The organism is Jejuia pallidilutea (assembly GCF_002973595.1).
GTDB classification, from domain to species: Bacteria; Bacteroidota; Bacteroidia; order Flavobacteriales; family Flavobacteriaceae; genus Jejuia; species Jejuia pallidilutea.
The window spans coordinates 519,043-576,713 of the sequence record NZ_PVEO01000001.1 but is presented as its reverse complement, the minus strand read 5'-3'; the positions used below and the strand labels follow the sequence as shown (position 1 = coordinate 576,713).

Below are 57,671 nucleotides of genomic sequence, written 5' to 3'. Positions count from 1 at the left end.
CTGAGGCTCAGGACCAGATAACAAAACCAATAAATCTATAGTTTCGTCTACTTCGGTTTTTTCAAACCTGCTAATAGGGCCAATGTATTTTGTAGGTATACTAAAGTTCTTTTTATGCCCTAATTTCCCCGATAAGTTTAAGTCTCCCTCAGCATCGGGTACCCAACATTCGTTAAACCTACTTATATACTGTTCATGTAATTTTGTACTTAGCCATGTTGTGCCACCACTTAAAACATTTAGTTGGTGTGTAATAAAAGCACAAGGCACATTTTTATTGTAAGCGCCTAATCTGTTATCAGAAATAATCCCTTTAATATTATGTGTTTCAACAATTTGTTTTACTGCTTTTTTTTCAGCTTTAATAGCTTTTAAAAGTTTTGGCGAGTCTTTAATTAGCTTTAGTTTAAAATAGGCCCCTTTTTTAGAGTAGGTTACATCGTAAGACGGTAATTCTATGGACGAAAACTCTGGAAATTCCTTTCTAAGCAATTTTAAGGCTACACCATCGCTAGCAATTATGGGTTCAAAACCGTGGGCATACAATTCTTTAATTATAGGAATGCATCTGGTGGCATGACCTAAACCCCAATTTAACGGTGCAACTAATATTCGTCTCTTCATTTGTTTTTTTTGGGCGTGCCCCGAGGGTCGAGCTTTCGGCTATATCTGGTTTCCTGCGGTAAGCAGACAGGTCTTTTTTATGTTACAAAAAAGGATGTCGCTTCACCCCCTCACGCGGGTTTTTATAAAATCGAAAGTAAAGATAGCAACACTGTTGTATATTTCCTTAATTTTACCAATTCAAACGTAATATTAAGAAATAGTTAATACACTTTGGGAAGTAAAAACAAACTCAAAAGATTTAAGGAAAACGATACATTTGCTAATGTATTTCAACCAACTAGAGAAGCACTTGTAAAAAACGATTATAAATTGAAAGGGCAGTGGAATGCCACGTTTTTTAAAAATAATAACCCTATAGTTTTAGAATTAGGTTGTGGTAAAGGAGAATATACTGTAGCCTTGGCGCAAAGGTACCCCAATAAAAATTTTATAGGTGTAGACATAAAGGGCGCTCGATTTTGGCGAGGAGCAAAAACGGCACTAGAGGATAACTTGCCAAACGTAGCATTTTTAAGAACGCAAATAGAACTTATAGCGTATGCCTTTGCCGAAAATGAGGTAGATGAAATTTGGATTACATTTCCAGATCCCCAAATTAAATACAAGCGCACCAAGCACCGACTAACCAATATGGCGTTTTTAAAGCGTTATAAACAAATTTTAAAACCCGATGGCGTTGTAAATTTAAAAACCGATAGTGAGTTTATGCATGGATATACATTAGGGCTTTTACATGGTGCGGGACATGAGGTTTTATATGCAAACCATAATGTGTATAAACAAGAAGGAAGTCCTGAGGAGGTTACAAGCATTCAAACCTTTTACGAATCGCAATATTTAGAGCAAAACAAACCAATTACTTATATTAGGTTTAAAATTAACTAGTATATGAGTCTTACCGTTATCTTTTTTTTAGGGTTGTTTTTCGCCTTATTAGGGGTAATCCCTCCTGGGTTATTGAATATGACTGCCGCCAAAATTAGCCTTAAAGAAGGTCACGTTAGAGGTATTGTATTTTCAGTTGGTGTATGTGTTATCGTATTTGCACAAACCTATTTAGCGGCTATTTTTGCCCGTTACTTAAGCAGGCATCCAGAGGTAGTCAGTATTTTACGCAGTGTAGCCTTAGTTATTTTCGTGCTTATCACAATTTATTTTTTGTTTATTGCTAAGGCATCACCAAAACAACAAATTCAACCTAAAATAAAAAGCAAGCACAGTAGGTTTTTTCAAGGAATGTTAATGTCTGCTATTAATGTGTTTCCTATTCCATACCAAGCGTATATGACGATTACCTTGGCATCAGTAGGTTGGTTAAACTTCGAGCAAACCAGTATCATATCCTATGTGGCGGGAGCTGGAATGGGTACTTTTGTAATGCTGTATATCTATATTTTCTTTTTTGATAAAATAAAGAGCAAATCATTTACCTCACAAAAGAACATGAACTATATTATTGGTGGTATTACTGGCATTATTTCTATTCTTACTATCATTAAGATTATTAAAGACTGGTAAACATGACTCCAGAATCCTTAACCTTTTTTGATAAAGTTTATGATGTTGCCCGATTAATTCCTTACGGCCGTGTAACAAGCTATGGTGCTATTGCAAAATACTTAGGTGCAGCAAGAAGCGCTAGAATGGTAGGTTATGCTATGAATGGCTCTGGTGGAAAGGATGTGCCTGCGCACCGCGTGGTAAATAGAAAGGGTTTGTTAACGGGGAAACATCATTTTGATGGTACAAACCTTATGCAACAGCTTTTGGAAAGTGAAGGCGTTAAGGTAGTAGATAACCAAATTCAAAATTTTAGTGAGGTGTTTTGGGATCCGAGTAAGGCATTGTAATTACTTCCTAATTTTTATAAAATTTACAAATAATAACATATCCAAAATCTCCATAACCAAACCCAATAAGCTAATCAATAAATCTTCTAGCTTCGGCTATCTGTCTTCTAGCATTATTGCCTATCTTTGCACTTAGAATGATTCTTAATAAAAGAAATGAAGCTAGATAAAAAAGACATACTAAAAGCATTAGAAACCATTACTGTTCCTGGAGAAGGACAAAATATGGTAGAAAGCGGCGCCGTAAAAAATGTGGTAACATTTGCCGATGAGGTTATTGTAGATATTACAATAAAGAACCCCAGTTTACAGGCAAAAAAGCGTACAGAGGTAGACATTCTTAAAACCATTCACGAGAAAGTATACAAAAAAGCAAAAATTACAGTAAATGTTAAGGTAGAAGCGCCCGAAAAACCAAAACCTAATCTTATAAAAGGGAAACCAATTCCTGGCATACAAAATATTGTTGCCGTAGCATCTGGTAAAGGTGGGGTTGGTAAATCTACAGTTACGGCAAATTTAGCAGTGTCTTTATCTAAAATGGGCTTTAAAGTTGGTGTTTTAGATGCCGATATTTACGGGCCTTCAATTCCTATTATGTTTGACGTTGAGGCTGAAAAACCTTTAGCTGTAAATGTTGAAGGGAAATCTAAAATGAAACCTGTTGAGAATTATGGCGTAAAAGTATTGTCTATTGGCTTTTTTACGCAGCCCAACCAAGCTGTGGTGTGGCGTGGGCCAATGGCGGCTAAGGCTTTGAACCAAATGATTTTTGATGCGCACTGGGGTGAACTCGATTTCTTACTGTTGGATTTGCCTCCAGGAACCGGCGATATTCATTTAAGTATCATGCAGTCGTTGCCAATTACAGGTGCGGTTGTGGTTAGTACACCGCAAAATGTAGCATTGGCTGATGCTAAAAAAGGTGTAGCGATGTTTCAACAAGATAGTATTAGCGTACCTGTTTTAGGAATTATTGAAAATATGGCGTACTTTACACCAGCCGAATTACCCGATAATAAGTATTATATTTTTGGGGAAAAGGGAGCAAAACATCTCGCTAAAGATTTAGATGTATCATTTTTGGGAGAAATTCCACTAGTACAAAGCATCAGGGAAGCAGGCGATGTTGGCCGTCCTGCAGCATTGCAAACAGCAACGCCTTTAGAAAAGGCTTTTGAGACACTAACACAAAATGTTGTGCAAGAAGTTGTAAGGCGAAACGAGAACTTGCCACCTACTGAAGCAATTAAAATTACCACTATGGCTGGATGTTCAGCTGTAAAAAAATAGAATATGACCAGCGAAGAAATTAAATCAAACGTTGAAAAGGCCTTAGATGAAATACGTCCTTTTTTACAAAGCGATGGCGGCGACATATCATTATTGTCTATAGAAGATGATAAGTTGGTAAAAGTGCAGTTACAAGGCGCTTGTGTTGGATGTAGCGTTAACCAAATGACGTTAAAATCTGGTGTTGAAATGACCATAAAAAAATACGCACCTCAAATAGAGCAAGTCATAAATATAGAAATTTAAGATTTCTACAATTTAAAACCCCTCATTCATTACATTTTTCTTAGATAAATACCAGAATAAATAATACTTTTGGCAAGCAAAATGTATAGCTATTAGCGTAATTATAATTTCACGATGAGTCAAGATATAAATATAAAGATAACAGATAGAGACGGTATAACCCACGATATAGTAGCACCAACCGATATGGCAATGAATTTAATGGAAGTTGTGCGCTCTTACGAACTTGCCCCCGAGGGTACAATTGGTGTTTGTGGCGGTATGGCTATGTGTGCCTCTTGCCAATGCTACGTATTAAGTAATACGGAGTTGCCAGAAATGAGTGACGATGAAGAGGCCATGTTATCTGAAGCGTTTTATGTAAAAGATAATAGCCGTTTAGGCTGCCAAATACAAATGACACCAGACATGGAAGGGCTAGAAGTAGAGTTGGCTCCAGAAAGTTAGGTTTTTAATGTGACGCGGCCGCTAGTTGAGTGTCTAATAATTAATCATACTAGGATTAATGGCACTTTTAAAAATTTTTAAGGACAGATTTGATAATTACAGGTTTTATCTAAAACCGAAAGATCAAGTTGTTTTTTACAGCGAACCTTTTATTACTAAATATAAATGTCTGGAAAAAGTCGATTTTTTTAGAACACACGCCCGAGTAGACAAAAACTACAAAAGACTAAAAGCACAATGTGGCAGCTATTATTTTGTTTTTAAAAACAACAATACAGGCGAAATAATAGGAACAAGCGAGAGTTATTTAAATGTAGGCGACATGGAACTTTCCATTTCATTAATTAAACTAGGTATTAATAAGGTTAAAGTAGATTTTGAGGTTTATACCGTATAATAATGTTTTGTTTAACCTTGTTGGTTAAGCTTATATCATAGTGCTATTAAATTGTATTACTACACCAAGTATTATTACTTAAAATGATGCAGCAAACGAGGTAATACATCTCTCCTCCAAACAAAATTACTTGGTTCAAGTAGTATTTGTATTTATTAAGTTTTAAATAGATTACTATTTTAATATTTGCTGCGAATACCCTGCCAAATTACCACCAAACCAAAAACACTTTTTTTAATTCGCCATTATTATATTTTATCCAGCATAAGGTAGAAAATTTCTGTTCCAGGTCATCTCGTGCAATTTTTTTAAATGTGTAAAAATCTAACCAATTTACGTTGGTATGTGGTTGTAGTAACCAGTCTTTTTTACAGGGTATGTAAAACTTACAATTGGTAAATTTATGTAGATTGTTTAGGTTGATATAAAATCCAACAATACAATTACTATTTAGTGTTTTAAGTTCTATGTTTTGCTTAGAAAAAGGAACAAACAGTTGTGCTTTAAAATATACCTGCTGTTCTATAGTTTTACAATTTAGGTTTAACCTTTCCAAATAGGGTTTGCTAGCATTAGCGTAGAGCAGTGGGAGTTGTTTTTCTTTAAGTTTAGTAAGTTTATCTGTTAAGGCATCTCTCCGGTTTGGACCAATAAAGTGTTCAATTTCAGAAGTTCCTACAGAATCATCGTATAAATAGAACTTATATATGATTTCTAAATGTATGGGTTGCTTGTTCTTTAAAAGCAAACAATCTAACTCCCCTAAAGTAGTTTTGTCTTTTTGAATTTGAATATTTTCTGCTAAAACCGAAATATTATTATGTAAACTAAGTTCAAAAGCAACTAAACGCTCTACATATTTTCCTAATCGTAAGTTAGGTTCAAACAAAATATCTATGGTGTGGGGCTTAGATGCAATTGTAAACTGCTTTAAGTTTAATACTGAAGAAGTGTTATGCCATAAACAAGGTGTGTTTAAAAAGCCTTCGTATCGTTTTTGCAGTATATTTTTCATTCCATTAACAGTAGGAATTTTTTTTTAGTTTGTTTTATAATCGTCTAGTTTTCTAGGGCCCTCTAGGAGTACTCTAACAATTTGTAATGTGCCATCATCTCTTGTTGCTATTTGCCACTTAATTAAAGAAATTTCTCCATTCTCAATTTCAATACCTGTAATACTGCGGGGATGAACACAACTTCCATCATTAAAGAAAGCAATGTCTCCAGGTTCTGGAAAACGTGGGCGATGGGTATGCCCAACAATAGTTAATAAATTATTGTTTTGAATAATCCATTTTTTGGTGCGACGTTCAACTTTTATGAGTTCTTTATAGTTTTTTGCAGGACTAGTAGGGTCTGCAATTCCCATAACGTTTAGGGGTTTCCAAAGAATTCTCACTAAAAACCTACTCCATTTCCAAAATAGGAAATTCCACCAATCGGCTTGATGACCGTGGGTTAAAAATAGTTCTTGTGCTGTTGAGCAATGCTTTAAAACAATGCCTTCATGATATTTTATGTTCCCAAAGAGCTCTACTTCTTCACCAACTTTTGGATCGAAATAGGTAGATAAATGTTTTTTTACGTATTCTGGATTGCGGTATACCATATCATGATTGCCCCAAATGAGATGTAAACGCTTTTGTTCATGAAACAATTTCATGAGCATATACACATTTTTATGCGCATTTAAAATAGACTCGAAAGATAGGTTTTCCCATAGTTCGTCGCCATCTCCCAATTCACAATACTGAAACCCTTCGGCATAATAATGTTTTAAGGCGTGAAAATAAATATTGCGGTTGTTAGCAAAATCATCAGCAAAACTATTATCGCCACGGTGGCAGTCGCTAAAGAGTATAAACTTACTTTCGTCATCAAAATCGATTACTTTTGCGTTTTTGTAAGCGTTGTCTAAGCGTTTTTTAGAAGAAAACATGCAAAATACTTTAGGCTAATATAACTAAATTACTGGCTAGTATAGCCTATTTTTTCTAGTGCATGGGGCAAAATTCTACTTACAAATTGTGTGTATGCAAATTCTGAAGGATGTAAACCATCGCTAGCTACTAAGTTTGGATTGTCTAAACCTTTTCTTGTAATGTCGGTAATGTACACATAGGTAATGTTGTAAGCGTTACAATAATTTTCAATATAGGAATTATAAGTATTGATGTCTTCTGTAATGCTTGGGTTTCCGTTGCCAAAAGGCGTAAACGCATAATCTGGAATAGAAATAATAATAACATTACTTTTTTTCGCTTGGGCTAATTTATTCGCTTTAATTACCAATTCTGGAAATTCTTTTTCAAATATCTCAAAAGGGGCACCTTGATATTGGTTATTTACACCAATTAAAAGGGTAACAAGATCGTAATCCTCAGATAGTGTTTCATTATTAATCGCACTTATTAAAGCACCTGTTGTCCAGCCTGTTCTGGCTATTACTTTAAGACTAACATTCCAATCCTTAACTTTTTCAATAATACTGTCTTTTAATTGTTCTGGAAACTTACAGCTATTACATACACTTTCGCCTATAGTGTAGCTATCGCCAAGAGCAAGAATTTTTAAATTTTTTTGGATTGTATTTTGTACTGTATCGTTACTAAATTCGGTATCGTCTATAATTTCTTTTTGGGTTTCTTCGTCAACATATATTTCAGCATTTGAAGAACAACCAATAAAAAGAAAATAGCCCAAGCTAAAAAATAGCAATGCATATTTCAGTTTCATTTTTTATTTTAAAGATACGGTTTTGCTATTAAACAATAAAATCTGGATGCGAACACCCAGATTTTATCAAAATTAACTAAAAACTATCTATCAAAAAAAACTATAAACTTTTAATTTTTATACAAAGGATCTGCTCCTATGGTGCCTACCAAACTATTTAGGTAATCTTCAGATTTTACAGTATTATATAACTCTTTAACAGTTTTTAAGCGTTGTTCTATATTCATTTCTTCAACTAAAACATCATTATTAGGGTTAGCTATAAATGCTTCTAGATAATCAATCTGAGAACCGTAATACTTAATATCTTTTTGTTGTTTTAGCACTAGTCTTTCTTTATACCAATCGCTATTTAAAACATAATCTCTATTAAAATATTCGCGTAGCTCTGGGTGGCTTATATCTTTGCCTTCATAATGTCCGTAAGCCATAATGTGAAGTAAGATTTTTAATGGAGGAATTGCAGCTTCTACACTTCCATCCTCAAAATAGTTTAAGGCAACTTTTTGTTGTGCTTCAACGATGTTGTTAATACCATCAACATAATCTTCCATTCCTTGAAGTTCTGGTTTAAGCATTCTTTCGCTAAACACAGCTGTAGGTTCGTCAAACAATCTGTTTAAACATAATAGCGCGAAAGTTTTGGTAATTCTGTAGCCTAATCTGCTGGCTAATATTTTTTTACCGTTAAAATCAAAATCCTCAAGTTTTTCTAAAGAACCATTGGTAATTAAGTTGTTAGGGTCTCTATCTTCTGGAGCCATTCTAGCCCAAATCTCTGGAATTAATAAGCTTACATCGTGGTCTATCTTGTTTTCTGCACCAATGTATCCTGCTGCCGTACTAAAACCGTTAGACTCTGTTAAAATATGCGATAATAAAGCATTGTTTAAATCTGTTGTAGGTGTTAGCATGTTAAATGGTGCTTTTGTTAAAGCGCCTTCAGATCCTGCTCCTGTAGTAGATGGTGATTTACCTGTTAAACTACAAATAAAATCCATAAATAATTCAGGTGTTTCTTGGTAGTGTATAGGGTTGTAAACCGCTAGTGGTCTAATACCAGCTTTTTTATCTACTGGGTTGTTTCTTCTACCTGGTAAAACAGCATTAACAACATGAATTACTGGGTCTTCTAACTTAATTTTTCTTTTTAAGCGCACACCCATATCAGAGATATAAGTAGCCTCTGTTTCGTTATAAAACCTATTGGGTTCTAAGTAACGAGGGTTTTTGGTTGGTAAACCATCTTCAATAATTCTTGGGTGAGAGGGCAGTACAAATTGTATGTCTTCATCATCGTTGTTTATTATTTCTTCAATGAAGGTTTTAACAGGTTCTGTATACTTATCAAAATTAATAGTGTCTTCATAAATCTCGATGGCGTCTTTTTTCGTTAACTTTTCGTAATTCGTTAAAAATCTACCATCTGAAATAATATCTAATTCCGCTCCTTTATCATACCCTCTAACAATGGCCTCATCTGGTCTTTGGAATAAATGTGCTTCACAGTTTGTTAAAACCTTTACGCTTTTATTGGGATATTCTGGGTTTAAATCTTTAAACTGATTTCTTGGAAGTGTTATAGAGGCTGAAATATCATCTTCAGTTTGAATTTTTTCGCATGCAGAAAAATCTGAACGTAATTTATTTAACATCCAATTACCTTGTTGGTTAAAACCTATGCGAACATAGCTACCCACTACTGGCGTATTGTTGTAGATTAAAGACGTGCCTTTAACACCATTTATAATTTCTACAGACATCATGTCTTTCCAGTTAAGGTTAGCACCATGGGCTTGTCTAAATAAACGTTTTACGAACAATACTAATGAGCGTACGTGCACAGGTATATTCTCTAGCCATTCGTTAAACTCATCGGAGTTTTCTTCGGAAGGCGTTAACAGTTTTACAACAGAACCTAAAGTTCTTTTTTCACTTAAGAACGATCTAGATTTAGGCCTGTTAGGATCTTTATCCCTCCATCTGGTAGAGTAATCAAACTCAATAACTTCATCGGCCTTTTTAAAATCTTCTTCAATATTATGAATATTAAACCTGCTATAAGTAATAGCATTTTGCATAGATTTAGAAATCTCAGACTTACCTCCTCCGGAAACAGTACAAGGCTTATGGCAAAATACGCCCTCTGGATAGGTCTCCACTATGCGCCACAAATTAATGGACGTGTGTTTTTCTAATCTTAGTTTATTTCCAGAAGGGTGTATATAAGTTTTAAAAGGCGATAACTTTAATTTTTGTTCTTTGCCTTTGTAGGTCCATGAAATACTGTTTGTATTGGTGTTGAAATAAGACGATTCTGGTATGTAAACTATGTTAGGATATTTTTTATCAACGGCATAATTTTCTGGTTGCACCTCAATTCTATCTCCCAATAGATTTTTTACATCCTCAAAGGTATGGTCTAGTCCGTAATACTCTTTATAATCAGTACAGTTTACGGTATCTCCCATTACTCTTCGCGCATAGGCTATGGCGCCTCCAGCGTGTTCTTCTTCTAATACGCCATATAAGTTAGCTGAATAACTAATTTGCGTTTTAATCTCTTTTTTAGAGTAACCATAATAGTTATCGGCTATTAAGGTAACAACAACACCTCTGTCGTCCCTACAAGTAATTTTAAATGCGCCGCCATCGTTGTAAAGTTCGTTTTCGTCTTTCCAGCACATACCGTCTTTACGTTGGCGTTCTGTGGCATCATCATAATGTGGTAGCCCTACGTCTTTCTTTTTAAGAGTTAATAATTGTGGCGCAAGAATAATACAACCTGTGTGCCCTGTCCAATGTTCTGGATCTAAGGCAGCATCGTTATGAGCTAAATTAGGATTGCCCGCATTACCAAAAATATTTTCAACAAAGTCTAGGTTACTTACTAAAGAACCAGGAGCATAAAAGCGCACTTCTAAAGATTTTTTTGAAGCAATACCCTTAACTTCAGGACAAACCGTAGGTCTTAAAAGCATAGACACCATTGTTTTAGCTTTTTCCTCTTGGTTTGATGTGAACGGAAGTGTGTTTAATGCATCTGTAGGTTTAAATGCCGCATTTAAAAAGTGAGCCAACACTACTCTTGGTACTTCTTTTTTGTCTAAAGGCACTGGTAGAGGTCCTTCAACGATGTGGAAGGTGCCTTTGGTTGTTCTTTTATCGTGTAAAGGATTGTTTAAAATTCCTTGTTTTAATCTTTTAGAATTTACTAAATCACTTTCAAAAGAATCGCCATCGGGAGGTAAGCTTAACTCTCTTGCTTGCCCTTTTTTAGATAATATTAATGTATTATTTGGTAGTTTATAAGATTTATCTACCGATACATCTTTTAAATAATCATCTATAAAAGCTTGTATTCTAGAGTCTGCAGGCGACAGATGGTCTGCTAAGAGTCTTGATTTTTCTCTAAGACTCATTATTAGCGGACGTGTAGTTTTTTCGAACTCAGGGTCGCAAAATTTTTCCTTGCTATCTGGTTTGTCCTTAAAAACAGGCTGCCCAATTGCTGCTAGCTGTAAATTTATAAACTGAATAATGTCTCTTCTTGATCCTTTCATGACGTTTCACTTGATATTTAGAATAATTTCTAGAGCAAAACTATTGCATGAACTTCGTAAAAAACATGTCAAAAGTCATGTTATCAGTATATTTTTTACGATAACGTTGTAGTAATAAGCAGTTTTAGAATTTTAAAAAAAAGGATGCTATTTGTCGCTCCATACAGCTAGTTCATTTCCTGATGGATCTGTAAAATGAAACCTACTGCCTCCTGGGAAAGAAAAGATATCTGTTGTAATTATTCCTTTAGCTTTAATTATTTTATCTTTTATGGTTTCTAGATTTTCGTGATATAAAACCACTAAAGCACCGTTAGTAATTTTTTCTTCGGTTTGTTCAAATCCGCCCTCAAGTCTACTCTCTGAAAACGCAACATAAGTATCTCCATAATCTGTAAAAACCCAACCAAAGCACTTTGAATAAAATTGTTTTGTTTTTTTAAGATTATGGGTTTTTAAACTCTACATAATTAATGTGTGTATGCATCATTTAAATCCATTTAGTCCCGTAATATCCAAACCAGTAATAAGTAAATGAATATCGTGAGTGCCTTCATAGGTAATCACACTCTCTAAATTCATCATGTGTCGCATTATGCTATATTCGCCAGTAATTCCCATGCCTCCTAATATTTGTCTTGCTTCACGAGCGATGTTAAGTGCCATATTTACATTATTACGTTTCGCCATTGATATTTGCGCAGAGGTTGCAGTACCGTTGTCTCGCATTACACCTAATCTCCAAGCTAAAAGTTGAGCTTTGGTAATTTCGGTAATCATTTCAGCTAGTTTTTTTTGCTGTAGTTGAAACTGCCCAATAGGTTTCCCAAATTGCAAGCGTTCTTTGCTATATCTAAGTGCAGTATCGTAACAATCCATAGCGGCGCCAATAGCGCCCCAAGCAATGCCATATCTTGCGGAATCTAAACATCCTAGTGGTGCGCCTAACCCAGATTTGTTAGGTAATAAGTTTTCTTTGGGAACTTTTACATTATCGAAAATAAGCTCACCTGTAGCTGAAGCACGGAGCGACCATTTATTGTGTGTTTCTGGTGTAGAAAACCCTTCCATACCGCGTTCAACTATTAAACCGTGTATTCTACCCGCTTCGTTTTTAGCCCAAACTATAGCTACTTGTGCAAAAGGCGCATTGCTTATCCACATTTTAGCACCATTGAGCAAATAGTGGTCGCCATTATCTTTAAAGTTGGTTGTCATACCACCAGGGTTGCTACCGTGGTCTGGTTCAGTTAATCCAAAGCACCCCATCCATTCGCCGCTTGCTAGTTTAGGCAGGTATTTTTGGCGTTGTGCCTCATTACCATATTTCCAAATAGGATACATTACCAAGGATGATTGTACCGAGGCCGTAGAACGAACGCCAGAATCGCCACGCTCTATTTCCTGCATAATTAAACCGTATGAAATTTGATCTAAACCGGCACCTCCATATTCTTCAGGAATGTATGGACCAAAAGCACCAATTTCTGCTAAACCCTCTATGATTTGTGTGGGGAATTCTGCTTTTTGTGCGTAGGCTTCAATAATTGGAGATACATCGCGCTTTACCCATGCTCTGGCAGTATTACGTACCAGTTTATGTTCATCGGTAAGTAATTCATCTAAATTGTAGTAATCTGGTGCTTCGAATAGATCTGGTTTCATAACAATATCAATGAGGTTTAACTTGAGAATTAATAATGAAACTTATGTTTTTTTAAGAATTCATCATTTAATATTATCAAATTTAAAGAATCTTTGTTGATATCATTACATTTTTAGGTAGAAATCTTTGGTTAAGTTTATATATTCTTGGGTGTATTGGTGTCTTTGGTTTTCAATAACCAGTTCACGTATTATTGCATCGCTTTTCTGATAGGAAAACTCGATAAGGCTTCGTTTTATATTGGAAGTAGGATTGCCTTTAACACGTAAAATACGATTTGGAAATAGGTGAATAAGGCTAGCTTCTTCTATATATTTGCCTTCTTCTTTAAAAGGAACAACTATGGAGAACTTACCTTTTTTTGATAGAAAGTTAATAACAGCAAAAATGATATGTTCCATTGGCATAGCATCACTAAAACGAGCTAAATCTCGAGATGCATCATTAGTTTTGTAATCTTCTGAATAAAAAGGGGGATTGCAAATAATAAGATCGAATTTTTCATCTACAGCCTCAATATACTCTAATAAGGACGCATGAAAACAAAAAAGCCTGTCGTTCCAAGGTGAGTTTTCAAAGTTTTCAGCACATTGTTCAAAGGCATCATCATCAATTTCTATAGCCTCAATTTGTTCTGCATTGCTTCGTTGTGCCATCATGAGGCTTAAAATGCCTGTGCCTGCACCAATATCTAAAATATTATAAGGGTTATGCTCAACCGAGGTCCACGCCCCTAAAAGCACCCCGTCTGTACCAATTTTCATGGCGCATTGGTCTTGTTGAACCGAGAATTGTTTAAATTGAAAAAGTTGATTGGGCATTGTTATTCTTCTAAATATAAATCGATTAAACCTTCGGGAGTTTCAACAAGAATAGTTTTGCTGTCTCTATCTACTTTTAATATAAATTCATCATTCATGGGTATTAAAACCTCAATACCATCCCTATCAATTTCAAAAAGCGATTGCGCCGTAGCATCGTTAATGGCTTTTACAGTGCCAACGTCTCCAAAATTTTTATCTGTTACGGTAAACCCAATTACTTCATGAAAGTAAAACTTATTACCTTCCAGTTTAGGTAATGTGGCAAGGGGTAGGTAAAGGCCGCTTTTTATAATAGCGTCTGCATCGGCTTCATCGTCAACATCTTCAAATTTTATACGCAGTAGTTCAGATTTATGTAGTTGGGAGTTTTCAACAAAAAAGGGCACAAGGTTATTGCGTAACTCTAAAAAAATAGCATCTAAATTTTCGTAGAGTTCAGGTTGGTCGGTATCTAATTTAGCTAGTACTTCGCCTTTAAAACTGTACTTTTTTACAATTTTACCCAAATAAAAACAATCCTCTTTTTGCATGAAAATTTTTTAATTTTTCATCCTGAACTTGTTTCAGGATCTCATTCCTTGATTTTAAAGATGCTGAAATAAATTCAGCATAATGCAAAACAATTTTGCATAAAAAACTCCGATATTTCTATCGGAGTTTAAAAGTATAAAAAATTAATTTTTTATTCTTCTTCGTTAGAAGCCTCAGCTTCAGTTGCTTCCTCAGCTTCTTCAACAACAGGAGCAGCCGCAGCTATTCTTGCTTCGTTTACAGCCTTTTCAGCAGCTAAAGCATCTGCTTTAGCTTTTGCTTCAGCCTCAGATAATCCCTCAGCTTTAGCTTGAATTTTCGCTTCTTTTTCTTCTAACCAAGCTTTAAATTTCTCTTCAGCTTGTTCTTCAGTTAAAGCGCCTTTTCTAACACCACCTGCAAGATGATTTTTCATTAAAGCACCTCTATACGATAAAAGTGTTCTAGCGGTATCAGTTGGTTGCGCACCATTCTGAAGCCATTTTACAGCGCTATCAACATCTAATTCTACAGTTGCAGGATTAGTGTTTGGATTGTAAGCACCTAATTTTTCTAGGTATTTACCATCTCTTTTAGAGCGTGAATCTGCTGCTACGATCCAGTAATAAGGTTTTCCCTTTTTACCGTGTCTTTGTAATCTAATTTTTACTGGCATATAAATTAATTATTTGAGGTTCCCGACCTCGGTTATTAATGAGGGCGCAAATATACCATATTTTTTTAAAAATCAGCGTTTTATTTTATAACGAATTTAAAATAATAAACACACGGGTTCGGGGACTTTAAAATCGTGTAAAAATGAGAGCTTGCCAGAAGTATTATCTATACTAAAAACGGCAATATTTTGGGTGTTTCTATTGGCCACAAGTAAAAACTCACCTGTTGGGTCTATGGTAAAGTTACGTGGCCAATCCCCGTGAACGCTTATATTCTGTATCCTTTCGATGTTGCCAGTAGTAATGTCTCTCTTAAACACGGCTATGGTGTTTTCGCCTCTATTGGAACCGTATAAAAAACGTTCGTCTTTAGAAAGGTGAATATCGGCACACTTATTAAACCCTTTAAAAGTAGGTTCTAGAGTGTTATCTTCGTCAATAAGTTCAAATCCGTTTTCAGTTCTTTTTATAGAAGTTATTGAAGCGCCATATTCATTTATAACATAAATATAATTGCCATCTTTAGTTAAGGCAAAATGCCTAGGCCCGGGGTTACCAGTTGTTTTAACTATGGCTTTGTGTTTTAATTTATAGGCATCATTATTTAATACATATTGGTATATAGCATTTCTGCCTAAGTCTGCTACAAATAAATCGTCCTTAAAAAATTGTGCAGAATGTACATGAGATGTTTCATTGTTAGTATTATGATTAAAAACTTGCGATGCTTCTTTTAAGCTACCATCTGTATGTATTGGGTAAATTGAAACTGTGCCACCACCATAGTTAGAAATGGCAATTTTGGTGCCTTTATTGTTTATAGAGATATGGCAAGGGCCTTTACCCTCGCTACTAACACGGTTTAAAATAGTAAGACTTCCATCATTATTTACTTTGTAGGATGATAAAAACCCATTACCAGTTCCATTAGTGGAGTACATATATGTTCTATCTGGCGAATAGGTTAAAAAGGATGGGTTATCTGTGGCAACACTCAACTGTAAATTAGATAAAATACCAGTTTTGGTATTAAAATCTAGCCTGTAAATGCCTTCACTATCTCCTTTTGTGTACGTGCCTACATAAAGCGCAATATTTGGCGATTTACAATTTAAGAAAACAATTGGGATTACTAATAAAATAAAGTGTTTAGGCTTCATAGCGTTAAAATAAAACAGTACAATTTATGATAAATTATCCTAAATAAGGGCATAAAACGTTAAGGATTCTTAAAACTATGATAAACACTGTTAAATAGCTTGACAGCAGTGATATTTCGGCTTATATTAAGGTATACGATGTGAAACAATACGCATCTTTAAAAGAAGGTATTGAAATTTAAAAATGAAAATGATATTATGAAGTATACAGAAAAAATTTCAAACAAATTAAACGAACTATTGGTAAAAAATTACGATGCTGAAAAAGGGTATATTAATGCTGCTGAAAACGTTGATAGCTCTACCCTAAAAATTTTCTTTAAACGAAGGGCTACCGAGCGCAGCGAATTTGCTAAAGAAATAAGAACAGAAATATTACGCTATGGCGAAGACCCTAAAGATTCTGGAAGTTTTAAAGGAACTGTACACAGAAATTGGATGAGCTTAAAATCGTTATTCTCTTCAAATGATGAGGAAGCTATTTTAGAAGAAGCTATTAGGGGCGAAGAGGCAAGTCTTGAAGAATATAATGAAATTTTAGAAGACAAAACACTGCCACCAAGCATTGATAATATGTTAATTAAGCAGAGAGATGCTATACAGGCAGCAATTAATACTGAAAAAGTACATGAAGAACTAGTGTCATAAATACAGTAGTTTAGTTTGGTTAGTAGCGAAACGCAATCTTTAATTAGGTTGCGTTTTTTTTTGTTTTGTTTAAAACTCTTGATAACTTGGTTAAAAAAAAGTGATATTTCTATGTATTTTTATACACTTCGTTTTTGCTCTAAGCGAATAAACAAATCAACCGATAAACATAAAGAATGTACTTAATTTTCGATACAGAAACTACAGGTTTACCAAAGCGTTGGGACGCGCCAATTACAGATGTTGACAACTGGCCAAGGTGTATACAAATTGCATGGCAATTGCACGATGCTATGGGCAATTGTATAGAGAGTAAAGATTATTTGGTGAAACCTGATGGATTTAACATTCCTTACGATGCAGAGAAAATCCATGGTATTTCTACAGAATTAGCACAAGAACAAGGCGTACCGCTAGCTGAGGTTTTAGAAAAATTTAATGAGGCTTTGGGTAAAACCAAGTTTGTGGTAGGGCAAAACGTAAAGTTCGATTTAAATATTATGGGAGCCGAATTCGTGCGTGGTGATGTAGCAAACCCACTACAGGAATTGCCTGTTTTAGATACATGTACCGAACACACAGCAAGTTTGTGCCAAATTCCAGGAGGGCGTTATGGTAAATTTAAATTGCCAACATTAACAGAGCTTCATGAATTTTTATTTAACGAGCCTTTTGCCGAAGCGCACAATGCAACAGCCGATGTTGAGGCTACCACACGTTGTTTTTTAGAATTAATTCGTTTAGAGGCGTATACTAAAGAAGAACTGGATGTTCAGCCCAATTACTTCGAGAATTTCAAAAAAGCAAACCCAGAAACTATTCAGCTTATAGGGTTAAAACACATTAACCTTAAAAGGGAAAGTGCCAAAATTAGGGAGCGTCTCCAAAAGAGTAAATCTAGTATTTCTTCAGAAGAAATAAAGCAAAATGTTTCAGATTTAGCCGATGTAAATTTTGTGCATTTACACAACCATTCGCAGTTTTCGGTACTGCAATCTACTATGAGTGTTTCAGATTTGGTAAGTGCGGCAGCAGAACATAACATGCCTGCAGTAGCATTAACAGACCATGCTAATATGATGGGCGCGTTTCATTTTGTAAATGCCATAAATAAAGTAAACAGCGGCATAAAATCTAAAATTGAAGAGGCAAAAGAAAAGGGTGAAACTACAAACGCCAAATTAATAAAACCAATTGTTGGTTGTGAGTTTTTTGTATGTGAAGATCATACCGACAAAACTAGAAAAGATAATGGGTACCAAATAGTACTTCTAGCAAAGAATAAAAATGGCTATCATAATTTAGCTAAACTCTCGTCGCATGCTTTTGTAGATGGATTTTATTATTTACCAAGAATAGATAAAAAACTCATTCAACAATACAAAGAAGATATTATTGTACTTACAGGTAATTTATATGGAGAAGTGCCAAGTAAGGTTTTAAATATAGGTGAAAATCAAGCAGAAGAGGCGCTTTTATGGTGGAAAAATGAGTTTGGAGACGATTTGTATGTAGAACTTATGCGCCATAATCAAGAAGATGAAAATCGTGTAAATCCCACTTTAATAAAACTTGCCAGAAAACACGATGTTAAGTTGGTAGCATCAAATAATACGTATTATAGAAAACAAGAAGATGCTAATGCGCATGATATTTTATTGTGTGTAAAAGATGGTGAAAAACAAGCAACACCTATAGGTCGCGGACGAGGATACCGTTACGGGTTACCTAACCAAGAATACTATTTTAAGTCTTCAGACGAAATGAAAGCGCTTTTTAAAGACATTCCTGAAGCTATTATAAATGTACAGGAGATTGTAGATAAAGTAGAAGCATTTCAATTGGCGCGAGATGTTTTACTGCCTGCGTTTAATATACCAGAACAATTTAAGCATGAAGAAGATTTAGTTGATGGCGGTAAACGAGGCGAAAATGCCTATTTAAGACACCTCACTTACGAAGGTGCAAAAAAACGCTATGGCGAAGAACTGTCTGACGAGGTAAGGGAACGACTCGATTTTGAGTTAAGTGTTATAGAAAATACAGGATATCCAGGATACTTTTTAATTGTTGAAGATTTTATTCGCGAGGCTCGAAATATGGATGTGTCCGTTGGTCCGGGGCGTGGTTCGGCAGCAGGATCGGTAGTAGCATATTGCCTCTGGATAACAAATATAGATCCGTTACAGTACGACTTACTTTTTGAGCGTTTCTTAAATCCAGACCGTATTAGTATGCCCGATATTGATATTGATTTTGACGATGAAGGCCGAAGTCGTGTTATGGACTACGTGATTGAAAAATACGGTGCAAACCAAGTAGCGCAAATTATTACCTATGGTACCATGGCTGCAAAATCATCCATTCGAGATACGGCACGCGTACTAGATCTACCGCTATTTGATGCAGATAGGATAGCAAAACTAATCCCTACCATGTCTAAACTAGGAAAGATTTTTGGTTTAGATGAAAAGGAACTCGGAAAGAAATTTAGAGCCGAAGATTTAGAAAAAGTTAACGAACTTTTAAATATCGCCGATGGTAGCGATTTACAGGCCGAAACCGTAAACCTCGCCAGAACATTAGAAGGTTCTGTAAGAAACACAGGAATTCATGCTTGTGGTGTAATCATAACACCAGACGATATTACCAAGTTTGTACCCGTTTCTGTAGCAAAAGATTCTGATTTGTATGTTACGCAATTCGACAACTCGGTAGTAGAATCGGCAGGTCTTTTAAAAATGGATTTCTTAGGCTTAAAAACCTTAACGCTTATTAAAGACACCGTAAAAATTGTGAAAGCAAAACACGGTATTCAACTCGATCCAGAGACATTTCCTCTAGATGACGAAAAAACTTATGAATTGTTCCAAAGAGGGGAAACAGTTGGGGTGTTTCAATATGAATCTCCCGGTATGCAAAAACACCTTCGCGATTTAAAACCAACGGTATTCGAAGATTTAATTGCAATGAATGCACTTTACCGTCCGGGACCAATGGAATATATTCCAAGTTTCGTACGAAGAAAACATGGCGATGAAGAAATTGAGTACGATTTGCCAGCCATGGAGGAATACCTTAAAGAAACTTATGGTATTACGGTATACCAAGAGCAGGTAATGTTACTCTCCCAAAAACTGGCAGATTTTACCAAAGGTGAAGCCGATGTACTCCGTAAAGCCATGGGAAAAAAGCAAATTGCGGTGTTGGATAAAATGAAACCAAAATTCATTGAGCAAGCCAGTGCAAACGGGCATGATGCAAAAATATTAGAAAAGGTTTGGAAAGACTGGGAGGCATTTGCAAGTTACGCCTTTAATAAATCGCACTCTACATGTTACGCGTGGATAGCTTACCAAACGGCCTATTTAAAAGCGCATTACCCTGCGGAATATATGGCTGCTGTGTTATCTAATAACATGAACGACATTAAGCAGGTTACTTTCTTTATGGAAGAATGTAAACGTATGAAGTTAGATGTTTTAGGTCCGGATGTAAACGAAAGTTACTATAAGTTTTCGGTTAACAAAGATGGTGCCGTACGTTTTGGGATGGGGGCCATAAAAGGTGTGGGGCATGGAGCGGTTATGACTATTGTGGAAAACCGAAAGAAAGACGGACCTTACAAATCTATATTCGATTTAGCAAAACGTATCGATTTGCGTGCGGCCAACAAAAAAGCATTCGAAAATTTAGCACTCGCCGGAGGTTTCGACGGATTAGGAGATACACATCGCGCACAGTATTTTCACGATGATGGCGATGGTATAACCTTCTTAGAAAAAGCCATTAAATACGCACAGAAGTACAAGGAAAACGAGAATTCTGCGCAGGTAAGTCTGTTTGGTGAAAGTAGTGACGTGCAAATACCCGAACCCGAAGTGCCACCATGCGAAGAATGGGGAACCATGAAAACGCTTAGTAAAGAACGGGAAGTGGTAGGGGTATATATTTCGGGTCATCCGTTAGATGATTTTAAAATAGAAATGAAAACCTTTTGTAATGCTACGGTTGGCATGTTCAATAATTTAGGGCCATATGTAAACCGAGAGTTAGTGTTTGGTGGTGTAGTAACCGATGTGCAACATCGTGTAAGTAAACAAGGAAAAGGTTGGGCATTATTTACTATTGAAGATTATACCGATAGTTACGAGTTTAGAATTTTTGGCGAAGAGTATTTAAAATTCAGGCACTTTTTACTTCAGAATAACTTTGTGTTTGTTAAAACTTTTGTGCGCGAAGGGTGGGTGAATAAAGATACAGGTAAAAAGAGTGATCCGCGATTGCAGTTTAATAGTTTCCAGCTATTACACGATGTCATGGAGCAGTATGCCAAAAAATTATCAATACAGGTAGATATAAAAGATTTAACCGAGCAAAAAATAATAGCTTTAAAAGAGTTATTGCATATGCACCCTGGAAACCAAGCATTAAATTTCTTAGTATACGATACTAAAGAAAAAATGAAGTTAACCATGCCTAGTAGAAGGCAAAAAGTAAAGGTGTCTCAGGAATTGTTGAATGAGCTTAGGGATCAGGATGTAAGATTTAAGTTAAATTAATAACATTTAACGAAACAACAATTATTAAACAATGCACAATTTTAAAAATGAAGGCTGCTAAAAATATTAAAATAACAATACGCCTTTAAATAACCTTAAGCAATAAGACTATAGTTAAAACAAATTAACAGTTTGTAAGCTTTGGAAAATTATTTGACTAAATTTGTAAAACAAAAAGAATTAAGAACTTATTAAACACATATATTATGGCATTAGAAATAACAGATGCAACATTTGAGGAAACAGTATTAAAGAGTGATAAACCTGTATTGGTCGATTTTTGGGCTGCTTGGTGTGGACCTTGTAGAATGGTTGGGCCGGTAATTGAGCAAATTAGCGATGAATACGAAGGAAAAGCTGTAGTTGGTAAGGTAGATGTTGATGCTAATCAAGAGTTTGCAGCCAAATATGGTGTGCGCAACATACCTACTGTTTTAGTATTTCAAAACGGAGAGGTTGTTGGAAGACAAGTGGGTGTAGCACCTAAAAATGCTTATACAGACGCGATTGATGCGCTTCTATAATAGAAAAAGAAAAGAAAGTTAAAAAGGTTTGCTGTTATGGCAAACCTTTTTTTATTTTAGTTGTTTATAAAATATAATAATATGAGCAAGTTAAAAATACAAGATGCAATAGATAGTAAGTTGATAGAACAACGTAAAGTGTTTTTGTGGGGGCAGGTAGATGATAAATCGGCTAAACACGTAATAGATAGGTTGTTGTATTTAGATGCCTTAGAAACTGCCGATATTCAATTGTATATCAATAGTCCTGGAGGTTACGTAACCTCTGGTTTTGCCATGTACGATTGTATACAGTCTCTAAAAAGCGATGTGTCAACAATATGCACAGGTTTGGCAGCCTCTATGGGATCTATTTTGTTGTCGGTTGGAGCCAAAGGTAAGCGTTTTATTCAGCCACATGCGCGAGTAATGATTCATCAACCAAGTGGTGGTGCACGTGGGCAAGCTAGCGATATTGAAATCACAGCACAAGAGATTTTAAAAACAAAAGAGTTGAGCGCGAAAATTTTAGCAGATAATTGTGGGCAGACTTTCGAAAAGGTGATGAAAGATTTTAACCGCGACCACTGGATGGGTGCAGAAGAATCTGTGGCCTATGGCATAGTGGACAAGGTGTTATAAGCAAAACCCCACATAACCTCCCTGAAGGGGAGGAACTCTTACTCTTATGAATTTACAAGCAGAACTAAATAAAGCCGAAGGTTTTAAAAACCTTGAATTACTTGCAAAACAAGTGGTTGAAGGGTTTATTGCTGGTATGCATAAGAGTCCGTTTCATGGGTTTTCTGCAGAATTTGCCGAACATAAAATTTATAACAGGGGCGAAAGTACACGACATATCGATTGGAAGTTGTATGCCAAAACAGATAAGCTCTACACAAAACGGTATGATGATGAAACCAATTTGCGGTGTCATATTATACTAGATAATAGTAGCTCCATGCACTATCCTAAATTAGAATCTTTTTCAATTAATAGCCTAAATAAAATAGGATTTTCAGTATTGGCTGCTGCATCTTTAATGCAAATTTTAAAAAAACAACGCGATGCCGTAGGTTTAAGTATCTACAGCGACAATTATGATTATTACGCGCCAGAAAAAGGAAGTGAGCGCCATCATCAAATGTTACTGAATCATTTGAGTGCTGCTGTAATATCCAAACCTTTAAATAAAGAAACAGAAACTTATAAGTATTTGCATGAAATAGCTGAAAAGATTCATAGGCGCTCTATGATTTTTTTGTTTACAGATATGTTTCAAACCTCTGAAGATGAGGTAAGGTTATTTGAAGCACTTAGACATTTAAAGTATAATAAACATGAAGTAGTCCTGTTTCATGTATTTGATAAAGAAAAAGAGATACAGTTTAATTTTGATAATAACCCCAAGCGCTTTATTGATGTAGAAACAGGAGAGCATATTAACCTTTATGCAGATACTATAAAGGCGAATTATAGTGAATCGGTAGCTTCTTATTTTGAAGCATTACGTTTAAAATGTGGCCAGTACAAGATAAAATATGTTGAAGCAGATATTAATAAAGATTTTAATTCTGTTTTAACAACATATATGGTAGAACGCCAAAAATTCAAATAAAATCTTTTAGTCATTTTAGGATAAATAATAGCAAAAAACTAATTAGCTTAAAATTTATTCAAAAAACTTAAAAAAACATTTGACATATAAAAAAAGGCGTGTATATTTGCAACCGCAATAACGCAACGGTCTGGTAGTTCAGCTGGTTAGAATATCTGCCTGTCACGCAGGGGGTCGCGGGTTCGAGTCCCGTCCAGACCGCAATCCCGATAGCTATCGGGAGTAAAAAAGCTCTGAGAAATTAGGGCTTTTTTAGTATTACGAAGTTGTGTTGTTCCCGAATTGCTCGGGAATGTAGTTTACCATCCCGTAGCTTCGGGAGGTAACCAATGGAAAGCTTTCCTTTTTTCTTAACAAGAAGATTGGGATGCTTTTTTGTTTAGCAGCAGTTTATAAAATTGTTTGTATAGCGAGTATTTTGTATATTTATGTTTATGAAAACAAAACAATTAATAGTGCTATCCGTTTTATTTATTTTTAGTACCCTTTCTTTATGCGCTCAGAATAAAAATAAAGACGCGGCAAGTAAAACCATAACAGGGTTGGTTAAAGATTTTAACAACACCCCTTTAAGCGGCGTTTACATATATGTAGATTCTGTTAAAACAAAAACACGTACCAACAGAAAGGGAGAATATAAATTAAAAATTCATCCTAATACTAAATTAATTACTGCCTACTCTCCTAACCACGGCATTCTAAGTTTGAGCTATTCTGGCGAGAAAAAAGTAAGTTTTGCTTTTTCAGATGAAGCTAAACCTCTAGATACTAAAGAATTATACGAAATGGGGTTTGGAAAACCATTGAGAAAAAGTAGTGGTAAAGTAGATTTTGAAGGTGTTAGAGGCTTAAACGGATTCAATAATATATACCAACTTATTGAAGGTGTTTTTGCTGGTGTTTCGGTTACAGGCACAAGTATTAACATTAGAGGAGCAACAACATCAACTACAAATGCAGGCAACTCAACCGAACCATTATTATTGGTTGACAATGTTCCTTTTTTAGATATTAGTAACATTATACCTTCTGAAGTGAAATCTATAGAAGTTATTAAAGGACCAAATGCCGCATATTATGGGGCAAGGGGCGTATATGGTGTTGTAAAAATTACTTTAAAAAATTAATTTATTTGATATTTTAAATTTATAGTTTTTCTTTACGCTATAAATATTGAATAAAATTTTTGCTTTACATTTCTAATATTAAAATTTAACGATTATCTTTTGTGAGGCAAATTTAATTAATGTATAACCCATATGGTAACCTTAAAACAACTTGCTAGAGAGTTAAATGTTTCTATTTCAACTGTTTCTAAAGCGCTAAACGATAGCGAGGAAATAGGTGAGGAAACAAGAAAACGAGTTAAGGAATTAGCTAAACTATATAATTACAAACCCAATAAGGTTGCGTTAAGCTTAAAACAAAATAAAACAAAAACCATAGGCGTAATTATTCCAGATATTCTTAATTACTTTTTATCTAAAGTGCTTTTTGGTATAGAACGAGAAGCGAACAAACATGGATATAATATTATGACATGTATATCTAACGAATCTTTAGAAAAAGAAAAAGAAAGTTTGCAACTTTTGGCCAATGGTAGTGTAGATGGTTTTATTTTAAGTATAGCCGAAGAAACCCAAACCAAAAACGAAATTAACCATTTTAAGGAAACCATAAAGGAAGGTTTACCTATAGTAATGTTCGATAGGGTAGCACACGATGTAAAATGCGATAAAGTTATTGTAGATAATTTTGAAGCTACTTATAATGCCACAAAAAGTCTTATGGCAGAAGGTAGAAAAACCATAGTTTTCATTAGTAATATAGATAATATTAGCGTAGGTAAATTAAGGGAACGCGGTTATAATAAAGCCATTTTAGAAGAAGGCCTAGAGCCAGAAGTTCTTAGAATTAAAAAAAATGAGGATGCCCAACAAAAAATTAAACGTCTTTACAAAAAGAAAGATAAGATTATTGATGGTGTTGTTGCTGCCGATAGTTCTTCTGGAGTAATAGCAATTAACATGGCCAGAAATTTTAAGCGTAAAGTGCCAAAAGATATTTCTGTTGTAGGGTTTTCAAGCAAATCCGCATCTTACCATTCTGTTCCTAAATTAACTAATATTCGGCAACATGCAAAAAAAATAGGGGCAAAAGCAGCCGAATTACTTATAAACCGTCTTGAAAACAAAACAGGAAACCTAGAAGAATACTCCACCAAAATCGTTAAAACTACCTTAGTAAAGAATAAGTCTACTTTATAATATTGTAAATTAACATTTTATAATACGCTTTTTTTTAAACACAGGATTGCCCATACATTACCGATAAACTATGTATTTCATCGATTAAAATTACATTTCATCGATTATTTTGTATTTGTTATGTCTGTTGAATGTAATTTAGCCATGCTTTAGAGCACTTTATCCCTCTGCTCAAATTAAAGCTTAATTAATCCTTTTTTTGACCCCCTCGGTCTAAATTCCCTCAAAATATAATAGCTCATTTGCTTTTATGCATTCGATTTTAATTAATTATTCCATTTTTTCCCTTCATCAACACTTTTGTGTTAAAGTATTGATGCCAAAAATGTAACACACAATAATTATTAATTAAAATTGAATATACATGAAAGCCCTAAAAATTACATTGATTTTAGCAGTATTATTTGCATCTTTAACCTCTTGTGTTAAACAAGATTTAAACGAAGATGATCTATTAGAAAACACAGAAATGGAACTACAAATGCCGCCAACAGGTGGAAATGGACATGATAACTAAAATCCATTAAACAAATTTAAAGCCCCCAAGGATTTAATTCTTGGGGTCTTTTTTTTAATTCGATAAATTATAAATACATTTGAGGTAAATGAACAATTACCTTGAATTTCAAAATTTTTTTCTTTGCGTTATTTATTTCTTGTAGCAGTTTATTTGCTCAAGACTTAGATATTCAAAAAAAAATAGATTCAGTACATAGTCAGATTTCTAAAATAAAGACATCAGATTCGTTAAATATTGCCAAACAGCATTATAGGGTAGGAAATTATTATCAAATTTCATTAATAAAAGATAGTGCATATTTTTATTATCAAAAAGCAGAAAAAGTATTTAGGCAATACAACTCACGATTTGAATTAGCTAGAACATTATTTGGAATAGCCGTACTTCAAACAAACGACAAAGATTATACTGGTAGCGAAGTAACTTTATTTGAAGCCATAGCGATACTTGATGAACTTGTACAAACCAACGAAGTAAGAAAGTATAAAGCATATATTTATAACAGCCTGGGTATAGTTTTTGACGAGTTAGATTTATTTGACGATGCAATAGAGTATTTAGAGAAATCGCTTTCCATAAAAAGAACACTTGAAGGTGATTTCGAAAGGAGTATTGGCTTAACTCTAAACAATATGCTTAAGGCTTACTGGCGTTCTGGTAAGTTTGATTTAGCTTTTGAAACATACAATATAATATATAACAACAAGAGTTTAATAAATAATTATCCAGAACTTCATGTGCTCGCTCTAGGTAATTATGCTTATGCCTTATTTCTTTCTAATAATCATGAAGAATTGCCTGGACTCTACCTCAGAGCATTAAAGATTAGTGATAGTATTGATGATACCTATAATTCAATTATTATTAATCAGCATCTAGCTGAATTCTACAAAGCGAAAAATAAAATAGATTCGGCCAAATATTATGCATACAAAGCAAAAGATATTTCTGAAAATTATGCTAACGACGATTTGTTGAAATCCTTATTACTGTTATCAAAAATAGAAGAGGGAGAAAAAGCTGCGGAGCATTTAAAAGCATACGTTGAGTTAAATGATAGCCTACAAAAAGCAGAACGAAAAATAAGAAATAAGTCGGCTAGAATTCGTTTTGAAACTCAACAAATAGAACAAGAAAATGTTAAGATTGCCAGAGAGCGTATGTGGCTTGCCATTATATCTATAACTTTACTTGTAGCTGGTTTATTTGTTTACATTATAATAACACAACGTGCCAAAAATAAAGAGTTACAATTTACCAAACAGCAACAAGAAGCCAACGAAGAAATATACAACCTAATGCTTGGTGAACACGAAAAGATAGAGGAAGCAAGAGCTTTTGAAAAGCAACGTATTTCACAAGAACTTCACGACGGTGTTTTGGGTAGGCTTTTTGGTACACGCCTAAGCTTAGATAGTTTAAATATGAGTAACTCTGTTGAAGCTATAAAAACACGCGAGCAGTATATAAACGAACTTAAAACCATTGAAGAGGATATAAGAAAAGTATCTCATGAATTAAATACCGATTTTGTATCGGGTTCTGGATTTGTAGACATCCTAAAGGCCATGGTAGAAACACAAACTGCCGTATACAAGTTAGAATATGATTTAAAACATGATGACGCTATACATTGGGATGGTGTTTCAAACAAATCCAAGATACATATTTACAGAATATTACAAGAAACCCTTCACAACATACATAAACATGCTAGTGCTACTTCTGTTTATATTAGCATAAAACTAGAAAATAATGTAATTTGCTTAACCGTAAAAGATAACGGTATTGGCTTTGATGTTGCCAAATCTAAATCTGGCATTGGTTTAAAAAATATGAATGCCAGAATTAAGGAGGTACATGGAAGTTTAAACATAAAATCTGAAAAAAACCAAGGAACAACAGTAAGAATAAAGGTCCCAACCAAATACCTGTAAACTTATGTCTAAGATTGAGAATATAAAAATACTAATGATAGACGATCATCCTATTATTATAGAAGGCTATCAAAACACATTACAATTTACAAAAAGAGATTATCAACAATTAAATATAGATATAGCCAACAACTGCGATGAGGCTATTGAATATATGGATGCGTCTGTAAAACTTAACGAACCTTATAATTTACTTTTTGTAGATATAAGCTTGCCACCTTCTACAGATGGCAGGATGAATTCTGGGGAAGATTTAGCGGAGTATGCCCGTAAAGTTTTACCAAATGCAAAAATTATTATTCTTACCATGTTTAACGAATCTTTTAGAATTCACAACATCATAAAAAATATAGATCCGGAAGGCTTCTTGATAAAAAGCGATTTAACGTCTAGTGAATTGGCAAGTGCTTTTCAAGCAGTATTAAATAATCCTCCCTTTTATAGCGGTACAGTAAATAGTTTTATTAGAAAATCTATAACTAGCGATATTGTAATCGATGATAAAAACAGAAAGATATTGTATTTGCTGTCCCAAGGTGTAAAAACAAAAAATTTAGCATCGCATTTAGACATTTCATTAAGTGCTGTTGAAAAAAGGAAAAAACAATTAAAAGAGCTTTTCGACATAGAGGATGGTCAAGACGAATCGTTGTTGAATATAGCACGAAAAAAAGGGTTTATTTAAAATAATAGTGTTTTAATTAATTATAAAAAGCACCTTTTTTAAAAACATTTTACTTTTTTATGCTCCGTAACCCTTGTTTTTACTGGGGTTTGTGAGTTACCCTCACTTCTGTTACGGTTTTTCCACAGCACAAAGACAATTGTAATAACTAACTTTGTACAGTCAACATATCAGATTAATTAATCCCTCGATTTTTTTTGTTGATAATAGCAATTTACAGGCCCTGTGGAGGTGAGAGACCCACAGGGCTTCTTCTTTTCATTAAATTTTAAAAAGAATATCGCTGTATTCAAATAGTTTTCCAATGTAAAGTCCAAGAAATATTATTGCTACAACAAACTTTAAAAATGTGGAGGTTAAGAAACCAATAAACGAACCAAATGCAGCTTTTACAGCAGTTTTAGAATCGTTTTTGTTTATTAACTCGCCAATTAACGCTCCAACAAATGGGCCTATGATGATACCACCAGGTATTGGCGCAATCAATCCGATAATTAATCCTACGGTTGTACCTATCATACCGTATCTAGAACCGCCAAAGCGTTTCGTGCCAATGGCAGGAATAATATAATCCAGTATCCAAATTAAGGCAGCTATGATGAATGTAACCACCAAAAAAGTAGTATGCATTGGTATAGCTTCAGTTAAATGAAGTATAAGTAAACCAACCCAACTAGTAATTGGTCCTGGCAACACAGGTAAAAAACTACCAAGAATACCAAGGAGCGTGAAAAATGCTCCAATAATAATTAAAATAATATCCATAAAATGTATTTGTTCTAGTGTTTAGACGCACATATAATAATATTGTTACATTTTAAACTAACAAATTAGTTTAAACTAAAATTTTAGTTATATTTGTTGAACTAAGTATTTAGTTGAATATGATTTAAACCGTAAAAAATGAAACAACTTACCAAAGCAGAAGAGGATATCATGCAAATTTTATGGCAACTTAAAAAGGCTAATGTTAAGGCAATTATTGATGAGTTACCAGAACCGAAACCAGCCTATAATACTGTTTCTACCATCGTTAGAATTTTAGAAAATAAGGGCTTTGTAAATTATGAGAAGCAAGGAAAAGGACATGTATATTTTCCACTAGTTGCAAAACAAGATTATAGTAACCAGTCTATAAATAAGTTAGTAGACAATTATTTTCAGGGTTCGTTTAAGAGTATGGTATCTTTTTTTGTAAAGAAAAACGATATGGATATTAAAGATTTAGAAGCTGTATTAAAGGAGATAAATAAAGAAGAGCAATTTAAAAATCAACAAAAAAAGACAGACTAATATAAGATTGAAATTAAAGTTGGCCATATCTTCAAATAAATTTCACATATAATTTTAAAAAATTGTACTTTTCAGTTTCAGAAGAAATCTATGAGGCAATTTGTTGTTATTGTTTTTGTTTTTACTATCATTTCATGTGAGTATTTCAACGTAAAAAAAACGTCTTCAGATGCTATTTTAAAAGAAGAGTTGCAAACGTTTAATTGGGATGATGTGGATACATATCCAACATTTACTGTATGCGATAGTTTAACTTCTAAAACCGATAAAAAAGACTGCTTTCAATACACCTTAACCTCAAACATTACGGCATACCTCCAAAAGCAAATGATTGTGGTTACCAAGGATGTTAACGACACCTTAGTTTTAAAAATGACTGTAACCAATACTGGAAAAATTAAACTTCTTGAAGCAAAAATGGATGCGCTTACACAACAGGAAATTCCCGAATTAGAGGCGCTATTGTTTAAAAGCTTAGATACGCTTCCAGAAATTTTTCCTGCTATAAAGCGCGGGCAACACGTAACTTCAGAATTTGAATTGCCCTTGATTATTAAAGTGAATTAGAATAGGATTTAGTTTTATAGTTTCCATAAAATTACCAATAATAATATAGCATGGTATGGTGTGGAAAAAAGGTTAACATTTTTATGTAAAGATGTTGCTAAAGTGCTTTTGGCAAACTATTTTTTAAAAGTACGTCCCTTCCATTGGTAGCCTTTAATAACAGAACGTAAAGCAACATAATTAGTAAGAAACGGATACAGGAAAAAACTAGTTAAAAAACTTTTGAAGGCACGCCGTTGATTAAAAAAAGCTGATGTTTTATAAAGCAGTAAAAAATCGATGTGTAATTTAATAACTAAAATATAAACCCAAATTTTAAGGTTAAAAAGGCCTAGTACCGCAAGAAAGGGGAGAAGAATTATTAAAAAATTGGTTAGAAAAACTATTAAGGCTGTTACTTTGCCAAACCAATTATTGTAGGCACTTGTTTTGGCTGCCCAACGCACACGTTGCTCTATAAGTTGTTGCCACGTATGCTGCGGTTTTGTAAAGACTATTGCTTTTTCACATTTTAGATAATAAACGTTGTTTGGGTACTTTTTTATAATTTTTTCTAGTAAAAAAATATCGTCACCACTAGCAATATTTGTATTGCCTTCAAATCCGTTTAGTGTATTAAAAACACTTTTGGTATACGCAAAATTTGCACCATTACATAAAAAGGGTCTTTTTAGTCCAAAACCACCAATGGTAGCTCCTTGAAGACTAAATAAATCTAGTAATTGAAACCTGCCTAAAAATGTACCATCTTCTATGTAAGTTACTGGTGCAACAATACAAGTAGGTTTTCTGTTCTGTATAAACTCATCAAAACTATCCAGCCAAAATTTTGGTACTATACAATCTGCATCTGTAGTAATAATCCATTCATATTTTGCAGCTTTTATTGCTGTGGTAATGGCATCCTTTTTTGGCGAGGTAGAGGTCTTTTTAGTTGTAATTAAAGATATATTGGTTTTAGTTATTTCTGTTGAAATAGTATCGATAAATTCTTTGATGATTTTTACCGAATCATCATCAGAATCATCATCAACTAAAATAATTTCAAATAACTGTTTAGTATAGTTTAGTGCTGTTATAGATTTTAATAATTGCGGTAAATTTTCAGCTTCATTTCTAAAAGGTACAACTACCGAAAACCTGGTTTTTGCTGCAACATCACTTAAATTAAACGGTTTTACTTTATCAAAACCAAAAGTAAAGGCGGCTATTACAGCTAAATATAGAATGGCGATGCTAATACTTAAAATTACCATATTAAATGTTTTTGGGGAGTTTAAATGTTATTACATAATAGCTTCCAAATATACTTGGGAGCACAAAATTAAATAGCCACATTACTGTAATACTGCTTAAAACTATAAGTTCGTTAATTTGTAAAAAAGAGAATAAATATACGGCAACGCTTCCTTTTATTACGACATCAAAAATAAAAATTGAAGGTATTATAGAGACCAATAAATACATAGAGGTAATTGCGGTTATAGCTTCTAAATACGAGAAATCTGCTTTAAAAAAATAAAGTAACAAAAAGAATTGGAACGAAAACACAATGTAGCGCGCTAGCGACAGCAAAAACCCTAAGTATAATTTTTGTTTTGGAAAATGGAATAAAAAGGCTCTTGTTTGTTTTGTAGAGCACCCCTTTATTTTAAAGCGATTTTGCAAAAATCCCAATAGAATTACCAGAACAACACAAAATACAACAATTAAAAATTGTGAAATTTTATTATAGTTTACACCTATATTGTGCTTCTGTAAAAAAACACTAAAGCCAATAATGCCAAAAATTGAAGTAATACTCATTTGTAGCATATTGCTTAATAAGTTTGTTAACATTATTTTTTTTCTTAAATGCGCAGTATAATACATAGCTTTTGCACCATATTCGCCAATTCGGTTTGGTGTAAATAATGATGCGGTGAGAGCTCCTAAACTTTGTTCTAAGGCATTTTTAAAGTTAATTTTTTTAATTTCAGATGCTAAATGCTGCCACTTTAAAGTTTCTAAAAACCAATTGAGAACAGATAAAACGACTAATAAAACGGTGTTTCTTAATGAAAAAACGCTGTTTTGTGAAGTAAATTGAATAAAACTACTAACATCTAAATCAGAATTATTAACTAGTTTATGGTAAATAAAAAAACCTGCACCAAGTACAATGCTTAATTTAATGAGCACAAAAAAGAATTGTTTAGTTTTGTATGGAAGCGCGTAATGCATAGTTTTTAGCAATGCAAATTAACCATTTAACTCCTTATGAACCCAAAAACAAACATGCTTAAATTAATAGTTATTTGGTATTGCAGTCTTCTAGGTTTATATTCGGCTGTAGCTCAAACAGATACAAGCACTTTAAAAGCACAAATTGCACTGGGAATTAATAGTCCTTCTAGTAACGGTTTTGTTCAGGGGTTTAAGGGAAAGTCGGTTAATTTTCCAACGGTAAGTTTAGGTTTACAATATATGTTTAAACCTGTTTTGGGCGCAAAGCTAGATTATGGTTTTAGTAGAATTTCTAACGAAGCGGCGTTTAACGATTTTAAATTAAACTACTCTCGCATTAATCTGCAGTTAGTATACGATGCATCGCGAATACTACCGCTTTCAAACCGAATAGGGACATTTTTACATGCAGGACCAGGTTTTACCATGGTTAATCCTTTGGGAAATTATGGAAATAATGATGTGTCGTTTTTAAATACAATGGGTGGCATAGAATTTCACTACGGTATTTCAGATCGTTTAACACTTTATCTGGACGGTTCTTACATTTTTGGTTTTGGAAAAGCGTTTAACCCTGTTTCAACTGGTTTTGGAGCGTTTAATGAAAATTTATTAACAGTAACCTTTGGTGCGTCTATTTCGCTCAGCGGTTGTTATTTTTGTGGCGATTAATGCAAAAAGAAAGAATTATTTTAGGTATAGATCCAGGTACAACTATTATGGGTTTCGGACTCATAAAAGTGGTGGGGAAAACCATGACGTTTATACAGTTAAATGAATTGGATCTAAAAAAATACAGCGACCATTATTTAAAACTAAAACTAATTTTTGAACGCACCATAGAACTTATCGATACGCACAACCCCGATGAAATTGCCATAGAAGCACCTTTTTACGGCAAAAACGTACAGAGTATGCTAAAGTTAGGAAGAGCGCAAGGTGTTGCCATGGCTGCGGGATTAAGCAGGGAAATTCCAATAACGGAATACCTTCCTAAAAAGATAAAAATGGCCATAACAGGAAACGGAAATGCCAGCAAAGAGCAAGTTGCCAAAATGTTGCAAAGTTTACTCGGGTTAAAAACATTGCCAAAAAACTTAGATGCTACTGATGGTTTAGCAGCAGCTGTTTGTCATTTTTATAACTCTGGTAGAATAGAGGTGGGTAAAAGTTACTCTGGTTGGGCTAGTTTTGTAAAACAAAACGAATCTCGAGTGAAAAAAGATTGATTTTGTTAACCGTTTAGTTGTCATTTCTGCAAAACAGAATCTCTTTAAATGATATTGTATTTATGAATAACATAGTATTTAGTTTAAAAAAATCAAAAAAATGAGTGTTGGTAAGAGTTGCTCTTCTTCGGGAAGGCTAGCAGATTCTTCGGGTATCTACATCCACATCCCGTTCTGTAAACAGGCTTGTTACTATTGCGATTTTCATTTTTCAACCTCATTGAAAAAGAGAGAAACACTTATACAATGTTTAGTTAAGGAACTTGAGCTAAGAAAAAGCGAACTTCAAAATAAAACTATAGCAACTATTTACTTTGGTGGCGGCACACCATCCTTATTATCGGTAGGGGAGTTACATATGTTAATTGATGCCGTTTATAAAAATTTTAAGGTTGTAGAAGATCCAGAAATTACGCTTGAGGCAAATCCAGACGATTTAACAAGCGCAACAATTAAGGCGTTATCAAATTCAAAAGTAAATCGTTTAAGCATTGGCGTTCAATCGTTTTTTGAACGCGATTTAAAACTCATGAATCGTGCCCATAACGCTACAGAAGCTAAAAATTGTTTGCTAGAAGCTACGCAATATTTTAAAAATATTTCGGTCGATTTAATTTATGGTATTCCTGGTTTAAGTAACAAGCAATGGGAGGAAAATATAAACATAGCGTTATCGTATAATATACCACATTTATCCTGTTATGCTTTAACGGTAGAGCCTAAAACAGCTTTAGAGTCTTTTATTAAAAAGGGCATTATAGAAAATGTAGACGACGATGCGGCTCAAGCACAATTTCAAATACTAGTTGAAATTTTAGAAAACAAAGGCTTTGTAAATTATGAGCTTTCTAATTTTGGCAAACCTAATTTTTTTAGTGCAAATAATTCAGCATACTGGCAAGGGAAACCATATTTGGGCATTGGGCCATCTGCCCACTCGTTTACTGGTGACCAACGCAGTTGGAATGTGTCTAATAACACAAAATACATAAAAAGTATTCAGCAAAATGTTCTCCCATTAGAAACAGAAACCCTTACTAAAACCGATAAGTTTAATGAGTATGTTATGACAGGGTTACGAACTATTTGGGGTGTTTCTTTAGACAAAGTTGAAACAGATTTTGGATTGAATTACAAAAAATATCTTTTGGAGCAAGCTGAAATTTTTATAAATCAACATTTATTGTATATTGATGGTAACACATTATTAATCACTAAAAAAGGCAAATTTTTAAGTGATGGTATCGCATCTAGCCTTTTTAAAATTAATTTATCTTGATTGCAACAATACAATACAATTCCAGAAAGTTACAGATAGATTTATCGCAACCTTTAGATATATCAATGCCGTTAAGAGCATCAACAAACAATGTAAATGCTTGGTATGTTGATGCGCCTAAAATTGAGCCCGTAAAAGAAGGCGATTGGGTGGCAACGGTAAAAGATGGTGCCTGTATAAATTTTAATAACATTATGTTTAATCCGCATGCACATGGTACACATACCGAATGCGTTGGGCATATTACAGAAAAAGTACATTCCATAAACCAAAATTTAAAACAGTTTTTCTTTTTAGCTGAGGTAATAACGGTTGCACCAGAAAAGCTCAAAGGCGATTTTGTGATTTCTAAAAAACAAATTCAGTTTGCCTTAGGAAACAAAAAGCGCGACGCTGTTGTAATACGTACCATTCCCAATACAAAGGAAAAATTATCAAAACAATATTCTAACACCAACCCAACATATTTGTTAGAAGAAGCTACAGAATATTTAAGACAAAAAAACATTAAGCATTTGTTAATAGACTTGCCCAGTGTAGATAAGGAAAAAGACGAATGCCAACTATTGTCGCATAATGCATTTTGGAATACCAAAGGCAAGTTAAGGATGGACGCCACTATAACAGAGTTTATTTATGTGCCAAATGCTGTTGAAGATGGTGAGTATTTTTTAAATTTACAAATAGCACCCTTTGAAAACGATGCAGCGCCAAGTAAACCTATCTTATATAAAATAATTGAATAAATGGAGGTGTTTATTGCAATAATTATTACCGTTTTAGTAACGCTTGCTGTAGTTACCATTGTAAAATCTATAAAGAATAAACAATTGGTAAATACACAATCTACCATTTTATTAAACAAGATTAAAAAAGTGTGCAAGTTTATTACCGTTGAAGGCGATTTTGCTGAAATTTACCATTATGAAGATGTAAAACAGCGGTTTTTAAAATTAATTTCCAGTAGAAAAAAAGCACTGGTAATTATTAACGCAAAGGCTCATGTGGGATACGATTTGTCTAAAATAAAATTAAAGGCAGATAATTATAAAAAGAAAATTATTTTAGAGCATTTTCCGCAGCCCGAAGTATTATCCATCGAAACAAACTTGAATTATTATGATAAATCCGATGGTTATTTTAATAGATTTGAAGCAAACGATTTAACCGATTTGCACAACGAGGCTAAAGTACATATAAGAGCTAAAATTCCTGAAAGTGGATTAATTGAAATAGCACAACAAGAAGTTTTAGAAACAATTTTATTAATAGAAACCATAGTTGAAACTATTGGCTGGACTTTAGATTATACTGCTTTAAAAATTGAAGCTGAAGATATAAAGTTGGTGGAATAAGAACGTGTTTTTTGGTGGATGTGTTCGCGTTAGGGATTGAACGGCATGTTTGAAATCCCCGACGTAGGAGGGATTGAGTAGTGAAAGCCCGACCACGCCCAAAGCGTGGTAACGCCCAAAAAAAATTAACAGCGAACAATGAACATAGAACAAATAAGGGCCTACTGCTTGAGTAAAAAAGGAACATCAGAGAGTTTTCCTTTTGATGAAAGCACGTTGGTTTTTAAAGTATTAAATAAAATGTTCCTCTTAGCACATTTAAGTTTATGGGATAAAGGAGAAGCTACCATTACCCTTAAATGCGATCCGGACTACACCATGGAGCTTCGTGCTACTTACCAAAGTATTTATGCAGGCCCTTATGTGAGTAACAAACATTGGAACACTATATGTATTTATAAAGGCGAACTAAAACCTGAATTTATTAAAGATCTTATAGACCATTCTTACAATATGGTAGTAAAAGGTATGACCAAAAAGATGCAGGAACAATTGAAAAATATATCCAATTTTTAATCTTAAAAAAACCTATTATTGCAATAGCAAACCAATTTTAATGAGCGTACTACAAACTTTAAAAGATAGAAGTAACACTACTTGCGAATTATGCGGGTCTACAAAGAATTTAGCACAATATACTATTCCGCCATCTTTAAACGATAGTGTGGATAATGCTATTTTGGTATGTAAAACCTGTTTAGATCAAATAAATGGCGATGAAGACATGAAACCTAACCATTGGCGTTGTTTAAACGATAGCATGTGGAGTGAGCATGTTGCTGTACAAATTATGGCATGGCGAATGCTGCAAAGACTTCGTAACGAAGGGTGGCCAAAAGATTTGTTAGATATGATGTATTTAGATGATGATGCTTTGGCTTTAGCTAGGGCAACAGGAGAGGACAAAGACGAGAGCGAAAGAATTATTCATCGTGATACTAATGGCGTTATTTTAGAAAATGGAGATGCCGTAGTGTTGGTTAAAGATCTTAAAGTAAAAGGGTCTAGCATGGTAGCAAAACAAGGTACAGCAGTCCGTAATATTCGTTTAGACCCTGAGAATGCAGATTATATTGAAGGTAAAGTTGGTGGACAACAAATTGTTATTATTACAGCCTATGTTAAGAAAACCTAACTAAGGGTCTTTCTTATTAAAAAAACCAAGACCTAACGGAAACATAAATACTAAAAATAAATACTTACCTGTTACCAAACCATTAATGGTTATGGCCGCCAGAATTATCATGAGTATTACTTTATAACTGTATTTCATATTACAAAAATAATCGACTCGTTTTAATGTTGAAAATTAAAATTTGAGTTCAATTACAGCAACAAACACAATACCCTTTTTTCTAATAAAATTAATTAACGTATATATTCGCGACATAAACAAAAATGGCTAAAAACTATACCGAAGTGTCAGCAATAATTTTCCATTCGCCATTAATCTTTTTAAATACTAGCATAAAAATGCCATCTGCATTACCAATATCGCGCTTAATGTGATACTCACCCAAAACATAGTAGGCATCTGGTGCAATGTTATTTACAGCGTTTATTTTAAAACTTAACTTGCCGGTATAGGCTGCGGTTGGGTAGTAGGTTAAATAGTGGTCTAAAGTATTTTCCCAACCATAGGTAACACCTTTATTGCCATAAAATGCTAGAGCATCATTTTTCCAATAGCCTTCCATGTAGCCTTCAATATCGTTATTAGACCAAGCAATGCGTTGTTGTTTCAGTACTTTATTAATAGCTTTAACATCGGCGTCTTTATTGGCCTGGGCATAGGTAAGGCTAAATGATAAAAGAAAAAAAAGTATAGAAAATGTTCTCATAATCGCTATGTTTTTCAAAAGTGTTATTGGTAAAAGTAATAAAAAAATCATGTCAAAAATGTTAGTCATCGATGAAATTGACATCACTAAGACGTTCAACCTAAGTAAAAATCTATTTATCGAAAAATAAAAGGTTTTTTGTTTTTACTAACTATATTTACATCATTACCAGACGATTAATAGCCCAAATTTATTGTTGAATTAAAAATTTATGTATTATGGAATTAAGAATTACCAGTTGCAATAATTTCTTCAAATTAAAAGGAACGCTAAATAAAAGTAATGTTGAAGTGTTTCAGAAAGAATTTAAAAAAGCTTTTAAAACATTTAAAGTACTTACTATTAGTGTAGAGGCTCTAGAAAGTGTAGATAGACATGGCGTTAATGCTCTTGCAGACTTACATGCGCAATCTATTAAAAACAACATTCAACTGTCTATTGTGGGCTTAGGTTGTAAAGAACTTTACGATCATTTTAAAACATACGAAGCAGCGTAACCTGCTGCTAATTATTATTAGCTTTTTTTAGTAAATACTTATGTAACAAAACATGCTTGGTGTTTTATTGCGTAAGAAATTTAAAATATTTTACTATATTTATTGCGAAATAAATCGATTAAACCCCAAATTTATCGGTGTAAACAATTTATGATATGGATTTAAATATAATTTCTTGTAATAATTTTATTAAATTAAAAGGTGTACTTAACAAAAATAATGTAGGCATATTTCAAGCTGAATTGTTAAAAGCATACAAAAAGTATAATGCGCTAACTATTAGTATTGAAGAGTTGCAAACCGTAGATCGCTTTGGTGTAAATGCGCTTGCAGATTTTCATACAAAATCTTTAAGGGATAATAAAGAATTATCTATTGTGGGTTTGGGCTGTAAAGCGCTTTACGAGCATTTTAAAGCCAACGAAGCAATGGCATAATTTATAAAATAGATTTCTGTTTTTTATAAAAAGCGTCGGCTTGCATTTGTAATAATTCGCGAGCCTTTTTGCTTTTATAAGCGTACAGTTCTTCGTTGTTTTCTATATTGGAGTACACATTATCGTTAAGAGTGTTTTCTGTATTAAGTAAAGCTGCTCTTTGGTGTTTGTTTTGAAGCATTAAATTTTTAACGGTATCTTCCTCGTCCTCCAATTTAAAATCATAAACGCCTTTAGGTGATATTAATTTTGCAAATATTGGAGCGGTTTCTACAGCTAAAAACAATAAGAATATAAAAAACGATGGCAACCATGGCAATTTGTTTAAGGCATTTATGCGGGCCATTAATCCATCAAAGTTATTAATTATAGGTTGGGTATTCACTACTTGTGTATTGTAATCGCCTTGTAATTCGGCAATTTTGGTTTCCGCAGCAAGAATTTTTGCTTTGTTTTCGGTTTTAAGTATTTGCAAATCAGCCAATGCCGCATCGTGTTTTTCGCGTTTTTCTTTGTAAACTGGGCCTTTTCCTAGAAGTTTTGTGCCAGCAGTTCCTTCGGCTTCAGAAATATAGGTGTTGTATAAATTATTTACTTCATTTTCTTTGGAAGTAATTTCGTTTTGTAAGTTGTTTATTTGTGTGTTTAATACTTCTATTTCTGGTGTAAATTGTTCAGCTAATTGTGCTTTATTATTTAGCGTCATTGCATTTTTTTCTTCAAGTAATACCTGATTAATTTCTTTTTCAAAGATTTTTAATTCTAAGGGTTTTGCAATAACAATAGCAATAATTACAGCTAAAATAATTCGTGGAGTTGCTTGAATAAATTCATCTAAAGCATTACCTGTTTTTTTTAAAGTAGAAACAATATAACGGTCTAGATTGAATATTAATAACCCCCAAATTAAGCCGAAAAATATGGCAGCAAATAAGTTGTTAAAAACAGTGTAAAGTGCATAACCAGCAGCAATAAAAGCCATAACGGCTGTAAAGAAAACGGTTGCGCCAATACCTGCATATTTATTTTGTTCTCCAGATGAACAATTTTCTAGAATAGTGGAGTCTGCCCCAGAGCAAATGATAAAAAATCGCTTTAACATACTAAGTTTGTTTTTTGATTGATTGACTATTAGAACGTTAAAGCTGGTGTTTTGTTACAATATTCAGGAAAAAATCAGTTTGTTTTAGACCGAATACTTTCTATAATCACCGTTCCAAGGATGAGTGTTCCGCCAATATAGGTGTTGATTGATGGAGATTCATTTAAGAATAAAAAAGCAATTATAATCCCAAAAATGGGTTGTGCTGTTCCAATAATGCTTGCTGTACTAACAGAAAAATGTTTTAAACTCATTATAAATAACGTGTGGCCAATAGCCGTTGTAATAAGAGCCAGAATTATCAAGTTTGGAAGCTGTTCTGTAGTGTTCACAGTATCCATCAAGAAAATTACTGGAATGAGCAGAATGGTTAGAAATAGGGTCTGATAGGTCATTAAGGTCGAACCATGATAATTTGAAACATATGGTTTTAACATTAAATTTCTAAGAGCATAACAAACCGCCGAAAAAACGCCAAAAAGAATGCCTTTCACATAAGTGTTTTTAAAATCAAAATCTGGTGCTAAAATGTAAATTCCAGCTAGTACTATTATTCCGAGAATAACATGTGTTGAGCTGAGCTTGGTTTTGCTGAATAGGGGTTCTAAAAATGCAGTTATAACCGGAAATGTAAATAGAGATAACATTCCCAAAGCAACATTAGAGAGTTTTAAGGCATAGAAATAAGATATCCAACTAATGCCTAAAAGTATAGTGCTTAAAAGGATTGTGATAAGGTCTCTCCTATATTTAATCTTTAAATCTATTTTTTTAATTTTACAAAAAAGAAAAAGAAATAGGGCACTCAATGATGAACGCCACCAAGTTATAACAGGTATAGGTAGGTTTATGAATTTACCTAAAGACCCAGAAGTACTAATTAAAAGTGCAGCGAATAAAAGCGTTGCAAGACTAGAGGTGTATCTTTTTCTCATATAGGGTTCTTAGTGATTAATTGTATTCAAGCCTTTTAAAGCATGGTATTTGCGGTTTTTAAAACATCATTTTTGTTAAGCTGAATCTGCACTTATTTAGGGGGATTTAAGAAGTTCAATAAGCTCCTCTAAAAACCGTTGTTTATTTTCTTCAATGTAAAATTTAATGGTATCCAAAAATAAAATTCAAAGTTATTTTGAGTCTTCTTCTTTGTGTTGTTAAAGCTGTAAAATTACTATTAAATAGTTTTAAAATCTATTTTTTATATGAATACAGAAAATATATTTTTATATTTGAAAAATACAGTGATTTTGAACTATTTTGTATTTTGAGACTGTATGAATTCAGAAAAAAAATCTTGTATGGATAAAATCGACAGAAAAATATTAATGGAACTTCAAAAGAATGCTAAACAAAACACTAAGGAAATTGCCAGTAAAGTTGGATTAAGCGTTACACCAACCTATGAGCGGATTAGGAAATTAGAACAACAACAGGTTATAAAATCTCATGTTGTTCTTCTCGATAGAGATAAAATTGGAAAACATGTTTTGGCATATTGCCAAGTTTCTTTACTGAAGCATCAAAAAGAACTATTAGATAACTTCAAAGAGCAAAGTTGCTTGCTTTCTGAAATAATGGAGTGTCATCATGTTTCAGGAAATTTTGATTTTCTATTAAAAGTTGTGGTAGGGAATATTTCTGAATTTCATCATTTCATCAATGAAAAACTATCTGTTGTTGATGGTATTGCAACAATACAAAGCTCATTTGTTGTGGATCCTGTAAAGGAAAATTCTATTTTTTGTTTGTGATTACTCTTGAGACCTAATTTTTCTTTTGTCTGTCGATAGCGTAAAGATCAACTTCCATTTTAATGGAGTTTATCGATTGTCAAATGAGGGCGGTAGAAAAATATCATAAAATTAAATTAAGAAGTATAAAAATAAAAACCTGAAGACTGTCTTTTGAATTAAACTATAATATGGCCTGTATTCTTGCGATAGAATCATTAACAAGTATTTACGGTTATTTGGCTTTTAATTCCGTGAAATATTTGTAAAAATACGGGATGGTTTCTATGCCTTTTAAATAATTCCAAACTCCAAAATGTTCGTTTGGTGAATGGATGGCGTCGCTATCTAGACCAAATCCCATTAAAATAGTTTTACTTTTTAGTTCTTTTTCAAAAAGAGAAACTATAGGAATACTTCCTCCACTGCGCTGAGGAATTGGAGTTTTGCCAAAGGTTTGTTTGTACGCTTTAGAGGCTGCTTTATAACCAATACTATCTATTGGTGTTACGTAACCTTGACCACCATGGTGAGGTGTAACTTTAACTTTTACAGCATCTGGGGCAATACTCTCAAAATGTGTTTTAAATAGCTGAGTAATTTCTTCCCAGTCTTGGTGTGGTACCAAGCGCATAGAAATTTTAGCGTAGGCTTTACTTGCAATTACGGTTTTGGCGCCTTCGCCAGTGTAGCCACCCCAAATGCCATTTACATCCAGCGTGGGTCTAATAGAGTTGCGTTCGTTGGTTGTATAGCCTTTTTCGCCATAAACATCGCTTATGTCTAAAGCCTTTTTGTAAGCATCTAAATTAAATGGGGCTTTGGCCATTTCAGCACGTTCTTCTTCAGATAGGTTTTCTACCTTGTTATAAAACCCAGGAATAGTAATGTGGTTGTTTTCATCATGAAGCGAGGCAATCATTTTAGATAAGATGTTAATAGGATTTGCTACCGCACCCCCATATAGTCCTGAATGTAAATCGCGGTTAGGGCCTGTTACCTCTACTTCAACATAACTTAACCCTCGTAATCCTGTTGTTATAGAGGGTACGTCCTTGGCAATCATGCCAGTGTCGGAAATAAGGATTACATCATTTTGTAACTTTTCTTTGTTGTTTTTTACAAAAGTTGCCAAATTAGCACTACCAACTTCCTCTTCGCCTTCAATCATAAACTTCACATTACATGGCAGCTGATGGGTAGAGGTCATAAATTCTAACGCTTTTACGTGCATATACATTTGTCCTTTATCATCGCATGCACCGCGAGCAAAAATAGCACCTTCGGGATGCAATTCGGTTTTTTCAATAATTGGTTCAAATGGGGCAGAATTCCAAAGTTCTAAAGGATCAGGCGGTTGTACATCGTAATGGCCGTAAACCAAAACGGTTGGAAGGTTTTTGTCAATTATTTTTTCACCGTAAACAATAGGGTAGCCGTCTGTTTTACAAATTTCAACAGCATCACATCCTGCGTTTTCAAGGCTAACTTTAATAATTTCGGCTGTTTTTAGTACGTCGTTCTTAAATGCAGAATCGGCACTAATAGATGGTATTTTGAGTAATTCTATAAGCTCGTTTACAAATCGTTCTTTATTATTTTCTATATAAGAGGTAATAGTATTCATGCGATATATTTATGGTTGTATTCAAAAGTATAAAAAAGAATGTTTTTTGGTGCTATAAAGTTTGCAATTTAAAAATGTTGATTATATTTGCAGTCCTTTTGCGGGCGTGGTGGAATTGGTAGACACGCTAGACTTAGGATTTAACCTAATTATTAGTGTTAAAATTATGAAATGCGGGTGTGGTGGAATTGGTAGACACGTTAGACTTAGGATCTAATGCCGCAAGGTGTGGGGGTTCGAGTCCCTTCACCCGCACTAAAAGCCGAAGATTTCTCTTCGGCTTTTTTATTTCAAAAACACACTGAAAAAAGACACGGGTACAACATAGGTACAACATTTTGTTATTTTTTGTGGCTCAATTTAGAATGATGAGATTTAATATCAAAACCAATTATTTTATTCAGTAGTTAATTTTTTTGCGTGTTAGTGATTTGAATAAAAATAGATGATCTTTAATCTCATAACGTGAAGTAAACTGGGGTCAAGACCAATAGTTGTGTTGATGCAAAAATTTTAGTCAATCTAAAGAGAAAGAATTCTACGTTTCTGACACCTCTAAATTGGCTTCTAAAGGCTTTTATTTTGGCATTGAAGGATTCCCGCCGAGGCATTGGTGCTTCGATTTATGAAGTAATTTAGAATTGACCTGTAGTTTATGGTTATTGTACTTGCTATAGTATTGAATGCCTTGTATCCAGTTTGTTCTACGTCCTTATACCAATGTGCCAATTTAGTATATGCTATTTGTATAGAAGTTGCCGTATTGAATATGTTTCTCAGTCCTTGCGTATTCTATGATTCGACCAAATAAATTTTTGTTAAAATTTAAGCCACAAACTTTAAAGTATCTACATATGGTGTTTGCCTTTGTATAACCGCAAAGATGCGGACAATCAATTTATTTCTAATAATGTTTAGTGTGCCCATTTTACTTTTTCCATTCTCGATACGTTTATGATAGTACATTCTCATTTCAGGGTTATGTTGTATGGCACTTACTGCACACATATGAATCAGGGACTTAATCTTCTTATTAGCAAGCGGTGACACCCTGTTTCTGCCTTTTATACTTGTACCTGATTGGTAAGCAAACGGTGCGATACCACAGTATGAGGCAAACTTACGAGAGTTATCAAACTTTGTGAAGTTCTCTGTAACTATAAGCATTGTAGTAGCCATTTGTCTACCAACTCCCTTGATGGATAGCATTAACTCCATATTAACCTTGAGGGCCATTTGACTGTTGATAAGCTCCTCCATTTGCTGCTCAATAGCCTTTATCTGTTTAGTTAGGTAATGTATTGTTCTTTGCTGTGTCTCAAAAATAAATTTAAAATCCTTAGACTTATAAATACTTTTTTGCTCCTTTAAGGTGCTTTTATGAGCTGCACGTTGTTTGACCAGTTTTGATCTTAGAGTCATTAGGGATTTAAGTGCCTCTACTGATTTAGAACATACCGTGATAGGGATGATTTCCTCCCTTAAACGGTAACCGTATAAGGCAATTCGTTTAGCATCTATTCTATCGTCTTTTCCTCTAACAATACCCATGGAACGCTTGATATCGAGTGCGGGAGCAACATAATAATGGCAATTCATTTCCTGAAGAATAATTGTGAGTATATGGGAGTACATTCCTGTATGCCCATAAACAAAAAGCACCTCAGATATATCTTTTAAATCACGCTTAACCCAGCTCAAAAACCTTTTAACACCTTTGCTTGTGTTTGTAAATTCCGTGCTCTTTTGAGATAGGTGGACACAAACATCAATCGTGTTTTTACTAATATCAATACTAATTACTTCCTTAAAATTCATAACTTTAGATTTAGAAATTAAAAAATGCTACTTAAACTAAGACCTTTAATAAGGACTATCTGAAATTCTATATAGTTCTAAGTAGTATAAAAAAAGGACCGAGACTAATACGCAAGACAGCTCTTGATCGCTAGCTAGGGATATAAGTTCACTCTGTCCTTTTTAAATTTAATTATATTTTATTTATTGATGCTAATCTAAGGGCAAGGTTATAGGCTTTTTTAATATCGGGGTATTGTTCAAAAAGTATTTTGGATCTTAAGTATTGGCTTTGCGTCCAATTATTGGGAGCTTTGTAGAGTAGGTATCTACTTCGAGCCAAGAGTTGTTTTCTTGTATCGCCATTGTCAAAGGTTGCTGGTTTATGTTCTGTTTGTTTTTAGTTAGTTTAATCTGATCATTTTCTTGACCTATAGCTTCCCAACGATGTTTTATTCGAATATCTTGCAAGGCCTCTAAAGCTAGTTTTTGGACATGAAAACGATCTGTAACCTGTATGGCTCTGGGAAAACATTTTTTAGCAATCATTTTCATGGAATTAGCCATGTCAATAGTAATCTCCTTGACTTTATCTCTAAGAGGTTTTGGTATTTTAAGGAGCTGTTCTATGATAGATTCCACCTTGGTGCCTTCCAATATAGCTACTATGGCCCCTTTCTTTCCTTTAGCTTTTTTATTGGTGATTATGGTATAGAGTTCTCCTTTGGAGAGTGCTGTCTCATCAATGGACAAATGCCTGCCCATGTTTTCAGGAAAGACAAGCCATTGTTTGGCGTGGGGTTTTTGTTTCCAATTTTTAAACTCGCTAAGATAGTCCCTGTATTGTCTGCTGAGTTTTTTGCCATCAACGTTATAAAACTCACCTATGGTATGGCAGTCATTGGGCTTAGTACTGACCAAGTGCTTTTAAAAAAGCAGCGAACTCGCTGGTCATTAGAGTTCCCTGTGCTACTAGATTCCAATCTCTTTGAACAACTTGCCAAGTTGTTTTATCAAGCCATCTACGGCGCTTTTCTTCTTTAGGACTATCTTTTTTCTCCTCAAAATATAGGTGAACAGCATCTTGCTCTATAGAATGGTTAGGAATATCAAAATGGGAAACCACTAATTCTGGTAATAGTAATTTCAGTAGGTCTAAAGATAATTCCAGTGCTTAATTTTTTTGCAAATATCAAACTATACTTTCAATTCGCACGCAACTTTTGAGATTGATCCTTCATTATGTTGTTTTCCTTAATTAGGGTAACAAGGTTCATGTCCAGAAAATAGTTAACCAAATAACTACCTATGGCTACTTTGGCTCCCACATAAAAGAATATGCCTAACACCCTTGCTTGAGTTTTTTGTTTTTGAAAGCCTCAATGTAGATTCCAGTTAATTCCTTACTAATCATTTTTGGTAATTTAGAAAACAAAAAAATAAGTGCTGTAAACGTAATGAATATTGCTAAGCCCAAAAATGGCTTCTGTACTGCGGCGGCTTCTGAACTCAGATATATTTCTTTTGCAGAAGTATCCAATATTGCAATTTCATCTTTATTTTTTATGACATCACTCAAAATAAACAACGGACCAATGTTAGGTGCAATGGCTGTTCCCAATGAATTAAATGCTTGTGAAAGGTTTAAGCGACTTGAAGCCCTATCTTATGATCCTAATACGGCTACAAAAGGATTGGCGGCAACTTGCAAAACGGTCATGCCTGCTGCCAAAATGAAATATGCCAAAATAAAAATACCAAAAACACGGTATGAAGCTGCAGGGTAAAACAACAAACAGCCTATTGCCATTGTCAATAATCCCAAAACAATTCCTTTTTTATAGCCTATTTTTGAAAGATACTGGGACAGGTAATAAAAAATAAGCGCCAAAAAAGGCAAATTGAACCAGGCCTGCTTGGAAATAAGTCAAAGTGAACAATTCACGTAACCTAGGGATTAAATAATCTACAAGAACAGTAATAAATCCCCATAAAAAAATAAAGCAGTTAATAAGATGAACGAAGAACGATATGATTTTTGATTAGTCATGTTTTATATTTTTTGGGTAAATTATTTAGTGATAGTACCTTACTTAATTTGGTTTTTATTGTTCTCAAAAAGCTATTTTATCTGGCGTGAAAACTAAAAATCGGGTTAAATCAACAAATAATTTTTCATTTTAACATAGGAAATCAAAAAAGTGCTATTTTTTGAAAATTAAGCATAAGTATTTAATATTCTTTCCAGATACTTTTACCATCATACATTTTTTAACAAATTCTTAAACAGATATTAGCTTTCATAGCAATCAAATTATGATTTTGTTTTAGAGTAGACTATGTTATACAGTAAAAAATAATCAAATAAACACTAACTAAAAAAACAAAATTCATGAAAGAAATTCTATTTAGAATCTTAAAACATGATGTTGATAGTTATTGTAGATGTATGGCTACAGCATTCATGTTTTTTGCCTTTCTTGTGAATATAAATGCACAAGAGAAGATTGTCACAGGAATTGTTACAGAGCCTTCTGATTTGCCTTTGCCGGGTACAACAGTAGTTGAAAAAGGTACCTCAAATGGAGAGCAAACAGATTTTGATGGCGCATATTCCATAGATGTTGATAATTCATCTGTTTTAGTTTTTAGTTATGTGGTGTATGTATCAAAAGAGCTTGTAGTTTCTGGTCAAACAACAATTAATGTACAACTTGAGAAAGATATCCAACAATTGAATGAAGTTGTCATCGTAGGATACAGAACTCAAACCAAACGAGAAAATAGTGTTGCCATTTTAACAATAAAATCTAATCAAATCAGGGAAATATCTGCTCCAATTTTTGAGCAAGCATTACAAGGAATCGTTTCAGGGCTTCAAATTAAAACGTCTGGAGGTGCTCCAGATACTGCAAGCAGAATCCAAATTAGGGGGATAAACTCCATTACGGCCATTACAGAGTCACTGGTTTTGATTGATTGTATTCCAGTGTTAACAGGAGCTTTTAACACCACCATTAATTCTCAGGATATTGAAAGCCTTACGGTTTTGAAAGACGCTTCAGTAACCGCTATTTATGGTTCAAGATGTGTCAGTGGTGTTGTCCTTATCACTACAAAATCTTGTAAATCGGGTAAATCAACTTTTGGTTTTAATATTGAACCTGGTATAAACTCACCCATCAATATGGTCGAGTTGGCAAATAGTCCCCAATGGAGAGGTGTGATTAAGCAAGCCCTAACTAATGATGGATTACCTAATCCTAAGCCTTTGGGCCCGCTTTTGTTTGATTTAAGGCAATTGAGCCGTTTTGAGTCATTGAATATTTACCAAAATACCAATAATGATTGGGTTAACCAAATGATCAACACATCCATGTATCAACAATATTTTTTTACGGCTTCTCAAGGCGGAGAAAAACCCAGCTATTATGTTTTTGGTCAATATAGGGGGCAAGAAAGTAATTGCCTAGGGGGAAATTTCCAACGTTATGAAAAAGTTCAAGACCCCGCTTTTAAAAATGATTATGTAGATGATTATAATGTGTGATGTTTTAAATTTGATAAACTAGTGTCTAACTATACGGCATTTCGTTCTCCAGAATTCCATTTGATGAGAGCAATCATTTTGTTAAATTCAGATAATGCCAAAACAAGAACCAATCTTAATATTTTAAGACAAAGAGCAGGTCTGTTACCGTTAACAGGAACGATTACCCAACAGCACATTGATAATGAGTATATGAAAGAATTGTCTTTTGAATGAAAACGTTTGATGTTCTTGATTGCACATAAAAGAAATATTCCAGCGGTAGATAGAGATAGGGGAGATATTCCTTATAACGATATGTCCATTGTTTGGAAATCACCACAGCAGGAAATTGAACGAAACACAAACATTAATGATTAAATAGCGATAAATTGAGTTTGTAAAAAACGCTATGAATTCTTGGAGCTTTTTTATAATAATCAGCTCTACAGCAACATGCTGTTTTTACAAAAACAATTTTTAATAATACTTTTGAAGTTTAAATTTAGTACAATGAATAAAACTCTAGCACTCCTCATTATAGTATTTTCATTTGCCAATTGTAAAGAAAAAACAAAGTTTTTCGAAACAGTAACACAATATGAAAATAAAACCAATATCATTTATATTCTTGCTGATGATTTGGGGTATGCAGACATTGGTTGTTATGGGCAAAAAGATATAAAAACACCGCATATTGATAGTATGGCAAAAGAAGGTATGAAGTTTACAGACCATTATGCGGGATCTGCAGTTTGTGGTCCTTCACGTGCCTCTTTGTTAACAGGGATGGATACTGGGCATTCTTATATTAGAGGGAATGATCCCATACCAGAAACGTTTCCTTTGCGTCCCGAAGATGTAACCGTTGCCGAAATGTTGAAAAAATCAGGATACTATACGGGAATTATTGGCAAATGGGGATTAGGAGATCCAGAAACCACAGGAACACCCAACAAACAAGGTTTTGATTATTTCTATGGGTACTTAAACCATATAAGGGCTCATAATTCTTATCCGGATTATCTATGGAGAAATAATGAAAAAGTTATGTTGCCAAATGAAATAATCATGGCAGAAAAAGGGTATGCCAAAGGTTTGGGGTCAGTTTCTACAAACAAAGCATTGTATTCCAATGATTTATTTACAGAGGAAGCCCTAGGTTTTATTGAAACGAATGCAAACAGCGATAAACCATTTTTTTTATACTTGGCTTATACCATTCCGCATGCTAACAACGAGTTTTGGTTGTTAGAAGAAAACAAACACGGCATGGAAGTACCAGATGTCGAGAAATACAAAAACGAAAACTGGCCCGAAGTTGAAAAAGCTAAAGCATCTGCAATTACTAGATTGGACAATTATGTGGGCGAAGTTTTAAAAATGATAAAATCTAAAGGTATTGAAGAAAACACCTTAGTCATTTTTGCCAGTGATAACGGGCCGCATGCCGAAGGCGAAGTTGATCCAGAATTTTTTGACAGCAATAAACCTTTCAAGGGTTTAAAACGAGATCTTTATGAAGGCGGTGTACGCGTGCCTTTTATTGCTTGGTGGCCAAAGACCATTAAACCAAGTACTACTTCAAAACATGTCTCAGCCTTTTGGGATTTTATGCCAACGTGTGCAGATATTGCAGGTATAAAATTGGATTGTCCTACCAATGGTATTTCCTATTTGCCAACCCTTTTATCACAAACAGAAAAACAGAAAAACCATGATTTTTTATATTGGGAGTTTCCAGCACAAGGAAACAAACAAGCTGTTAGAAAAGGAAATTGGAAATTGGTATATCTTCATAAAGCCGATACTTACGAATTGTATGACTTAAACAACGAAATAGAGGAACAAACCAATGTAATAAAAGAACATCCAAAAGTTTTTGAAGACCTAAAAAACATCATGATAAATGGACGAACGCCTTCAAAAGAATTTCCTTTAAATTAAAATAGAAACTAAAAGTGTAAATAAAAATGAAAAAACTTGTATTGATAATTTGTTTGGTATTTCAGGGTTTTATGGGGTTTTCCCAAATAAAAAATGATAATACCCTTCCAGATGGTACTGCTTTGGAAACATGGAAAGATAACACCAAATATGAAAAAATATATTATGTAGATACCAATAACCCCAAAGCTTCAGATGATAGTCCAGGAACTTTTGAATTACCATTTAAAACCATTGGCAAAGCAGCGGAAGTTGTAAAACCAAAGCAAAAAGTAATAGTTAAAGAAGGTATTTATAGAGAGAAAGTAACACCACGTTTTGGGGGAGAAAGTGATGAAGCCATGATTAGTTATGAAGCTGCGCCAAACGAAAAAGTAATTATTACAGGTGCAGAAAAATTAATTACAAATTGGAGCCAGCCAGACATTGATTTGTTTAAAAAGAGTTTAATAAAAAGTGAAACGCTTAAAAAACGTGTGTGGTCTGCAAAAATACCGTTTTCCTATTTTGAAAAAGGGAATCCATTTGCAAGAATCAATCTAACTTCTTGGATGTTTTCTCATTTAGCAAAATCCCAGCGAAATGCTTTTAACCTGGATGGGATGGGGCAATATTTCGCTTTAAAAAGAGGCTTGATGTTTATTGAAGGTAACAGAATAACACAAGTGCCCAATTACAAAGATTTGGCAGAATCTGAAGAAGACACCGTGTTTTGGGTAGAAGATGATGGCTTGACCATACATTTAAAAACAGCAGAAGGCATCAATCCAAATGCTTTGGATATAGAAATAACAACTAGAGAACAGTGTTTTGCTCCAGAAGAAGTCGGTACTGGATTCATAAAAATAAAAGGTTTCACCTTTGAAAAAGGAGGAAATCCATTTCCTATTGACCAAAAAGGATTGCTGTCCACCAATGCAGGCCATCATTGGATTATTGAAAACAATACGGTACAGTGGGCCAATGGCATTGGGGTAGATATAGGTATAGGACATTGGACAAAGGCAAAGCCAGAGATTTCAGGGTACCATATAGTTAGAAACAATACCTTTTTGGACAATGGAATTTGTGGTTTGGCGGGTAATGCCATTTATTATACCATAATAGAAAACAATTATTTAGAAAGGAATGCATTTTATCCCGTTGAAAAATATTTTGAAAATGCAGCCATTAAAACACATCACAACATAAATACCATCATTAGAAACAATAAGATAATTGATACCAAATTTGGTTCGGGTATTTGGATGGATTACGGGAATGTAAACTCACGCTGTACCAATAATTTCATTCAAAATACCAATTCCATGTTCGGTGCTATTTTTATGGAAGGCTCTGTAAAACGAAACTTGGTAGATAATAATTTTGTTGTTGAAAGTACTAGTAGTGGTATTTATCAACACGATTGTGATAGTTTGCTTGTTGTAAATAATCTGGTGGTTAATGCCCGAAAAAGTGGCATACGGATGAGTTATCATCCAGAAAGAAGAATGTTTGGCAAATTGGCGCAAATGAAAAATAACGTGATTGCTAGCAATATTATCATCGCGTCGGATACTATTTTCAGTATGAAAGATACGGACAATATCATTGATTATAATTATGTGTCAAAAAAACATAATGCGATGTTTGAGCATCCAGACGAAATCAACCCAAATTGGAATAAACACATCCAAATTGTAGAGATGGATTTAAAAATAGTACCGCATCAGAACACTCAGAATCCCAAACGAATTGAAATAACATTCCCAAACCGGAAATTTGAGAAAAACATCTATCAATTAAATCAGGTTCCAGGGCCGAAAGGCATATTCAGGAAAAAGGATAATACTTTGTCAATTCCTATTAACCAAGGTTTGGAGATACGTTGATAGTTGCTATCTAACTGCAAAATCTTAAATAGATATATGCTTAGTTTTAAAAAAGAGCAGGGTTGTGATAACAACCTTGTTTTTTTTGTTCTTAAAGGAAAATAGCGTCCAAACATTTTTTTTAAATCAAAAAAGTCTTGGTTTTTGAATAATTAACAGTAGTCTTTAGCAGCTTTAGTTGGTACATTTGTGTTCATCCATTGAATGGATTTAGTTGTAAAGTATAAGAATATTGTATTCTTGAAAAGGATTAAAAATGTTTAGTTTAGTTTAGTTTGAAAAGAGCAGGGATACCTATTTGATTTCCTTGTTCTTTTTGTTTTGTAAGAGATTATATGTGCTAAAATTACTTTTCTCTTTTAGTTTCCATCAAAGAAGTGTTATTTTTTGATGCAAAAGCAGTAGCTTAATTATCATGACGCCAGTATTTTTGTATCTATCTTGAAAACTATATTTTCATAATGCAGAGTCAAATGTGTTTTTAATCAGCAGTATTCCAGTAAATATTCGCAGATAATCTTTTTATTCTGAAAATACATGAAATTTAAAGACCAACTTAGTGAATAGCTTCTAGCTAAAAAAATTAGTCGATTATTCAGTTAATACTTTGGTAGATTTGAATACCATGGATTAAAAAAAAGCAGGGCTGACAGCAAATATAGATATGGAATTGTGTGTATTAAAACTATAGAAAATATTCATAATCCAATCTCAAAAACTTTAATCTTTTGAATCATACACGGGCTTGTAAAATGTTAAATTAAATTATGAAAAATTTTTTTTTTAGTTTTGATTGTATAAATTTCTACAACTATTCGGTTGTTCTTATTTCCTTTTTATTGTTTATTTTAACTCTAGCATTAGCTAGCTGTGGTAAAAGTTCGAACACCGATAAATCTTCTGAAACAAAAAACAATACTATCAATTTTAGTGAGATTAAAAGTGGTGAACCTATAAGAGTTGGGCCAAAGGGATGCAGTTCTTCTTTCAGTTATTATAATACAACTCCTGAAAACCCTGAAGGCAGCAAAATAGCTTATGTTACATTTAATTCTATTCCTAAAAACGATAGAAACGAAAAAGTTAATGGAGGGTTGTGGATATGCAATACAAATCTTTCTAGCCACAAAAAAATAACAAATATAAGTAACGTAGAAGTGCATAATGGTTCTAAATTTCAGTGGGTTGACAATGAAACCATAGCTTATCAGGATGATAGCATCAGAATGGTAAATTTAAATGGAAAACATTTAATTCCTGCTTTTAAAGGCCATTTAGGCCACCATGCTTACAATAAAAACATACTATTTTCAACAAATTCAAAACAAACGGGACTTAGTACAATTTATCAAAAAGATAAAGTGGGCAATGAAAAAGAAATCGCAGATGTTGAAGACTTTAAAGGTTTGGTTGATTATTTCGATTCAAGCAACTTTAAATCCTTAAAAAAATGGAGTATTTCACACTTGCAATATGCCCCCAATGGACAGAAGATAGCTTTTCGCCTCAATGTGGGACCGAAAACAGAAACTTATAAACACTTGGTAATATTTGATTTAAAAACTAGAAAAACCACCTTCTTTGGCCCGAAGCCTATGCATTTTTCTTGGTATGATAATAAGAGTATTATGGGGCATGACAATCAAATAGCGGATGGAAAAACAAACGACAATACGTTGCGAAGATGGGATTTGCGAACCAATTATTTGGAAACTTTAGGAGGTTCTGGCAATCATCTTGGTGCTTCAAATGATAGAGAATATTTCGCATCAGAATCTTGGTACGGTAATGACCCCGTGATACTTAAGCTTTATCGTCATGGGGATACAACAGCCTTTTGGCAACATGTGGTTTCAAATGATAAATACACTACATGGAATTTAGCTTTTCATACCAATCCATCATTTTCCAGAGATGGAAAAAGATTGTATTTTAATAAATGTGTAGGTTCTGGTGTAGTTAAAACCTTTATGGTTTTGATTCCAGATGATTAAGAAAAGCAATCTTCTAAACAAGTCATAACCTTGCTAATGATTTTTGATTAGAAAAAGTCAAGATGGGTTAAATAAAAATCAAATAATCATGAGACACTTTTCCTTTTTAATTTTTTTGATACTTGGCAATATAAATATCCATGCCACAGATTATTACTTCCATCCCAAAACGGGGTCAAATTCCAATACTGGTTTAACTGAAGTAGATGCATTCAAAACCTTAGACGCCCTTCAAAACATCAAGTTGAAAGCTGGTGACAGGATTTTGCTTGCTTCAGAAGTTGTTCATTTTGGTTCTATTAAAATTGTTGATACTGATGGAACAAAAGAAAAACCTATTAAAATCCTATCTCATTCATGGTTAGGTCAAGCTATGAAGACGGAAAAAGCTATCATAGATTTTAAAGGGATGGACACCGGAATACTTATTGAAAACTCAAGTAATGTAAGCATTGAGAATTTGGCTATTACAGGGAACGGACATGGTCAGGAATTGAATAGCAATGCCATGTCCTGCGGAATTTTGATCACATCCTCAAAGACTGGAGAAATGAACCATATAGCGGTTAAAGACTTATTTATATATGACATTTTCAATAAAAACCAAGGCTTTGTCAGAGGAGCTGAAGAGGTTAGAACCGCAAACGGCACCCAAGCCTATGGCTGGGGCATACGGGTAAAAAGCCTTTGTGAAAAGGGTTTCGTTGCAAAAATAAAAATTGAAAACACAAAAGTTCAAAATGTAGGTCATACAGGGGTTAAACTTACCGGAAAGAACGGGAACATTCACGATGTGGAGATTTTGAATAACCACGTGCTATTTACCGGAGGGCCTGGTATTCAAATGTCCTCAGTGAAAGACGTGCACGTAGAAGGCAATGTGGTCAAACATTCCGGAAGTAACGACGACTCGAGAAAATGGGGTCGTGGAAGCGGTTTATGGACTTGGGGCTCCTCAAACGTACTTATCGAACGGAACAAATTTCTTTTTGCCAATGGCCCTGGGGATTCCACAGGAGCCCATATTGATTATAACTGCGAAAACATTGTCATTCAATACAATTTAAGTGCTTATAATGCCGGAGGGTTTTGTGAAATACTGGGCAACAATTATAACTGTATCTATAGGTTTAATGTAAGCGTAAATGATGGCTGGAGGGTAAAGGATGAAAACGGTGCTTTTCAGGAAGGTAAAATTTTCTGGTTAAGTGGTTACCAAGGAAACCACCGTGTAGAAAAGGGGCCGGTAAATACTTATTTTTATAACAATACCATTTATACAGATGGCAGCTATACACCAAAAATTGCAATTGAAAAAACTAGCAATGGCATTTTAATTGCCAATAACATTTTTGCGGTCAATGGCAAAACCAAACTTGTTGAGGAAGACCAATATGGTTCAGAAAAAGTAAAAGATCAGATTGTAAAGAATGTTTTTTTTAGTAATAATATTTTCATTTCCCATGACAGCTGGCCAGAGGATATCTATCCCAGCGACACCAACCCCATTTACGGCGATCCGAAGTTTTTAAACCCTAATGGGTTAAGTTTGGAAAGTTATATTCCAAATAACATAGAGCTGGTTTCTAAGGGTATATTCATACAGAAAATGCAGAACGACAGCAACAGCATAGGTGCAAAAAATAATCATACCATGTTTTATGACATTCTGGATCAGGAAATCAAAAATTTAAAGTTTATAGGAGCTATTAAACCATAGATTATGATGATAAGGATAAATATTATACAAGAATTCTCTTTTTTATTCTATCTCAGCAAATTAAGATGCTTCTTGATTTCCAATCCAATTTAAGCTTATTCACTGAGGTGTTGTCATAATTATCACTATTTTCAAGAAAGTATACTTGAATAATCAAGATAATGCTATTTATTGACAGAATATGATAATTGTTAAAGTGTTATTAATTGTAGATTTGATTCCGCTACTGCTTTAATTTCTTTTTTAAAGCGGTTGTGCATCAGATAAATAGATGTGTAATAACCGTAGAAAGTGTAAAATTAGCCAATAACCAATGAAAATAGACTTAATAAGATGTTTCTTTATGTAAAATTTGTAGTTAAAGAAACAGACTGATTATGGATTATAAATGTTTGAAAACACTATGCAATTGCATTTTTAAAACAAAAAGCACTCTTTGCGTTTATGGAATCAATTAAAAAAAAACCACTAAAACTATTATTAACCAATTTTTTAAAATTAAAATTATGTATTTTATTCGACTCTTAAAATTTAAGATTAATAAGTACCCCTTGTTTTTCTTGTCTGCATTTTTGCTTTTAACAACTCATTTTACATCACACGCTCAGCAGGGTGAAATTGTCATAAGTGGAGAAGTTATTTCTGCTGTAGATGGGCTTCCTTTACCTGGGGTTTCAGTTGTTGATGTTAATAATCCTACTGTAGGTGCGGTTACTGATTTTGACGGCACTTATCAAATTAAGCTAGGTAGTGGCTCTAAGGCTTTACGCTATTCCTATGTGGGTTATGTTACACAAGAAATTCTTATCAACAATAAGTCAACCATTAATGTAAGCATGAGTGAAGATATTGCTACACTTAATGAGGTTGTGGTAGTTGGTTATGGTGAAAAGA

At 33.9% G+C, this 57,671-nt stretch carries 60 protein-coding genes, 2 tRNA genes and 1 pseudogene (2 of these 63 only partly in view); 40 read left to right on the top strand and 23 right to left on the bottom strand.

What is annotated here, in order from left to right; all coding sequences use genetic code 11:
* Window positions 1-624, bottom strand: partial view of a glycosyltransferase gene (locus tag CLV33_RS02525; protein WP_105472575.1) — the 5' portion only. The gene continues 423 nt to the left of window position 1, outside the view; only the first 624 of its 1,047 coding nucleotides appear in the window; it begins with the start codon at window positions 622-624; its stop codon lies beyond the left edge, outside the window.
* A 213-nt stretch (window positions 625-837) separates the two neighbouring features.
* Between CLV33_RS02525 and trmB the strand changes: the two genes are divergently transcribed.
* The 7 genes from trmB (at window position 838) to CLV33_RS02490 (ending at window position 4,860) form a co-directional block, all read left to right on the top strand.
* The gene (gene trmB / locus CLV33_RS02520; RefSeq protein ID WP_105472574.1) at window positions 838-1,512 is read left to right on the top strand and encodes a tRNA (guanosine(46)-N7)-methyltransferase TrmB; all 675 of its coding nucleotides are present in this window, start codon (window positions 838-840) and stop codon (window positions 1,510-1,512) included.
* A 3-nt stretch (window positions 1,513-1,515) separates the two neighbouring features.
* Window positions 1,516-2,145 (top strand): lysine transporter LysE, encoded by a 630-nt coding sequence (locus tag CLV33_RS02515; RefSeq protein WP_042244383.1) that lies wholly within the window; start codon window positions 1,516-1,518, stop codon window positions 2,143-2,145.
* Between the two features lie 2 nt (window positions 2,146-2,147).
* Window positions 2,148-2,477, top strand: coding sequence for an MGMT family protein (locus CLV33_RS02510; protein ID WP_042244384.1), 330 nt, complete (start codon window positions 2,148-2,150; stop codon window positions 2,475-2,477).
* Window positions 2,478-2,633: 156 nt separating this feature from the next.
* On the top strand, window positions 2,634-3,770 hold the full coding sequence (locus CLV33_RS02505) for an Mrp/NBP35 family ATP-binding protein (protein ID WP_105472573.1): 1,137 nt from the start codon (window positions 2,634-2,636) through the stop codon (window positions 3,768-3,770).
* A gap of 3 nt (window positions 3,771-3,773) precedes the next feature.
* Window positions 3,774-4,016 carry a NifU family protein gene (locus tag CLV33_RS02500; RefSeq protein WP_042244387.1) on the top strand — a complete coding sequence of 81 codons (243 nt, stop codon included), beginning with the start codon at window positions 3,774-3,776 and terminating at the stop codon, window positions 4,014-4,016.
* 114 nt (window positions 4,017-4,130) lie between these two features.
* The gene (locus CLV33_RS02495; protein WP_042244389.1) at window positions 4,131-4,463 is read left to right on the top strand and encodes a 2Fe-2S iron-sulfur cluster-binding family protein; all 333 of its coding nucleotides are present in this window, start codon (window positions 4,131-4,133) and stop codon (window positions 4,461-4,463) included.
* 58 nt (window positions 4,464-4,521) lie between these two features.
* Window positions 4,522-4,860, top strand: coding sequence for a YegP family protein (locus CLV33_RS02490; RefSeq protein ID WP_105472572.1), 339 nt, complete (start codon window positions 4,522-4,524; stop codon window positions 4,858-4,860).
* A 208-nt stretch (window positions 4,861-5,068) separates the two neighbouring features.
* Here CLV33_RS02490 and CLV33_RS02485 read toward each other — a convergent pair whose 3' ends face one another.
* The 10 genes and pseudogenes from CLV33_RS02485 to CLV33_RS02440 all read right to left on the bottom strand — a co-directional run bounded on the left by CLV33_RS02485 (window position 5,069) and on the right by CLV33_RS02440 (window position 15,996).
* On the bottom strand, window positions 5,069-5,875 hold the full coding sequence (locus CLV33_RS02485) for a DUF1853 family protein (protein ID WP_105472571.1): 807 nt from the start codon (window positions 5,873-5,875) through the stop codon (window positions 5,069-5,071).
* Window positions 5,876-5,899: 24 nt separating this feature from the next.
* On the bottom strand, window positions 5,900-6,799 hold the full coding sequence (locus tag CLV33_RS02480) for a metallophosphoesterase family protein (protein WP_105472570.1): 900 nt from the start codon (window positions 6,797-6,799) through the stop codon (window positions 5,900-5,902).
* A 29-nt stretch (window positions 6,800-6,828) separates the two neighbouring features.
* Window positions 6,829-7,596, bottom strand: coding sequence for an SGNH/GDSL hydrolase family protein (locus CLV33_RS02475; RefSeq protein ID WP_105472569.1), 768 nt, complete (start codon window positions 7,594-7,596; stop codon window positions 6,829-6,831).
* A 110-nt stretch (window positions 7,597-7,706) separates the two neighbouring features.
* Complete coding sequence (locus CLV33_RS02470; protein ID WP_105472568.1) at window positions 7,707-11,159, bottom strand: hypothetical protein; 3,453 nt, start codon at window positions 11,157-11,159, stop codon at window positions 7,707-7,709.
* Window positions 11,160-11,306: 147 nt separating this feature from the next.
* Window positions 11,307-11,546, bottom strand: a pseudogene (locus CLV33_RS17640) (VOC family protein); the annotation flags it as partial.
* A 99-nt stretch (window positions 11,547-11,645) separates the two neighbouring features.
* Window positions 11,646-12,824 (bottom strand): acyl-CoA dehydrogenase family protein, encoded by a 1,179-nt coding sequence (locus tag CLV33_RS02460; protein ID WP_105472567.1) that lies wholly within the window; start codon window positions 12,822-12,824, stop codon window positions 11,646-11,648.
* Window positions 12,825-12,929: 105 nt separating this feature from the next.
* A complete protein-coding gene (locus CLV33_RS02455; RefSeq protein WP_105472566.1) occupies window positions 12,930-13,646 on the bottom strand; it encodes a tRNA1(Val) (adenine(37)-N6)-methyltransferase in 717 nt (238 codons plus the stop codon).
* Window positions 13,647-13,648: 2 nt separating this feature from the next.
* The gene (gene rimM / locus CLV33_RS02450; RefSeq protein ID WP_042244407.1) at window positions 13,649-14,179 is read right to left on the bottom strand and encodes a ribosome maturation factor RimM; all 531 of its coding nucleotides are present in this window, start codon (window positions 14,177-14,179) and stop codon (window positions 13,649-13,651) included.
* 152 nt (window positions 14,180-14,331) lie between these two features.
* Window positions 14,332-14,835, bottom strand: coding sequence for a 30S ribosomal protein S16 (locus tag CLV33_RS02445; RefSeq protein ID WP_042244409.1), 504 nt, complete (start codon window positions 14,833-14,835; stop codon window positions 14,332-14,334).
* 96 nt (window positions 14,836-14,931) lie between these two features.
* Window positions 14,932-15,996 (bottom strand): lactonase family protein, encoded by a 1,065-nt coding sequence (locus tag CLV33_RS02440; protein WP_105472565.1) that lies wholly within the window; start codon window positions 15,994-15,996, stop codon window positions 14,932-14,934.
* 198 nt (window positions 15,997-16,194) lie between these two features.
* Here CLV33_RS02440 and CLV33_RS02435 point away from each other — a divergent pair, with 198 nt between their 5' ends.
* The 11 genes from CLV33_RS02435 to CLV33_RS02390 all read left to right on the top strand — a co-directional run bounded on the left by CLV33_RS02435 (window position 16,195) and on the right by CLV33_RS02390 (window position 28,736).
* Window positions 16,195-16,644, top strand: coding sequence for a ferritin-like domain-containing protein (locus tag CLV33_RS02435; RefSeq protein WP_105472740.1), 450 nt, complete (start codon window positions 16,195-16,197; stop codon window positions 16,642-16,644).
* A 176-nt stretch (window positions 16,645-16,820) separates the two neighbouring features.
* A complete protein-coding gene (dnaE, locus tag CLV33_RS02430; protein ID WP_105472564.1) occupies window positions 16,821-21,206 on the top strand; it encodes a DNA polymerase III subunit alpha in 4,386 nt (1,461 codons plus the stop codon).
* Window positions 21,207-21,385: 179 nt separating this feature from the next.
* Window positions 21,386-21,730, top strand: coding sequence for a thioredoxin (gene trxA, locus CLV33_RS02425; protein WP_262489520.1), 345 nt, complete (start codon window positions 21,386-21,388; stop codon window positions 21,728-21,730).
* A gap of 81 nt (window positions 21,731-21,811) precedes the next feature.
* Complete coding sequence (locus CLV33_RS02420; RefSeq protein ID WP_105472563.1) at window positions 21,812-22,351, top strand: ClpP family protease; 540 nt, start codon at window positions 21,812-21,814, stop codon at window positions 22,349-22,351.
* A 46-nt stretch (window positions 22,352-22,397) separates the two neighbouring features.
* Window positions 22,398-23,327: a DUF58 domain-containing protein gene (locus tag CLV33_RS02415; RefSeq protein ID WP_105472562.1), complete on the top strand. Its 930-nt coding sequence runs from the start codon at window positions 22,398-22,400 to the stop codon at window positions 23,325-23,327.
* A 127-nt stretch (window positions 23,328-23,454) separates the two neighbouring features.
* Window positions 23,455-23,528, top strand: a tRNA-Asp gene (locus CLV33_RS02410).
* Between the two features lie 233 nt (window positions 23,529-23,761).
* Complete coding sequence (locus tag CLV33_RS02405) at window positions 23,762-24,454, top strand: TonB-dependent receptor plug domain-containing protein (protein ID WP_170063964.1); 693 nt, start codon at window positions 23,762-23,764, stop codon at window positions 24,452-24,454.
* Window positions 24,455-24,586: 132 nt separating this feature from the next.
* Window positions 24,587-25,594 (top strand): LacI family DNA-binding transcriptional regulator, encoded by a 1,008-nt coding sequence (locus CLV33_RS02400; RefSeq protein ID WP_105472560.1) that lies wholly within the window; start codon window positions 24,587-24,589, stop codon window positions 25,592-25,594.
* A gap of 364 nt (window positions 25,595-25,958) precedes the next feature.
* A complete protein-coding gene (locus CLV33_RS17480; protein ID WP_153802224.1) occupies window positions 25,959-26,111 on the top strand; it encodes a hypothetical protein in 153 nt (50 codons plus the stop codon).
* A gap of 101 nt (window positions 26,112-26,212) precedes the next feature.
* Window positions 26,213-28,051, top strand: a complete 1,839-nt coding sequence (locus CLV33_RS02395) for a tetratricopeptide repeat-containing sensor histidine kinase (RefSeq protein WP_105472559.1) — start codon at window positions 26,213-26,215, stop codon at window positions 28,049-28,051.
* A gap of 4 nt (window positions 28,052-28,055) precedes the next feature.
* Complete coding sequence (locus CLV33_RS02390; protein WP_244906370.1) at window positions 28,056-28,736, top strand: response regulator; 681 nt, start codon at window positions 28,056-28,058, stop codon at window positions 28,734-28,736.
* Window positions 28,737-28,997: 261 nt separating this feature from the next.
* Here CLV33_RS02390 and CLV33_RS02385 read toward each other — a convergent pair whose 3' ends face one another.
* Window positions 28,998-29,501, bottom strand: a complete 504-nt coding sequence (locus CLV33_RS02385) for a DUF456 domain-containing protein (RefSeq protein ID WP_105472557.1) — start codon at window positions 29,499-29,501, stop codon at window positions 28,998-29,000.
* Window positions 29,502-29,639: 138 nt separating this feature from the next.
* Between CLV33_RS02385 and CLV33_RS02380 the strand changes: the two genes are divergently transcribed.
* Together CLV33_RS02380 and CLV33_RS02375 are read left to right on the top strand one after the other, a co-directional pair.
* Complete coding sequence (locus CLV33_RS02380; RefSeq protein ID WP_105472556.1) at window positions 29,640-30,029, top strand: BlaI/MecI/CopY family transcriptional regulator; 390 nt, start codon at window positions 29,640-29,642, stop codon at window positions 30,027-30,029.
* Window positions 30,030-30,119: 90 nt separating this feature from the next.
* The gene (locus tag CLV33_RS02375; protein WP_105472555.1) at window positions 30,120-30,596 is read left to right on the top strand and encodes a hypothetical protein; all 477 of its coding nucleotides are present in this window, start codon (window positions 30,120-30,122) and stop codon (window positions 30,594-30,596) included.
* A gap of 116 nt (window positions 30,597-30,712) precedes the next feature.
* Here the strand turns inward: CLV33_RS02375 and CLV33_RS02370 are convergent, their stop codons facing one another.
* Entirely contained in the window at window positions 30,713-31,852 is a 1,140-nt protein-coding gene (locus tag CLV33_RS02370) for a glycosyltransferase (RefSeq protein WP_105472554.1), read from the bottom strand.
* 1 nt (window position 31,853) lies between these two features.
* Window positions 31,854-32,819: a lysylphosphatidylglycerol synthase domain-containing protein gene (locus CLV33_RS02365; RefSeq protein WP_105472553.1), complete on the bottom strand. Its 966-nt coding sequence runs from the start codon at window positions 32,817-32,819 to the stop codon at window positions 31,854-31,856.
* 54 nt (window positions 32,820-32,873) lie between these two features.
* On the opposite strand from CLV33_RS02365, the gene CLV33_RS02360 reads away from it, so the two are divergent.
* The 7 genes from CLV33_RS02360 (at window position 32,874) to CLV33_RS02330 (ending at window position 37,820) form a co-directional block, all read left to right on the top strand.
* Window positions 32,874-33,494, top strand: a complete 621-nt coding sequence (locus CLV33_RS02360) for an outer membrane beta-barrel protein (RefSeq protein WP_244906369.1) — start codon at window positions 32,874-32,876, stop codon at window positions 33,492-33,494.
* Entirely contained in the window at window positions 33,494-34,051 is a 558-nt protein-coding gene (gene ruvC, locus CLV33_RS02355) for a crossover junction endodeoxyribonuclease RuvC (RefSeq protein WP_105472551.1), read from the top strand. The genes CLV33_RS02360 and ruvC overlap by 1 nt, the downstream gene beginning before the upstream one ends.
* A 100-nt stretch (window positions 34,052-34,151) precedes the next feature.
* Window positions 34,152-35,330 carry a radical SAM family heme chaperone HemW gene (gene hemW / locus CLV33_RS02350; protein WP_105472550.1) on the top strand — a complete coding sequence of 393 codons (1,179 nt, stop codon included), beginning with the start codon at window positions 34,152-34,154 and terminating at the stop codon, window positions 35,328-35,330.
* A complete protein-coding gene (locus CLV33_RS02345; RefSeq protein ID WP_105472549.1) occupies window positions 35,327-36,076 on the top strand; it encodes a cyclase family protein in 750 nt (249 codons plus the stop codon). The genes hemW and CLV33_RS02345 overlap by 4 nt, the downstream gene beginning before the upstream one ends.
* Window positions 36,077-36,685, top strand: coding sequence for a DUF4230 domain-containing protein (locus tag CLV33_RS02340; protein WP_105472548.1), 609 nt, complete (start codon window positions 36,077-36,079; stop codon window positions 36,683-36,685).
* 138 nt (window positions 36,686-36,823) lie between these two features.
* Window positions 36,824-37,201 carry an MmcQ/YjbR family DNA-binding protein gene (locus CLV33_RS02335; RefSeq protein WP_105472547.1) on the top strand — a complete coding sequence of 126 codons (378 nt, stop codon included), beginning with the start codon at window positions 36,824-36,826 and terminating at the stop codon, window positions 37,199-37,201.
* Window positions 37,202-37,241: 40 nt separating this feature from the next.
* The gene (locus CLV33_RS02330) at window positions 37,242-37,820 is read left to right on the top strand and encodes a PhnA domain-containing protein (protein ID WP_042242874.1); all 579 of its coding nucleotides are present in this window, start codon (window positions 37,242-37,244) and stop codon (window positions 37,818-37,820) included.
* A gap of 274 nt (window positions 37,821-38,094) precedes the next feature.
* On the opposite strand, the gene CLV33_RS02325 is transcribed toward CLV33_RS02330, so the two are convergent.
* Entirely contained in the window at window positions 38,095-38,526 is a 432-nt protein-coding gene (locus tag CLV33_RS02325; protein ID WP_105472739.1) for a YybH family protein, read from the bottom strand.
* Between the two features lie 218 nt (window positions 38,527-38,744).
* Between CLV33_RS02325 and CLV33_RS02320 the strand changes: the two genes are divergently transcribed.
* On the top strand, window positions 38,745-39,023 hold the full coding sequence (locus CLV33_RS02320; RefSeq protein ID WP_105472546.1) for an STAS domain-containing protein: 279 nt from the start codon (window positions 38,745-38,747) through the stop codon (window positions 39,021-39,023).
* A gap of 155 nt (window positions 39,024-39,178) precedes the next feature.
* Complete coding sequence (locus tag CLV33_RS02315; RefSeq protein WP_105472545.1) at window positions 39,179-39,460, top strand: anti-sigma factor antagonist; 282 nt, start codon at window positions 39,179-39,181, stop codon at window positions 39,458-39,460.
* Window position 39,461: 1 nt separating this feature from the next.
* Here CLV33_RS02315 and CLV33_RS02310 read toward each other — a convergent pair whose 3' ends face one another.
* Complete coding sequence (locus tag CLV33_RS02310; RefSeq protein ID WP_105472544.1) at window positions 39,462-40,562, bottom strand: DUF4407 domain-containing protein; 1,101 nt, start codon at window positions 40,560-40,562, stop codon at window positions 39,462-39,464.
* Between the two features lie 74 nt (window positions 40,563-40,636).
* On the bottom strand, window positions 40,637-41,497 hold the full coding sequence (locus CLV33_RS02305) for a DMT family transporter (RefSeq protein ID WP_105472543.1): 861 nt from the start codon (window positions 41,495-41,497) through the stop codon (window positions 40,637-40,639).
* A gap of 363 nt (window positions 41,498-41,860) precedes the next feature.
* Between CLV33_RS02305 and CLV33_RS02300 the strand changes: the two genes are divergently transcribed.
* On the top strand, window positions 41,861-42,313 hold the full coding sequence (locus CLV33_RS02300) for an Lrp/AsnC family transcriptional regulator (protein WP_105472738.1): 453 nt from the start codon (window positions 41,861-41,863) through the stop codon (window positions 42,311-42,313).
* A 214-nt stretch (window positions 42,314-42,527) separates the two neighbouring features.
* On the opposite strand, the gene CLV33_RS02295 is transcribed toward CLV33_RS02300, so the two are convergent.
* Window positions 42,528-43,919 (bottom strand): dipeptidase, encoded by a 1,392-nt coding sequence (locus CLV33_RS02295; protein ID WP_105472542.1) that lies wholly within the window; start codon window positions 43,917-43,919, stop codon window positions 42,528-42,530.
* Window positions 43,920-44,092: 173 nt separating this feature from the next.
* On the opposite strand from CLV33_RS02295, the gene CLV33_RS02290 reads away from it, so the two are divergent.
* Window positions 44,093-44,174, top strand: a tRNA-Leu gene (locus tag CLV33_RS02290).
* Window positions 44,175-44,486: 312 nt separating this feature from the next.
* Here CLV33_RS02290 and CLV33_RS17635 read toward each other — a convergent pair.
* The 5 genes from CLV33_RS17635 to CLV33_RS02270 form a co-directional block, all read right to left on the bottom strand.
* A complete protein-coding gene (locus CLV33_RS17635) occupies window positions 44,487-44,648 on the bottom strand; it encodes a transposase (protein ID WP_244906368.1) in 162 nt (53 codons plus the stop codon).
* Between the two features lie 96 nt (window positions 44,649-44,744).
* A complete protein-coding gene (locus tag CLV33_RS02280; RefSeq protein WP_105472541.1) occupies window positions 44,745-45,737 on the bottom strand; it encodes an IS110 family RNA-guided transposase in 993 nt (330 codons plus the stop codon).
* A 172-nt stretch (window positions 45,738-45,909) separates the two neighbouring features.
* On the bottom strand, window positions 45,910-46,059 hold the full coding sequence (locus CLV33_RS17630) for a transposase (protein WP_244906367.1): 150 nt from the start codon (window positions 46,057-46,059) through the stop codon (window positions 45,910-45,912).
* The gene (locus CLV33_RS02275) at window positions 45,996-46,637 is read right to left on the bottom strand and encodes an ISAon1 family transposase (RefSeq protein WP_449546267.1); all 642 of its coding nucleotides are present in this window, start codon (window positions 46,635-46,637) and stop codon (window positions 45,996-45,998) included. The genes CLV33_RS17630 and CLV33_RS02275 overlap by 64 nt, the downstream gene beginning before the upstream one ends.
* Complete coding sequence (locus CLV33_RS02270) at window positions 46,624-46,842, bottom strand: hypothetical protein (RefSeq protein ID WP_244906365.1); 219 nt, start codon at window positions 46,840-46,842, stop codon at window positions 46,624-46,626. The genes CLV33_RS02275 and CLV33_RS02270 overlap by 14 nt, the downstream gene beginning before the upstream one ends.
* Before the next feature lie 331 nt (window positions 46,843-47,173).
* Between CLV33_RS02270 and CLV33_RS17795 the strand changes: the two genes are divergently transcribed.
* The 9 genes from CLV33_RS17795 to CLV33_RS02235 form a co-directional block, all read left to right on the top strand.
* Window positions 47,174-47,503 (top strand): hypothetical protein, encoded by a 330-nt coding sequence (locus tag CLV33_RS17795; RefSeq protein WP_170063963.1) that lies wholly within the window; start codon window positions 47,174-47,176, stop codon window positions 47,501-47,503.
* A gap of 605 nt (window positions 47,504-48,108) precedes the next feature.
* Complete coding sequence (locus CLV33_RS02260; protein WP_105472539.1) at window positions 48,109-49,266, top strand: TonB-dependent receptor plug domain-containing protein; 1,158 nt, start codon at window positions 48,109-48,111, stop codon at window positions 49,264-49,266.
* Window positions 49,267-49,329: 63 nt separating this feature from the next.
* Window positions 49,330-49,482: a hypothetical protein gene (locus CLV33_RS17470; RefSeq protein WP_170063962.1), complete on the top strand. Its 153-nt coding sequence runs from the start codon at window positions 49,330-49,332 to the stop codon at window positions 49,480-49,482.
* A 15-nt stretch (window positions 49,483-49,497) separates the two neighbouring features.
* A complete protein-coding gene (locus CLV33_RS17765) occupies window positions 49,498-49,626 on the top strand; it encodes a hypothetical protein (protein WP_262497060.1) in 129 nt (42 codons plus the stop codon).
* 132 nt (window positions 49,627-49,758) lie between these two features.
* A complete protein-coding gene (locus CLV33_RS02255) occupies window positions 49,759-51,192 on the top strand; it encodes an arylsulfatase (protein ID WP_170063961.1) in 1,434 nt (477 codons plus the stop codon).
* A 26-nt stretch (window positions 51,193-51,218) separates the two neighbouring features.
* Complete coding sequence (locus tag CLV33_RS02250; RefSeq protein ID WP_105472537.1) at window positions 51,219-53,063, top strand: right-handed parallel beta-helix repeat-containing protein; 1,845 nt, start codon at window positions 51,219-51,221, stop codon at window positions 53,061-53,063.
* A 767-nt stretch (window positions 53,064-53,830) separates the two neighbouring features.
* Window positions 53,831-55,057, top strand: a complete 1,227-nt coding sequence (locus tag CLV33_RS02245; RefSeq protein ID WP_105472536.1) for a WD40 repeat domain-containing protein — start codon at window positions 53,831-53,833, stop codon at window positions 55,055-55,057.
* An 88-nt stretch (window positions 55,058-55,145) separates the two neighbouring features.
* The gene (locus tag CLV33_RS02240; protein ID WP_105472535.1) at window positions 55,146-56,777 is read left to right on the top strand and encodes a right-handed parallel beta-helix repeat-containing protein; all 1,632 of its coding nucleotides are present in this window, start codon (window positions 55,146-55,148) and stop codon (window positions 56,775-56,777) included.
* Window positions 56,778-57,283: 506 nt separating this feature from the next.
* A protein-coding gene (locus tag CLV33_RS02235) for a SusC/RagA family TonB-linked outer membrane protein (protein ID WP_105472534.1) crosses the window boundary here: on the top strand, window positions 57,284-57,671 show its start. The gene runs 2,750 nt beyond the window's last position; 388 of the gene's 3,138 nt are visible here — the first part of the coding sequence; its start codon is at window positions 57,284-57,286; the stop codon falls past the right edge of the window.

Bases quoted from the DNA above. Each gene is read 5' to 3' on its own strand.
- CLV33_RS02490 (WP_105472572.1), top strand. From the start codon at position 4,522: ATGGCACTTTTAAAAATTTTTAAGGACAGATTTGATAATTACAGGTTT.
- CLV33_RS02385 (WP_105472557.1), bottom strand. From the start codon at position 29,501: ATGGATATTATTTTAATTATTATTGGAGCATTTTTCACGCTCCTTGGT.
- CLV33_RS02360 (WP_244906369.1), top strand. From the start codon at position 32,874: ATGCTTAAATTAATAGTTATTTGGTATTGCAGTCTTCTAGGTTTATAT.
- CLV33_RS02310 (WP_105472544.1), bottom strand. From the start codon at position 40,562: ATGTTAAAGCGATTTTTTATCATTTGCTCTGGGGCAGACTCCACTATT.
- CLV33_RS02500 (WP_042244387.1), top strand. From the start codon at position 3,774: ATGACCAGCGAAGAAATTAAATCAAACGTTGAAAAGGCCTTAGATGAA.
- hemW (WP_105472550.1), top strand. From the start codon at position 34,152: ATGAGTGTTGGTAAGAGTTGCTCTTCTTCGGGAAGGCTAGCAGATTCT.
- CLV33_RS02390 (WP_244906370.1), top strand. From the start codon at position 28,056: ATGTCTAAGATTGAGAATATAAAAATACTAATGATAGACGATCATCCT.
- CLV33_RS02475 (WP_105472569.1), bottom strand. From the start codon at position 7,596: ATGAAACTGAAATATGCATTGCTATTTTTTAGCTTGGGCTATTTTCTT.
- CLV33_RS02320 (WP_105472546.1), top strand. From the start codon at position 38,745: ATGGAATTAAGAATTACCAGTTGCAATAATTTCTTCAAATTAAAAGGA.
- CLV33_RS02260 (WP_105472539.1), top strand. From the start codon at position 48,109: ATGAAAGAAATTCTATTTAGAATCTTAAAACATGATGTTGATAGTTAT.
- CLV33_RS17480 (WP_153802224.1), top strand. From the start codon at position 25,959: ATGAAAGCCCTAAAAATTACATTGATTTTAGCAGTATTATTTGCATCT.
- CLV33_RS02470 (WP_105472568.1), bottom strand. From the start codon at position 11,159: ATGAAAGGATCAAGAAGAGACATTATTCAGTTTATAAATTTACAGCTA.
- CLV33_RS02280 (WP_105472541.1), bottom strand. From the start codon at position 45,737: ATGAATTTTAAGGAAGTAATTAGTATTGATATTAGTAAAAACACGATT.
- dnaE (WP_105472564.1), top strand. From the start codon at position 16,821: ATGTACTTAATTTTCGATACAGAAACTACAGGTTTACCAAAGCGTTGG.
- CLV33_RS02510 (WP_042244384.1), top strand. From the start codon at position 2,148: ATGACTCCAGAATCCTTAACCTTTTTTGATAAAGTTTATGATGTTGCC.
- CLV33_RS02335 (WP_105472547.1), top strand. From the start codon at position 36,824: ATGAACATAGAACAAATAAGGGCCTACTGCTTGAGTAAAAAAGGAACA.
- CLV33_RS02295 (WP_105472542.1), bottom strand. From the start codon at position 43,919: ATGAATACTATTACCTCTTATATAGAAAATAATAAAGAACGATTTGTA.
- CLV33_RS02515 (WP_042244383.1), top strand. From the start codon at position 1,516: ATGAGTCTTACCGTTATCTTTTTTTTAGGGTTGTTTTTCGCCTTATTA.
- CLV33_RS02315 (WP_105472545.1), top strand. From the start codon at position 39,179: ATGGATTTAAATATAATTTCTTGTAATAATTTTATTAAATTAAAAGGT.
- CLV33_RS02255 (WP_170063961.1), top strand. From the start codon at position 49,759: ATGAATAAAACTCTAGCACTCCTCATTATAGTATTTTCATTTGCCAAT.
- CLV33_RS02300 (WP_105472738.1), top strand. From the start codon at position 41,861: ATGGATAAAATCGACAGAAAAATATTAATGGAACTTCAAAAGAATGCT.
- CLV33_RS02480 (WP_105472570.1), bottom strand. From the start codon at position 6,799: ATGTTTTCTTCTAAAAAACGCTTAGACAACGCTTACAAAAACGCAAAA.
- CLV33_RS02495 (WP_042244389.1), top strand. From the start codon at position 4,131: ATGAGTCAAGATATAAATATAAAGATAACAGATAGAGACGGTATAACC.
- CLV33_RS02375 (WP_105472555.1), top strand. From the start codon at position 30,120: ATGAGGCAATTTGTTGTTATTGTTTTTGTTTTTACTATCATTTCATGT.
- CLV33_RS02415 (WP_105472562.1), top strand. From the start codon at position 22,398: ATGAATTTACAAGCAGAACTAAATAAAGCCGAAGGTTTTAAAAACCTT.
- CLV33_RS02400 (WP_105472560.1), top strand. From the start codon at position 24,587: ATGGTAACCTTAAAACAACTTGCTAGAGAGTTAAATGTTTCTATTTCA.
- CLV33_RS02435 (WP_105472740.1), top strand. From the start codon at position 16,195: ATGAAGTATACAGAAAAAATTTCAAACAAATTAAACGAACTATTGGTA.
- CLV33_RS02445 (WP_042244409.1), bottom strand. From the start codon at position 14,835: ATGCCAGTAAAAATTAGATTACAAAGACACGGTAAAAAGGGAAAACCT.
- CLV33_RS02485 (WP_105472571.1), bottom strand. From the start codon at position 5,875: ATGAAAAATATACTGCAAAAACGATACGAAGGCTTTTTAAACACACCT.
- rimM (WP_042244407.1), bottom strand. From the start codon at position 14,179: ATGCAAAAAGAGGATTGTTTTTATTTGGGTAAAATTGTAAAAAAGTAC.
- CLV33_RS17470 (WP_170063962.1), top strand. From the start codon at position 49,330: ATGAGAGCAATCATTTTGTTAAATTCAGATAATGCCAAAACAAGAACC.
- CLV33_RS02330 (WP_042242874.1), top strand. From the start codon at position 37,242: ATGAGCGTACTACAAACTTTAAAAGATAGAAGTAACACTACTTGCGAA.
- CLV33_RS02370 (WP_105472554.1), bottom strand. From the start codon at position 31,852: ATGGTAATTTTAAGTATTAGCATCGCCATTCTATATTTAGCTGTAATA.
- CLV33_RS17795 (WP_170063963.1), top strand. From the start codon at position 47,174: ATGAATATTGCTAAGCCCAAAAATGGCTTCTGTACTGCGGCGGCTTCT.
- ruvC (WP_105472551.1), top strand. From the start codon at position 33,494: ATGCAAAAAGAAAGAATTATTTTAGGTATAGATCCAGGTACAACTATT.
- CLV33_RS02365 (WP_105472553.1), bottom strand. From the start codon at position 32,819: ATGCATTACGCGCTTCCATACAAAACTAAACAATTCTTTTTTGTGCTC.
- CLV33_RS02405 (WP_170063964.1), top strand. From the start codon at position 23,762: ATGAAAACAAAACAATTAATAGTGCTATCCGTTTTATTTATTTTTAGT.
- CLV33_RS02420 (WP_105472563.1), top strand. From the start codon at position 21,812: ATGAGCAAGTTAAAAATACAAGATGCAATAGATAGTAAGTTGATAGAA.
- CLV33_RS02455 (WP_105472566.1), bottom strand. From the start codon at position 13,646: ATGCCCAATCAACTTTTTCAATTTAAACAATTCTCGGTTCAACAAGAC.
- CLV33_RS02305 (WP_105472543.1), bottom strand. From the start codon at position 41,497: ATGAGAAAAAGATACACCTCTAGTCTTGCAACGCTTTTATTCGCTGCA.
- CLV33_RS02440 (WP_105472565.1), bottom strand. From the start codon at position 15,996: ATGAAGCCTAAACACTTTATTTTATTAGTAATCCCAATTGTTTTCTTA.
- CLV33_RS02245 (WP_105472536.1), top strand. From the start codon at position 53,831: ATGAAAAATTTTTTTTTTAGTTTTGATTGTATAAATTTCTACAACTAT.
- CLV33_RS02250 (WP_105472537.1), top strand. From the start codon at position 51,219: ATGAAAAAACTTGTATTGATAATTTGTTTGGTATTTCAGGGTTTTATG.
- CLV33_RS02380 (WP_105472556.1), top strand. From the start codon at position 29,640: ATGAAACAACTTACCAAAGCAGAAGAGGATATCATGCAAATTTTATGG.
- CLV33_RS02505 (WP_105472573.1), top strand. From the start codon at position 2,634: ATGAAGCTAGATAAAAAAGACATACTAAAAGCATTAGAAACCATTACT.
- CLV33_RS02460 (WP_105472567.1), bottom strand. From the start codon at position 12,824: ATGAAACCAGATCTATTCGAAGCACCAGATTACTACAATTTAGATGAA.
- CLV33_RS02325 (WP_105472739.1), bottom strand. From the start codon at position 38,526: ATGAGAACATTTTCTATACTTTTTTTTCTTTTATCATTTAGCCTTACC.
- CLV33_RS02340 (WP_105472548.1), top strand. From the start codon at position 36,077: ATGGAGGTGTTTATTGCAATAATTATTACCGTTTTAGTAACGCTTGCT.
- CLV33_RS02240 (WP_105472535.1), top strand. From the start codon at position 55,146: ATGAGACACTTTTCCTTTTTAATTTTTTTGATACTTGGCAATATAAAT.